The 54,579-nt window shown below is 74.0% G+C and carries 54 protein-coding genes and 3 tRNA genes; 41 read left to right on the top strand and 16 right to left on the bottom strand.

Translation table 11 applies throughout. The features are described from left to right. Positions 1-498 (bottom strand): hypothetical protein (locus C5507_RS16920; protein WP_211295531.1); only part of this gene is annotated, 498 nt, incomplete at its 3' end. A 297-nt stretch (positions 499-795) separates the two neighbouring features. Between C5507_RS16920 and C5507_RS16915 the strand changes: the two genes are divergently transcribed. Continuing rightward, the gene (locus tag C5507_RS16915; protein ID WP_207225797.1) at positions 796-1,743 is read left to right on the top strand and encodes an NAD(P)-dependent oxidoreductase; all 948 of its coding nucleotides are present in this window, start codon (positions 796-798) and stop codon (positions 1,741-1,743) included. Here C5507_RS16915 and C5507_RS16910 read toward each other — a convergent pair. Both C5507_RS16910 and C5507_RS16905 read right to left on the bottom strand, forming a co-directional pair. After that, complete coding sequence (locus C5507_RS16910; RefSeq protein WP_242611121.1) at positions 1,737-2,132, bottom strand: PH domain-containing protein; 396 nt, start codon at positions 2,130-2,132, stop codon at positions 1,737-1,739. The genes C5507_RS16915 and C5507_RS16910 overlap by 7 nt on opposite strands. A gap of 23 nt (positions 2,133-2,155) precedes the next feature. Beyond that, entirely contained in the window at positions 2,156-2,977 is an 822-nt protein-coding gene (locus tag C5507_RS16905) for a helix-turn-helix transcriptional regulator (RefSeq protein ID WP_242611120.1), read from the bottom strand. An 85-nt stretch (positions 2,978-3,062) separates the two neighbouring features. Between C5507_RS16905 and ilvD the strand changes: the two genes are divergently transcribed. From ilvD to ilvC, 5 genes are all read left to right on the top strand, one after another. Then, entirely contained in the window at positions 3,063-4,787 is a 1,725-nt protein-coding gene (ilvD, locus tag C5507_RS16900; RefSeq protein WP_104529679.1) for a dihydroxy-acid dehydratase, read from the top strand. Positions 4,788-4,927: 140 nt separating this feature from the next. Then, on the top strand, positions 4,928-7,639 hold the full coding sequence (locus C5507_RS16895) for a putative bifunctional diguanylate cyclase/phosphodiesterase (RefSeq protein WP_104529678.1): 2,712 nt from the start codon (positions 4,928-4,930) through the stop codon (positions 7,637-7,639). A gap of 233 nt (positions 7,640-7,872) precedes the next feature. Beyond that, positions 7,873-9,756, top strand: coding sequence for an acetolactate synthase large subunit (locus C5507_RS16890; RefSeq protein ID WP_104529677.1), 1,884 nt, complete (start codon positions 7,873-7,875; stop codon positions 9,754-9,756). After that, positions 9,756-10,283 (top strand): acetolactate synthase small subunit, encoded by a 528-nt coding sequence (gene ilvN, locus C5507_RS16885; protein ID WP_104529676.1) that lies wholly within the window; start codon positions 9,756-9,758, stop codon positions 10,281-10,283. The genes C5507_RS16890 and ilvN overlap by 1 nt, the downstream gene beginning before the upstream one ends. A gap of 52 nt (positions 10,284-10,335) precedes the next feature. Further along, a complete protein-coding gene (ilvC, locus tag C5507_RS16880; RefSeq protein WP_104529675.1) occupies positions 10,336-11,364 on the top strand; it encodes a ketol-acid reductoisomerase in 1,029 nt (342 codons plus the stop codon). A gap of 61 nt (positions 11,365-11,425) precedes the next feature. Here the strand turns inward: ilvC and C5507_RS22890 are convergent, their stop codons facing one another. Continuing rightward, the gene (locus tag C5507_RS22890; protein ID WP_207225795.1) at positions 11,426-12,067 is read right to left on the bottom strand and encodes a hypothetical protein; all 642 of its coding nucleotides are present in this window, start codon (positions 12,065-12,067) and stop codon (positions 11,426-11,428) included. A 104-nt stretch (positions 12,068-12,171) separates the two neighbouring features. Next, positions 12,172-12,912 carry a hypothetical protein gene (locus C5507_RS16870; RefSeq protein ID WP_104529674.1) on the bottom strand — a complete coding sequence of 247 codons (741 nt, stop codon included), beginning with the start codon at positions 12,910-12,912 and terminating at the stop codon, positions 12,172-12,174. 141 nt (positions 12,913-13,053) lie between these two features. Between C5507_RS16870 and serA the strand changes: the two genes are divergently transcribed. The 4 genes from serA (at position 13,054) to C5507_RS16850 (ending at position 18,047) form a co-directional block, all read left to right on the top strand. Continuing rightward, a complete protein-coding gene (gene serA, locus C5507_RS16865) occupies positions 13,054-14,655 on the top strand; it encodes a phosphoglycerate dehydrogenase (RefSeq protein WP_104529673.1) in 1,602 nt (533 codons plus the stop codon). Between the two features lie 16 nt (positions 14,656-14,671). Next, entirely contained in the window at positions 14,672-15,694 is a 1,023-nt protein-coding gene (locus C5507_RS16860; protein WP_104529672.1) for a 3-isopropylmalate dehydrogenase, read from the top strand. 194 nt (positions 15,695-15,888) lie between these two features. Next, positions 15,889-17,472: a citramalate synthase gene (cimA, locus tag C5507_RS16855; RefSeq protein WP_104529671.1), complete on the top strand. Its 1,584-nt coding sequence runs from the start codon at positions 15,889-15,891 to the stop codon at positions 17,470-17,472. A gap of 41 nt (positions 17,473-17,513) precedes the next feature. After that, entirely contained in the window at positions 17,514-18,047 is a 534-nt protein-coding gene (locus C5507_RS16850; protein WP_130504245.1) for a hypothetical protein, read from the top strand. Here the strand turns inward: C5507_RS16850 and C5507_RS16845 are convergent. The 3 genes from C5507_RS16845 to C5507_RS16835 form a co-directional block, all read right to left on the bottom strand. Further along, entirely contained in the window at positions 18,038-18,790 is a 753-nt protein-coding gene (locus tag C5507_RS16845) for a glutamine amidotransferase (protein WP_242611119.1), read from the bottom strand. The two genes, C5507_RS16850 and C5507_RS16845, sit on opposite strands and share 10 nt — an antisense overlap. Further along, on the bottom strand, positions 18,771-19,082 hold the full coding sequence (locus tag C5507_RS16840) for a putative quinol monooxygenase (protein WP_242611118.1): 312 nt from the start codon (positions 19,080-19,082) through the stop codon (positions 18,771-18,773). Before C5507_RS16840 ends, C5507_RS16845 begins: the two co-directional genes overlap by 20 nt. Positions 19,083-19,212: 130 nt before the next feature. After that, a complete protein-coding gene (locus C5507_RS16835) occupies positions 19,213-19,593 on the bottom strand; it encodes a VOC family protein (protein ID WP_104529667.1) in 381 nt (126 codons plus the stop codon). 42 nt (positions 19,594-19,635) lie between these two features. Between C5507_RS16835 and C5507_RS16830 the strand changes: the two genes are divergently transcribed. From C5507_RS16830 to C5507_RS16785, 10 genes are all read left to right on the top strand, one after another. After that, positions 19,636-20,448 carry a fumarylacetoacetate hydrolase family protein gene (locus C5507_RS16830; RefSeq protein WP_104529666.1) on the top strand — a complete coding sequence of 271 codons (813 nt, stop codon included), beginning with the start codon at positions 19,636-19,638 and terminating at the stop codon, positions 20,446-20,448. Next, positions 20,445-21,920, top strand: a complete 1,476-nt coding sequence (gltX, locus tag C5507_RS16825; protein ID WP_104529665.1) for a glutamate--tRNA ligase — start codon at positions 20,445-20,447, stop codon at positions 21,918-21,920. The genes C5507_RS16830 and gltX overlap by 4 nt, the downstream gene beginning before the upstream one ends. Next, positions 21,917-23,080 (top strand): CPBP family intramembrane glutamic endopeptidase, encoded by a 1,164-nt coding sequence (locus C5507_RS16820; protein ID WP_130504244.1) that lies wholly within the window; start codon positions 21,917-21,919, stop codon positions 23,078-23,080. The genes gltX and C5507_RS16820 overlap by 4 nt, the downstream gene beginning before the upstream one ends. Positions 23,081-23,166: 86 nt before the next feature. Beyond that, a tRNA-Gln gene (locus C5507_RS16815) sits at positions 23,167-23,238 on the top strand. Positions 23,239-23,280: 42 nt separating this feature from the next. After that, positions 23,281-23,353, top strand: a tRNA-Glu gene (locus tag C5507_RS16810). A 112-nt stretch (positions 23,354-23,465) separates the two neighbouring features. Beyond that, positions 23,466-23,538: transfer RNA gene (locus C5507_RS16805), tRNA-Glu, on the top strand. Positions 23,539-23,719: 181 nt separating this feature from the next. Further along, positions 23,720-24,814, top strand: coding sequence for a galactose-1-phosphate uridylyltransferase (gene galT / locus C5507_RS16800; RefSeq protein ID WP_104529663.1), 1,095 nt, complete (start codon positions 23,720-23,722; stop codon positions 24,812-24,814). Positions 24,815-24,902: 88 nt separating this feature from the next. Continuing rightward, complete coding sequence (galK, locus tag C5507_RS16795; RefSeq protein ID WP_242611116.1) at positions 24,903-26,069, top strand: galactokinase; 1,167 nt, start codon at positions 24,903-24,905, stop codon at positions 26,067-26,069. A 26-nt stretch (positions 26,070-26,095) separates the two neighbouring features. Beyond that, the gene (locus C5507_RS16790; RefSeq protein ID WP_104529662.1) at positions 26,096-27,760 is read left to right on the top strand and encodes a sodium:solute symporter family protein; all 1,665 of its coding nucleotides are present in this window, start codon (positions 26,096-26,098) and stop codon (positions 27,758-27,760) included. A 17-nt stretch (positions 27,761-27,777) separates the two neighbouring features. Continuing rightward, positions 27,778-28,056, top strand: coding sequence for a hypothetical protein (locus C5507_RS16785; RefSeq protein ID WP_104529661.1), 279 nt, complete (start codon positions 27,778-27,780; stop codon positions 28,054-28,056). A 4-nt stretch (positions 28,057-28,060) separates the two neighbouring features. On the opposite strand, the gene C5507_RS16780 is transcribed toward C5507_RS16785, so the two are convergent. Then, complete coding sequence (locus tag C5507_RS16780) at positions 28,061-28,783, bottom strand: IclR family transcriptional regulator (RefSeq protein ID WP_104529660.1); 723 nt, start codon at positions 28,781-28,783, stop codon at positions 28,061-28,063. A 55-nt stretch (positions 28,784-28,838) separates the two neighbouring features. Between C5507_RS16780 and leuC the strand changes: the two genes are divergently transcribed. Then, positions 28,839-30,245 (top strand): 3-isopropylmalate dehydratase large subunit, encoded by a 1,407-nt coding sequence (gene leuC, locus C5507_RS16775; protein WP_104529659.1) that lies wholly within the window; start codon positions 28,839-28,841, stop codon positions 30,243-30,245. Between the two features lie 5 nt (positions 30,246-30,250). After that, positions 30,251-30,850 (top strand): 3-isopropylmalate dehydratase small subunit, encoded by a 600-nt coding sequence (gene leuD / locus C5507_RS16770; RefSeq protein ID WP_104529658.1) that lies wholly within the window; start codon positions 30,251-30,253, stop codon positions 30,848-30,850. A 72-nt stretch (positions 30,851-30,922) separates the two neighbouring features. Here the strand turns inward: leuD and C5507_RS16765 are convergent, their stop codons facing one another. The 3 genes from C5507_RS16765 to cofC are packed head-to-tail and all read right to left on the bottom strand — an operon-like array spanning position 30,923 to position 34,572. Further along, positions 30,923-31,843: an NUDIX hydrolase gene (locus C5507_RS16765; protein ID WP_104529657.1), complete on the bottom strand. Its 921-nt coding sequence runs from the start codon at positions 31,841-31,843 to the stop codon at positions 30,923-30,925. Further along, on the bottom strand, positions 31,827-33,914 hold the full coding sequence (locus C5507_RS16760; protein ID WP_242611114.1) for an RNA degradosome polyphosphate kinase: 2,088 nt from the start codon (positions 33,912-33,914) through the stop codon (positions 31,827-31,829). Before C5507_RS16760 ends, C5507_RS16765 begins: the two co-directional genes overlap by 17 nt. 4 nt (positions 33,915-33,918) lie before the next feature. Further along, positions 33,919-34,572 (bottom strand): 2-phospho-L-lactate guanylyltransferase, encoded by a 654-nt coding sequence (cofC, locus tag C5507_RS16755; protein ID WP_242611113.1) that lies wholly within the window; start codon positions 34,570-34,572, stop codon positions 33,919-33,921. Between the two features lie 108 nt (positions 34,573-34,680). Here cofC and C5507_RS16750 point away from each other — a divergent pair, with 108 nt between their 5' ends. Genes C5507_RS16750 through C5507_RS16740 form a run of 3 tightly spaced genes read left to right on the top strand, consistent with a single transcriptional unit; the run spans position 34,681 to position 37,579 of the window. After that, positions 34,681-35,448 carry a lysophospholipid acyltransferase family protein gene (locus tag C5507_RS16750; protein ID WP_104529655.1) on the top strand — a complete coding sequence of 256 codons (768 nt, stop codon included), beginning with the start codon at positions 34,681-34,683 and terminating at the stop codon, positions 35,446-35,448. Next, positions 35,445-36,440 (top strand): NAD(P)H-dependent glycerol-3-phosphate dehydrogenase, encoded by a 996-nt coding sequence (locus C5507_RS16745; RefSeq protein ID WP_104529654.1) that lies wholly within the window; start codon positions 35,445-35,447, stop codon positions 36,438-36,440. The genes C5507_RS16750 and C5507_RS16745 overlap by 4 nt, the downstream gene beginning before the upstream one ends. Further along, the gene (locus C5507_RS16740; protein WP_207225789.1) at positions 36,437-37,579 is read left to right on the top strand and encodes a cystathionine gamma-lyase; all 1,143 of its coding nucleotides are present in this window, start codon (positions 36,437-36,439) and stop codon (positions 37,577-37,579) included. Before C5507_RS16745 ends, C5507_RS16740 begins: the two co-directional genes overlap by 4 nt. 14 nt (positions 37,580-37,593) lie before the next feature. Here the strand turns inward: C5507_RS16740 and C5507_RS16735 are convergent, their stop codons facing one another. Further along, positions 37,594-38,334: a CDP-alcohol phosphatidyltransferase family protein gene (locus C5507_RS16735; protein WP_104529653.1), complete on the bottom strand. Its 741-nt coding sequence runs from the start codon at positions 38,332-38,334 to the stop codon at positions 37,594-37,596. A 96-nt stretch (positions 38,335-38,430) separates the two neighbouring features. Between C5507_RS16735 and C5507_RS16730 the strand changes: the two genes are divergently transcribed. Then, positions 38,431-39,564 carry a D-alanine--D-alanine ligase family protein gene (locus C5507_RS16730; protein ID WP_104529652.1) on the top strand — a complete coding sequence of 378 codons (1,134 nt, stop codon included), beginning with the start codon at positions 38,431-38,433 and terminating at the stop codon, positions 39,562-39,564. Next, positions 39,561-40,235, top strand: coding sequence for a hypothetical protein (locus C5507_RS16725; protein WP_104529651.1), 675 nt, complete (start codon positions 39,561-39,563; stop codon positions 40,233-40,235). Before C5507_RS16730 ends, C5507_RS16725 begins: the two co-directional genes overlap by 4 nt. Positions 40,236-40,249: 14 nt before the next feature. On the opposite strand, the gene C5507_RS16720 is transcribed toward C5507_RS16725, so the two are convergent. Together C5507_RS16720 and C5507_RS16715 are read right to left on the bottom strand one after the other, a co-directional pair. Beyond that, the gene (locus tag C5507_RS16720) at positions 40,250-40,813 is read right to left on the bottom strand and encodes a DUF3515 domain-containing protein (protein ID WP_104529650.1); all 564 of its coding nucleotides are present in this window, start codon (positions 40,811-40,813) and stop codon (positions 40,250-40,252) included. Between the two features lie 12 nt (positions 40,814-40,825). Beyond that, on the bottom strand, positions 40,826-41,059 hold the full coding sequence (locus C5507_RS16715) for an Lrp/AsnC ligand binding domain-containing protein (RefSeq protein WP_104529649.1): 234 nt from the start codon (positions 41,057-41,059) through the stop codon (positions 40,826-40,828). 92 nt (positions 41,060-41,151) lie between these two features. Here C5507_RS16715 and C5507_RS16710 point away from each other — a divergent pair, with 92 nt between their 5' ends. The 3 genes from C5507_RS16710 to C5507_RS16700 are packed head-to-tail and all read left to right on the top strand — an operon-like array spanning position 41,152 to position 43,311. Beyond that, positions 41,152-42,192, top strand: coding sequence for a thiamine-phosphate kinase (locus C5507_RS16710; RefSeq protein WP_104529648.1), 1,041 nt, complete (start codon positions 41,152-41,154; stop codon positions 42,190-42,192). Then, a complete protein-coding gene (locus C5507_RS16705) occupies positions 42,176-42,697 on the top strand; it encodes a GNAT family N-acetyltransferase (RefSeq protein WP_104529647.1) in 522 nt (173 codons plus the stop codon). Before C5507_RS16710 ends, C5507_RS16705 begins: the two co-directional genes overlap by 17 nt. Further along, positions 42,685-43,311: a cytidylate kinase-like family protein gene (locus tag C5507_RS16700; protein ID WP_104529646.1), complete on the top strand. Its 627-nt coding sequence runs from the start codon at positions 42,685-42,687 to the stop codon at positions 43,309-43,311. The genes C5507_RS16705 and C5507_RS16700 overlap by 13 nt, the downstream gene beginning before the upstream one ends. Positions 43,312-43,430: 119 nt before the next feature. On the opposite strand, the gene rpmB is transcribed toward C5507_RS16700, so the two are convergent. Next, positions 43,431-43,622 carry a 50S ribosomal protein L28 gene (gene rpmB / locus C5507_RS16695; RefSeq protein WP_104523111.1) on the bottom strand — a complete coding sequence of 64 codons (192 nt, stop codon included), beginning with the start codon at positions 43,620-43,622 and terminating at the stop codon, positions 43,431-43,433. Positions 43,623-43,808: 186 nt separating this feature from the next. On the opposite strand from rpmB, the gene C5507_RS16690 reads away from it, so the two are divergent. The 11 genes from C5507_RS16690 to C5507_RS16640 form a co-directional block, all read left to right on the top strand. Further along, positions 43,809-45,404 (top strand): DAK2 domain-containing protein, encoded by a 1,596-nt coding sequence (locus tag C5507_RS16690; RefSeq protein ID WP_104529645.1) that lies wholly within the window; start codon positions 43,809-43,811, stop codon positions 45,402-45,404. 3 nt (positions 45,405-45,407) lie between these two features. After that, positions 45,408-47,600: an ATP-dependent DNA helicase RecG gene (gene recG, locus C5507_RS16685; RefSeq protein WP_104529644.1), complete on the top strand. Its 2,193-nt coding sequence runs from the start codon at positions 45,408-45,410 to the stop codon at positions 47,598-47,600. A 61-nt stretch (positions 47,601-47,661) separates the two neighbouring features. Beyond that, positions 47,662-48,216 carry a 16S rRNA (guanine(966)-N(2))-methyltransferase RsmD gene (rsmD, locus tag C5507_RS16680; RefSeq protein ID WP_104529643.1) on the top strand — a complete coding sequence of 185 codons (555 nt, stop codon included), beginning with the start codon at positions 47,662-47,664 and terminating at the stop codon, positions 48,214-48,216. After that, a complete protein-coding gene (gene coaD, locus C5507_RS16675) occupies positions 48,213-48,698 on the top strand; it encodes a pantetheine-phosphate adenylyltransferase (protein WP_104529642.1) in 486 nt (161 codons plus the stop codon). Before rsmD ends, coaD begins: the two co-directional genes overlap by 4 nt. Further along, positions 48,695-49,372 (top strand): hypothetical protein, encoded by a 678-nt coding sequence (locus tag C5507_RS16670; RefSeq protein WP_104529641.1) that lies wholly within the window; start codon positions 48,695-48,697, stop codon positions 49,370-49,372. Before coaD ends, C5507_RS16670 begins: the two co-directional genes overlap by 4 nt. A 148-nt stretch (positions 49,373-49,520) precedes the next feature. Further along, a complete protein-coding gene (locus C5507_RS16665) occupies positions 49,521-50,171 on the top strand; it encodes a YceD family protein (protein ID WP_104529640.1) in 651 nt (216 codons plus the stop codon). A gap of 2 nt (positions 50,172-50,173) precedes the next feature. Next, positions 50,174-50,353: a 50S ribosomal protein L32 gene (gene rpmF / locus C5507_RS16660; RefSeq protein ID WP_104529639.1), complete on the top strand. Its 180-nt coding sequence runs from the start codon at positions 50,174-50,176 to the stop codon at positions 50,351-50,353. 38 nt (positions 50,354-50,391) lie between these two features. Then, complete coding sequence (rnc, locus tag C5507_RS16655; protein ID WP_242611112.1) at positions 50,392-51,162, top strand: ribonuclease III; 771 nt, start codon at positions 50,392-50,394, stop codon at positions 51,160-51,162. A gap of 18 nt (positions 51,163-51,180) precedes the next feature. After that, positions 51,181-52,059 (top strand): bifunctional DNA-formamidopyrimidine glycosylase/DNA-(apurinic or apyrimidinic site) lyase, encoded by an 879-nt coding sequence (gene mutM, locus C5507_RS16650; protein ID WP_104529637.1) that lies wholly within the window; start codon positions 51,181-51,183, stop codon positions 52,057-52,059. A gap of 169 nt (positions 52,060-52,228) precedes the next feature. Further along, entirely contained in the window at positions 52,229-52,420 is a 192-nt protein-coding gene (locus C5507_RS16645; protein WP_104529636.1) for a hypothetical protein, read from the top strand. A 106-nt stretch (positions 52,421-52,526) separates the two neighbouring features. Continuing rightward, positions 52,527-54,579, top strand: a 2,053-nt coding sequence (locus C5507_RS16640; protein ID WP_158657627.1) for an AAA family ATPase, incomplete at its 3' end; no start/stop codon positions are given.

Raw genomic sequence — 54,579 nt, 5'->3', positions numbered from 1 at the left:
CAGTACGGGCTCGGTCACGGTGTCCACGACCGGTGTCAGTACGGGCTCGGTCACGGTGTCCACGACCGGTGTCAGTACGGGCTCGGTCACGGTGTCCACGACCGGTGTCAGTACGGGCTCGGTCACGGTGTCCACGACCGGTGTCGGTACGGGCTCGGTCACGGTGTCCACGACCGGTGTCGGTACGGGCTCGGTCACGGTGTCCACGACCGGTGTCGGTACGGGCTCGGTCACGGTGTCCACGACCGGTGTCGGCACGGGCTCGGCCACGGTGTCCACGACCGCCTCGAGGGTCGGCTCGTCCCGGTCGCGCGTGGCCGGTTCCGCCACCCGCTCGACCACTCCCGTGGCTCGCTCGGTGAGCGCGCGTGCGGCGGCGTCACCTGGCACGTGCTCCAGGACCGTGCCGATGGCGTTGCGGTTGTTCGGTGATGCCTGCTCCGAGGCGCTCGCCGAGCCGCCGACCACGGCCAGGGCCAGCCAGGCGCCAGTGGCCACGAAGAGCAACAGGAATGCGCGTCGATTCCAAGAGAGAGAGACGGATGTCCGTCGCTCCAGCCCGTCCCCGAATCCGCGGATGCATTCACGGTAGGCACAAATGAGACCGCTGGGCCATCTCGCCTGACAAAATCCCGAAAATTTTCCCGACCGCATTTACGGTGCGTGAACGACCGCTTGCATTGCGCACCATCCGGCGGTGCGCCAGATTTTCCTCGTGCGGGGTCACATCCGTTCGGCGCCCGACGGACGAAGGACGTCCCCCGGCGCGGAGAAGCGACGCATAGGGTCGGCCGCGTGGCCGGACTCCATCTGGGACCCGACGAGACCCTCCACGTGCTGGTGCCCTCGAGCGGCCTCGCCGCCGCCGTGGAGTCGGTCTCGCCGCGGGTGCACGCCCACCCCACGGATCCCGCCGACGGGCCGCCCGGGGGTGACGCCGCGCTCGCCCGGATCTGGGTGCCCCGGTCCGGTGCCGCCGATCTGCCGGACGCCGGGTTCTTCGCCGCGCTGCCCCGGCTGGCACTCGTGCAGCTGATGACCGCGGGCGCGGAGAAGTTCGCCGGCCGGCTGCCCGACGGGGTCCTGCTGTGCAACGCCCGGGGCGCCCACACGCCGTCGACCGCGGAGTGGGTGCTGGCGACCACGCTCGCCGCGCAGCGGGGGATCCCGTTCTTCGTGCGCGAGCAGGACGCCCGCCGCTGGTCGTTCGGCACGCACCGGTCGCTGGTCGGGGCCCGGGTCCTCGTGGTCGGCGCCGGTGACATCGCCCGGGCCGTCGGGCGGATGCTGGCCGGGTTCGACGTCGAGCTCACCTACGTGGCGCGCACCGCGCGCGACGGCGTCCGGGCGATCGAGGAGCTCCCCGCCCTCCTGCCGGACGCCGACGTCGTCGTCCTCCTCGTCCCCGTGACGCCGGAGACCACCGGCCTGGTGGACGCCGGGTTCCTCGCGGCGATGAAGGACGGCGCGCTGCTGGTCAACGCCGCCCGCGGCGTCGTCGTGGACACCGTGGCGCTGCTGACCGAGCTGTCCACCGGCCGGCTGCGGGCGGCGCTGGACGTGACCGATCCGGAGCCGCTGCCCGCGGGCCACCCGCTGTGGTCGGCGCCCGGGCTGCTGCTCACGCCGCACGTCGGCGGCGCGGTGCCGGACACGAACGCCCGGGCGGCCGCGGCGGTCACCGCCCAGGTCCGCCGGGTCCTCGAGGGGCGGCCGCTGGAGAACGTCGTCGGCGACTACTGAGCGGGCTTCGGCCGGACGGGCGGGGCGGGCACCTCGAGCCGGCCGCCGGAGAGCTGGGCGAGCCGGGGGAGGTCCCGGGCCCGCATCACGGGCAGGCGCAGCTCGGTGCCCGCCGTCGTCACCAGCCACAGCTCGCCCCGTGGGGCGACCCGGATGCCGGCGACCTCGGTCCACGGCACCGTCCGGCGGCCGACGAGCGCCTGGACGGTGAGCCCCTCCGCGGTGATGTCCACGCCGGTGCGCAGCACCCAGATCGCGACCACCACGGGGACCAGCAGCAGCACCGGCGTCCAGGGGGCGGCGAAGGCCAGCGGGACGACGCACAGCGCCAGGAGGGCCACGGGGAAGAGTGCGGTGCGGTTCATCCGCAGTCTGGCGGTGGGGTCCACGGCCGTCGATCCTCCCGGACCTCTCACCCGGCCAGCCGCGACAGCTTCGCGGCCGTGCCGGTGCCCTCGACGGCGGTGTAGACGACCAGCTGGACGCCGGGGGCGTCGGCGGGGGACAGCTGGTGGTGCTCGAGCACCAGGGTGCCGACGACGGGGTGCTCGAACCGCCGCTCGGTGGAGGTGAACCGGTCGACGTCGTGGCTGGCCCACCCCTCGGAGAAGGCGGGGCTGGCCTCCTGCAGCCGGGTGACGAGCCCGACGACCTCCGGATCGGCCAGCCGCGGGCCGACCTCGGCCCGGAACTGGGTGAGGAAGCGCCGGCTGTCGGTGGCCCAGTCGCCCAGGAGGTCGCGCACGGCGGGATCGGTGAACACGGCCCACAGCAGGTTCCGGTCGGCCGGCGCCATCGTGGCCACCCCGGGGTAGAGGCGCTCGTAGGCGCGGTTCCAGCCGACGATCGACCAGCTCGCGGTGATCGCGTAGACGGGGGAGGGGGCGAGGGCGTCCATGAGCCGCTGCAGGTGGGCGGGCACCCCGGCGAAGGGCCGGTCCGCCGGTGCCCCGCCGTGGCCGGAGAGGCGGAGCAGGTACTCGTGCTCGGCCGGGGAGAGGCGCAGCGTGCGGGCGAGCGCGTCCATCACCTGCCGGGAGGGCCGGATGTCGCGGCCCTGCTCGAGCCACGTGTACCAGGTGTGGCTCACCCCGGCCAGCATCGCGACCTCCTCGCGGCGCAGGCCGGGCGTCCGCCGGTTCCCGCCGGTGGGGAGGCCGACCGTGCCCGGAGCGAGCTGACGACGCCGGGAGCCGAGGAACTCGGCCAGCTCGCGGCGGGCGGTGGCGGTCACGGTGTCCCCTGTCTCGGTGGTGGTACCGGTACCAGTATCAGCCCGCCCCGGGTGGGCGTCGGGAACCGGCCTAGCATTCCCTCCCGTGACGATCGGTGAGGACCTCATCCCGGGCAACGACTCCGCCAGCGGGACCCGCAGCCCGCTCAAGCCGCGCAGCTTCGAGGTGACCGACGGGGACGCCAAGGCCCCGGCTCGCGCCATGCTGCGCGCCGTCGGCATGGGGGACGACGACTTCGCCAAGCCGCAGATCGGCGTGGCCTCGTCCTGGAACGAGATCACCCCCTGCAACCTCTCGCTGGACCGGCTGGCCAAGCGGGCGAAGGAGGGCGTGCACGCCGCCGGCGGCTTCCCGCTGGAGTTCGGCACCATCTCGGTGTCCGACGGCATCTCCATGGGGCACGAGGGCATGCGCGCCTCGCTGGTCTCCCGCGAGGTCATCGCCGACTCGGTCGAGACGGTCATGTTCGCCGAGCGGCTCGACGGCTCGGTGCTGCTCGCCGGGTGCGACAAGTCGCTGCCCGGGATGCTGATGGCCGCGGCCCGCCTCGACCTGGCCAGCGTCTTCCTCTACTCGGGCTCGACGATGCCCGGCAAGCTCGGCGACCGGGACCTGACGATCATCGACGTCTTCGAGGCCGTCGGCGCCTGCGCGCGCGGCTTGATCAGCCGCGACGAGCTGACCGCCATCGAGAAGGCCGCCTGCCCCGGGCAGGGCTCCTGCGGCGGCATGTACACCGCCAACACCATGGCCAGCGTGGCCGAGGCGATCGGCATGGCCCTGCCGGGCAGCGCCGCCCCGCCCGCGCCCGACAGCCGCCGCGACGCCTTCGCCGTCGCCTCGGGCGAGGCCGTGGTCAACCTGCTCCGCAAGGGCATCACCGCTCGGCAGATCATGACCCGCGAGGCGTTCGAGAACGCCATCACCGTCGTCATGGCCCTGGGTGGCTCGACGAACGCCGTCCTTCACCTGCTGGCCATCGCCCACGAGGCGCAGGTGGAGCTCACGCTCGAGGACTTCAACCGGATCGGTGACCGGACGCCGCACCTGGCCGACGTCAAGCCGTTCGGCCGCTACGTCATGACCGACGTCGACCGCATCGGCGGCGTCCCGGTCGTGCTGCGCGCGCTGCTGGACGCCGGCCTGCTGCACGGCGACGTGCTGACCGTGACGGGGAAGACGATGGCCGAGAACCTGGCCGAGATCGCCCCGCCGGATCCGGACGGCGCGATCATCCACGCGATGGCCACCCCGATCCACACGACCGGTGGCCTGACCATCCTGCGCGGCTCGCTCTCCCCGGAGGGCGCGGTCGTGAAGTCGGCCGGCTTCGACACCGAGGTCTTCGAGGGCACCGCCCGGGTGTTCGACGGCGAGCAGGGCGCGATGGACGCCGTCACCGAGGGCACGCTCCAGGCCGGCGACGTCGTGGTCATCCGCTACGAGGGCCCGCGCGGCGGTCCGGGCATGCGGGAGATGCTGGCCGTCACCGGCGCGATCAAGGGTGCCGGCCTGGGCAAGGACGTCCTGCTGCTCACCGACGGCCGGTTCTCCGGCGGAACGACCGGGCTCTGCATCGGGCACGTGGCCCCGGAGGCCGCCGACGGTGGCCCCATCGCGTTCGTGCGCGACGGCGACCCGATCCGGCTCGACCTCGCGAACCGGACCCTGGACCTGCTGGTGGACGAGGACGAGCTGGCCCGCCGCCGGGAGGGCTGGGAACCGCTGCCCCCGCGGTACACCACCGGTGTTCTCGGCAAGTACGCCAAGCTCGTCGGATCGGCGGCGCAGGGCGCCATCTGCGGCTGACCCGTTGGGGTGACCACGGCGGGCCCCGGCTCGTCGCCGGGTTCCGGGGTGCCGACCACACAGTCGTGACCACTGGGGGAGCCGCACCACCGGTCCGGGGCGCGCCCCGTTCTCCGGCACCGGGCGCGACCCTGCCTGCTGTGCGCGAGCCGCGGTCACGCCGGGAGTCGGCCCTCGCCCTCGGTCTGCTGGCCGGGCTCGCCGTGCTGGCGGTCGTGCTGCGCGCCGAGCTGGGCTCCGCGGCATCGCGGCTGTTCCCCCTGCTGCTCGCGGTGGTCTCGGCGGTCGCGGCCGTGCTCGTCGCCCGGCACGGGAACCGGCTGGACCGGCGCTCGCGCCGGCCGTGGCGGGCGCTGGCCACCGTCGCCGCCCTGCTGACCGCCGGGCAGCTGATCTCCCTGGTCGACACCCCCGACGGCCACGGGCAGAGCGCTTGGGCGCAGCTGCCCCAGATCGCCGCCGTGCCCCTGGCGCTCGCGACCTGCCTGCTGCTCCTGCCCCCGCGGACCGGGCGGAGCCGGGGTGTGCGCGAGCTCCTCGACGGCGCGATCGTCCTGGCGGCCGTGGTGCTGGTCGGCGTCGTCGTGCTGTCCGACGCCATGGCCCGCAGCACCGGTGTGCTGGGCGCCCTGCTGGTCGTGGGCTACCCCGTCTCCGGGGCCCTGCTCTGCGGCGTCGGCCTGATGACGGTCACCCGCGTGGACCGGACCCGCCGGCGGGCCGCCGTCTGGCTGCTCGTGGCGATGGCCGCCCTCGTCGTCGTCGCCGTGTCGGGTGCGCTCGCCAACGTGCTCGGCGTCGAGGCCTCCGGCATGCTCACCATCCTCGCCTGGACGGGCATGGCCGCCGCCGCCATCCGCGCCGTGGGCAACGACCCGGGCGCGCCGCTGACCCGCACCGAGGACTCCCCGGCCCCGGCGCTCTTCGGCGTCGTGGTGAGCCACGGGACCGCCTACGGCGTGGCCGCCATGGTGGTCCTGGTGCTGAGCGCCGGGCACACCTTCTCCAGCCTCGGGCAGGTGCTCACCGGCGTGGTGATCGTCCTGACCTCGGCGCGCGGGGTGCTGTGGGCCACCGACGCCGCCCGGCTCACCCGCAGGCTGGTGCAGACCGAGGCCTACCTCCGTGCGCTGGCGGCCAGCGCGGAGGACGTCACGCTCGTCCTGGACGAGGCCGGCTCCGTCCGCTGGCTCTCCGGCGCGGTCCAGGGCCAGCTGGGCTGGCACGCCGACGACCTCACCGGCCGCCGGCTGGCCGACCTGCTGGACCCGGCCGACCGGGAGGTGCTGGAGCGGGTGGTCGCCGACGTCGGCGTCGCGCCCGCGGCGTCCCCGACCGTCCGGCTGCGCACCGGCGACGGCGAGTGGCGGGACGTCGAGCTCTCCGGTGCCGCGCGTGCCGGGGTCCCGGGGACGGCGCTGCGCGAGGGGCTGGTGCTCCATGTGCGCGACGTGACCGCCCGCCGGTCCAACCAGCGCGAGCTGGAGCGGATGGCCTACACCGACTACCTGACCGGGCTGCCGAACCGGGCCCGCTTCATGGCCGCCCTGGACGAGGCGCTGGCCCGCGCTGCCGACGGCGCACCCAACTGCATGCTGCTGGTCGACCTGGACGGCTTCAAGGCGGTCAACGACGTGGCCGGTCACGACGCGGGGGACCACCTGCTGGTCCAGGTCGCCGACCAGCTCCGCGCGGGTGCGCGGGAGCAGGACCTGGTCGCCCGGCTCGGCGGCGACGAGTTCGCGCTCCTGGTGCCGGGCGGGCCGGACGAGGCGATGGGGCTGGCCGAGCGGCTGGTCGTCGCACTCGACCGCTCGTTCCGGGCGCCCACCCCCGGCGACGACGGCGCCGGTCCGCTCTTCGCGGTCTCCGGCAGCATCGGGCTGGCCGAGCTCGACGGCTCCGGCGACGTGCCGGCCGTCGTCCGTCAGGCCGACCTGGCCCTGCGGGCCGCCAAGGCGGCGGGGAAGCGCTGCGTGCGCTCCTCCGGCGAGGCGGTCGACGCAGCGCTCGGCCGCCGCACCCGGCTGGCCCGGGACCTGCCGGCCGCGCTGGAGGACGGGCAGCTGCGCGTCCTCTACCAGCCTGTCGTCGGCCTGCACGACCGGCGGGTGCTCGGCCTGGAGGCGCTCGTCCGGTGGGAGCACCCGCTGCTGGGCACCGTGCCGCCCGACGAGTTCATCCACCTCGCCGAGGAGGACGGCCTGATCGTCCCGCTGCAGCGGTGGGTGTTCGGCGAGGCCACCCGCCAGGCGGCGGTGCTGATGGCCGGCGGCTGGGACGTCCAGATGGGCGTCAACGTCTCCGTCCGGCACCTGCTCGCCGGCTGCCTGGTGCCCGACGTCGCCGCGGCGCTCTCGGCCGCCCAGCTGCCGCCGGGCAAGCTCATCCTCGAGCTGACCGAGTCCGTCCTGCTCGACGCCCACCAGGAGCGGCTGGTGGCCGACCTGGAGACGCTGCGGGGGATGGGCGTCGTCCTCTCCCTCGACGACTTCGGCCGCGGGTGGTCGTCGCTGGCCTACCTGGCCCGGCTGCCGGTCCAGATCCTCAAGATGGACCGCGAGTTCATCGCCGACGTCGACACCGACCCGCGCGGCCGGGCGCTCGTGGCCAGCATCGTGGAGCTCGGGCGCACCCTCGGCATGGACGTCGTCGCCGAAGGGGTGGAGACGGAGTCCCAACTGGCGGAGCTGCGGGCCATGGACTGCCGCTACCTGCAGGGGTACCTGTTCGGGCGTCCGATGCCCTTCGCGGAGCTCCGGGCGCTGCTGGACGCCTTCGATCCCGTCCTCCTGGACACCGGGGCGCCGGATCTGGACAGCGGTGTCCACCTGGTGGGACCTGGCGGTTGACGGCACGGCGTCGTGAGGCGCACTCTGTCGGAGTGCCTCGCACCAGCATGTTCGCAGACGCCCGCACCAGCGGCGTCCTCGTACTCCCGTAGCGCGTCCGGTCACCGACCGACGCGCTGACCCTTCGTGCCCGTGGCACGGGGGGTTTTTTGTTGGCCGTGACCTGCCGCACAGCGAGCACGCTGATGTCGCACCAGCCCGTACCACGCCGCAAGGCACAGGAGACCCGCGCGATGACCAGCACCACGAACGAGGCCCCGGACCCCGAGGCCGCCACCCGCGAGGCAGCCGCGTCCCTGACCGGTGTCGAGACGACCGTCCGCTCGGTGGCGCAGGCCGCCGCCGAGCCGGCCACCGGGATCACCGGGGCGCAGAGCCTCGTCCGGTCCCTCGAGGCCGTCGGGGTCGACGTCGTCTTCGGCATCCCGGGCGGGGCGATCCTCCCGCTCTACGACCCGCTGTTCGACTCGAAGGTGCACCACGTGCTGGTCCGCCACGAGCAGGGCGCCGGGCACGCGGCGACCGGGTACGCCCAGGCCACCGGTCGGGTCGGCGTCTGCATGGCCACCTCCGGTCCCGGCGCGACCAACCTGGTGACGCCGCTGGCCGACGCCTACATGGACTCCGTGCCGATCGTGGCCATCACCGGCCAGGTGCCCAGCGGCGCCATCGGCACCGACGCCTTCCAGGAGGCGGACATCCGCGGCATCACGATGCCGGTCACCAAGCACAACTTCCTGGTCACCGACGCCGCCGAGATCCCGCAGCGGATCGCCGAGGCCTTCCACCTGGCCTCGACGGGGCGGCCCGGGCCCGTCCTGGTCGACGTCCCCAAGGACGTGCTCCAGGCGACGACGGACTTCGCCTGGCCGCCGCGGATGGACCTGCCCGGCTACAAGCCCACCACCCGGCCGCACGGCAAGCAGGTGCGCGAGGCGGCGGCGCTGATCGCCGGCGCATCCCGCCCGGTCCTCTACGTCGGTGGGGGCGTGCTCAAGGCCCGGGCGAGCGAGGAGCTGGCCGAGCTGGCCGAGCTGACCGGCGCCCCGGTGGTCACCACCCTGATGGCCCGCGGCGCCTTCCCCGACAGCAGCCCGCAGCACCTGGGCATGCCCGGCATGCACGGCACGGTGGCCGCGGTGACGGCGCTGCAGAAGGCCGACGTGCTGGTCGCGCTCGGGGCCCGGTTCGACGACCGCGTCACCGGTGAGCTGTCGAGCTTCGCGCCGGACGCGCTCGTGGTGCACGCCGACATCGACCCGGCCGAGATCGGCAAGAACCGCAAGGCCGACGTCCCGATCGTGGGCGACGCCAAGGAGACCATCGCCCAGCTGGTCGAGGCGCTGCGCGTGGAGCACGCCGCCGGGCGCACCCCCGACCTCGCCGCCTGGTGGGAGCAGCTGGACGACTGGCGGGAGCGCTACCCGCTGGGCTACGACTGGCCCGAGGACGGCGCGCTGTCCCCGCAGTACGTGATCGAGCGGCTCGGCGCCATCGCCGGCCCCGACGCCATCTACACCTCCGGCGTCGGCCAGCACCAGATGTGGGCCGCGCAGTTCATCAGGTACGAGAAGCCCGGCACCTGGCTCAACAGCGGCGGGCTCGGGACGATGGGCTACGCCGTCCCGGCCGCGATGGGGGCCAAGTACGGCTGCCCGGAGACCACCGTGTGGGCCATCGACGGCGACGGCTGCTTCCAGATGACCAACCAGGAGCTGGCCACCTGCGCCATCGAGGGGATCCCGGTCAAGGTGGCCGTCATCAACAACGGCAACCTCGGCATGGTCCGGCAGTGGCAGACCCTCTTCTACGAGGGCCGCTACTCCAACACCAAGCTGCACGCCCGCAACCCGGACGGGACCCCGAAGCCGGTGCGCATCCCCGACTTCGTGGCGCTGGCCGAGGCGCTGGGCTGCGTGGGCCTGCGCTGCGAGTCCAAGGACGACGTGGACGCCGTCATCGAGAAGGCGATGTCGATCACCGACGCCCCGGTCGTCATCGACTTCGTGGTGGGGGCCGACGCCCAGGTGTGGCCCATGGTGGCCGCCGGGTCGAGCAACGACGCGATCCTCGCCGCACGCGACGTGCGCCCGGTGTTCGGAGAGGGGCAGGTCTGATGTCGCGCCACACCTTGTCGGTGCTCGTCGAGAACAAGTCCGGTGTGCTGGCCCGCGTGTCGGCGCTGTTCAGTCGCCGCGGGTTCAACATCGAATCCCTCGCCGTCGGGCCGACGGAGAACCCGGACCTGTCCCGCATGACGATCGTCGTCGACGCGGAGAGCCAGCCGCTGGAGCAGATCACCAAGCAGCTGAACAAGCTCATCGAGATCATCAAGATCGTCGAGCTGGACGGCGGGGCCGCGGTCCAGCGCGAGCTGCTGCTGGTGAAGGTCCGCGCCCCCATGGCCGAGCGCACGCAGGTGCTGCAGACCGCCGAGCTGTTCCGGGCGCGGGTCATCGACGTCAACCCCGACACCGTGACGCTGGAGGCCACCGGCACCCCGGACAAGCTCCAGGCCCTCCTGGCGGTGCTCGCGCCGCTGGGTATCAAGGAGATGGCCCAGTCCGGCACGGTCGCCCTGGGCCGCGGGCCGCGGGCCATGTCGGGCGCCGGTACCTTGCGCCCGGTCGAGCGCACCGCTTGATCCCGCAGCCCTGAGACTCTCGCACAACCAACCGAAGGGAACCGCACACAGCATGGCCGCCGAGATCTTCTACGACCGCGACGCCGACCTCTCGATCATCCAGGGGCGCACCGTCGCCGTCCTGGGCTACGGCAGCCAGGGGCACGCCCACGCCCTGTCGCTGCGCGATTCGGGGGTCGACGTGCGCGTCGGGCTCCCCGAGGGCTCGACGAGCCGGGCCAAGGCCGAGGCCGAGGGCCTCCGGGTGGTCACGCCCGCCGAGGCCTCCGCCGAGGCGGACCTGATCATGATCCTGGCTCCCGACCACGTGCAGCGGACCCTGTACGCGGAGTCGGTCGAGCCGAACCTGCAGGACGGCGACGCGCTGTTCTTCGGCCACGGCTTCAACATCCGGTTCGGCTACATCAAGCCCCCGGCCGGCGTGGACGTCGCGATGGTCGCTCCCAAGGGCCCCGGCCACCTGGTGCGCCGCGAGTTCGAGAACGGCAAGGGCGTGCCCTGCCTCGTCGCCGTCGAGCAGGACGCCAGCGGCAGCGCCCTGTCACTGGCGCTCTCCTACGCGGCCGCCATCGGCGGCACCCGCGCCGGCGTCATCAGGACGACGTTCGCCGAGGAGACCGAGACCGACCTCTTCGGTGAGCAGGCCGTCCTCTGCGGTGGCGCGAGCGCCCTGATCACCGCCGGGTTCGAGACCCTGACCGAGGCCGGCTACCAGCCCGAGGTCGCCTACTTCGAGTGCCTGCACGAGCTCAAGCTGATCGTCGACCTCATGTACGAGGGCGGCATCGCCAAGCAGCGCTGGTCGGTGTCGGACACCGCCGAGTACGGCGACTACACCTCCGGCCCGAAGGTCATCGACGCCCGGGTGAAGGAGTCGATGAAGGAGGTCCTCGGCGCGATCAAGGACGGCTCCTGGGCCGCCGCCTTCATCGCCGACCAGGACGCCGGCGCCCCGGACTTCAAGGCCAAGCGCGCCGCGGCCGAGGCGCACCCGATCGAGGAGACCGGGCGCAAGCTGCGCGGTCTCATGAGCTGGGTCTCGGCGTCGGACGACTACGCCGGTACCGCCGCCCGGAGCTGACCCGGACGGACGACGGCCCCCGCTCCCTCGAGGGAGCGGGGGCCGTCGCCGTCTTCGAGGATCAGTAGCTGATGCCTCGGGCCGCGAAGTGCTGCTTCGAGCGCGGCTGCATCAGCAGGTACACGATCAGGGCCGGGAGGACGAGGGACAGCAGCCCCGAGGCCCACGGCTCGCCGTAGGCGATGGCGAAGATCATGTACAGCAGCTGCACGCCGATGGACGCATAGCTGGCCAGCAGCAGCAGCCGGGGTGACTTGCTCTGCAGCGCTTGGATGCCGCCGACGAGCATCGCGACCGCCGTCGCGAACGAGAGCAGGTACAGCAGTCCGAGGATCGGGCTGACGCCGAAGAGTTCACCGATCACGAACAGTCCGATCACCCCGACGAGGCTGCCGATCCCCCCGATGATGATGCCGATGACCGCTGCGGCGGTGACCTGCCCGGGGCGCGTCCCCTGCGGAGCCTGCCCGTAGCCAGGAGCCGGCGCGTAGCCGCCCGGGGGCTGCGGCTGCCCGTACTGGGGCTGCCCGTACTGGGGCTGCCCGTACTGGGGCTGCCCGTACTGCGGTTGTCCGTAGCCGGACGAGCCCGGGGGCTGGCCGTAGCCGGGCTGCTGCCCCTGCGGCGGGGGAGGACCCCACCCGGGCTGCTGCGGGCCGCCCTGCGGCTGGTCGGGGTCGGAACCGGGGGTGGGGCTGGACATGGTGGTGCGTCCTCCAGGTCGTCGGTCGCCCGTGGTGGCTACCCGAGGCGGATCGCACGGATCGTCACACCGATCCGTGGCGGTGGCAGTGCGAGGTGCGGTGATCACCCGGTCCAGCGACCGGTGCGGCGGGCACGGTGCGCGGCGTAGAAGTCGGCTGCCGTGCGGCGGCAGAGCAGGACCACGACCGCGATCGAGGCGGCGAGCGCCACGAGGATCAGCAGCATGCCGCCGGCGTCGTTCTGGCCGAGGCTGCCGAGGAAGCTGAGCGCGGTGAACGCGATGGTCAGCGACCCGCCGACCAGCAGCAGCACGCGGGAGCGCCCGGTGAGCGCCAGGACCGAGCCCCAGACCATCAGCACGGTGTAGACCCCGAAGACGAGGCCGACCAGAACGATGCCGGCGGTCACGGTCGCCCGTTCCTCGCTGCTGAGCGGGCCGCCGAACTGCTCCTCGAACTCCAGGAACTCCGCGCCCCCGACCACGAGGACGAGGGCGGTGAGCAGGCCGAGCGCACTGAAAACCAGCCCGAGGACGGCGGCGACGACGACCGCGGCCGGCCGGCCGGGCGTGCCGATCGAGGCGTACCCGCCGCCGGCCCCGAAGGGGTCTTGACCGTACGGGGGCTGCCCGTACTGCGGCTGCCCGTACGGGGGCTGCCCGTACGGGGGCTGCCCGTACTGCGGCTGCCCGTACGGGGGCTGGCCGTACGGGGGCTGCCCGTACTGCGGCTGCCCCTGCGGTTGGCCGTACTGGGGCTGGCCGTAAGGGGGCTGGCCGTAGGGCGGCTGCCCGGGGGCGTTCTGAGGGCTGTCCGGGCGGCCCGGATCGTCGGACTGGCTCATGCTTCCCTCCGTCGGCACCGGTCGTACGGTGCGGTCTCGCCAGAGCATGTAGGTCCCGATCAGGGCCGGGCAAGCCGACCGGCCGCGGGCGCGCCCGGGCGGCCACGGCAGGTCGCCGGCCCCGCCCTAGGCTGTGGACCCGTGACCACGACCGCGCCCGTCGTCCTGATCGCCGAAGAGCTCGCCCCCAGCGTGCTGGAGGTGCTCGGCGACGACGTCGAGATCCGTCACGTCGACGGTGCCGACCGGGCCGCGCTCCTCCCGGCGCTCGCCGATGCCGCGGCGGTGATGATCCGCAGCGCGACCCGGATCGACGCCGAAGCCCTCGCCGCGGCGCCGGACCTCAAGGTGGTCGCGCGCGCCGGCATCGGGCTGGACAACGTCGACGTCCCTGCCGCCACCGAGCGGGGCGTCATGGTGGTGAACGCGCCGACGTCGAACATCGTCAGCGCCGCGGAGCACGCCGTCGCCCTGCTGCTGGCCGCGGCCCGCCAGATCCCGGCGGCCGACGCGACGCTGCGCGAGGGCCAGTGGAAGCGCTCGAAGTTCATGGGCGTCGAGGTCACCGACAAGACCGTCGGCGTCGTGGGGCTGGGCCGCATCGGGGTGCTGTTCGCGCAGCGCATGGCCGCCTTCGGTGTCGAGCTCATCGCCTACGACCCCTACATCCAGCCCGGTCGGGCGGCGCAGCTCGGCGTCCGGTTGGTCTCCCTGGAGGAGCTGCTCCGCGAGTCGGACTTCATCTCCATCCACCTCCCCAAGACCCCCGAGACGCTGGGCCTGATCGGGGCGGAGCAGCTGGCGATGACCAGGAAGGGCGTCATCATCGTCAACGCCGCCCGCGGCGGGCTGGTGGACGAGGCGGCCCTGGCCGAGGCGCTGACCTCGGGCCAGGTGGGCGCGGCGGGTCTCGACGTCTACGCGCAGGAGCCCACCACCGACAGCCCGCTGTTCGGGCTGCCGAACACCGTGGTCACCCCGCACCTGGGTGCCTCGACCACCGAGGCGCAGGACAAGGCCGGCACCGCCGTGGCGCGGTCGGTCCGGCTGGCCCTGCGGGGCGAGTTCGTGCCCGACGCGGTGAACGTGCAGGCCGGCGGCGTCGTCGCCGAGGACGTGCGGCCGGGTCTGCCCCTGGCGGAGAAGCTCGGCCGGGTCTTCACCGCGGTGGCCGGCGGCCTGGCCCAGTCGGTGACCGTCGACGTGCGCGGCAAGCTCGCCGAGTTCGACGCCTCGGTCCTCCAGCTGGCCGCCCTCAAGGGCATCTTCTCCGACGTCGTCGAGGAGCAGGTCACCTACGTCAACGCGCCGCTGCTCGCCGAGCAGCGGGGGCTGGACGTCGCGCTCGCCAGCGACACGGAGAGCCCCACCTACCGGAACCTCGTCACGCTGCGCGGCGCCATGGCCGACGGCCGGGCGGTGGCGGTGTCCGGGACCCTCTTCGGCAAGAACCAGGTCCCGCGGCTCACCGAGGTGGCCGGCTTCGAGATCGACCTCGCGGCCTCCGGCCACCTGCTGTTCTTCACCTACGCCGACCGGCCGGGCGTCGTGGGCGCCGTCGGCGCGGCGCTGGGGGAGGCCGGGATCAACATCGCCGGTGCCCAGGTCAGCCCTGCGTCGGAGGACGGCGAGGCGCTGATGGCGGTCACCGTGGACAGCCCCGTGGCACCGGAGCTGCTCGACGCGATCGCGCAGCGCATCGGGGCGCGGGCAGCCCGGGCGGCAGACCTCACGACGCTCTGACCTAGGGTCGTTCCCCATGCGCCTGGCTGTGATCCCTGGAGACGGCATCGGTCCCGAGGTGGTGGCGGAGGGACTGAAAGTCCTGAGCGCGGTCGCCCCCGACCTGGAGACCACCCCGTACGACCTGGGTGCGACCCGGTGGCAGCGCACCGGCGAGCTGCTCCCCGACACCGTCCTCGACGAGCTGCGCCAGCACGACGCGATCCTGCTCGGCGCGATCGGTGACCCCGGTGTGCCCCCGGGCATCCTGGAGCGCGGACTGCTCCTGCGGCTGCGCTTCGAGCTCGACCACCACGTGAACCTGCGCCCCGCGCGGCTGTTCGACGGGGTGCGCAGCCCGCTGGCCGCGCCCGGCGCCATCGACATGCTCTGCGTCCGCGAGGGCACCGAGGGGCCCTACGTCGGCAACGGGGGTGTCCTGCGCAAGGACACCCCGCACGAAATCGCGACCGAGGTCAGCCTGAACACCGCGTTCGGGGTCGAGCGGGTGGTGCGGTACGCCTTCGAGCGGGCCACCGCCCGTCCCCGCAAGCACCTCACGCTGATCCACAAGACCAACGTGCTCACCCATGCCGGTGGTTTGTGGTCGCGCACCGTGGAGGAGGTGTCGGTGGAGTTCCCCGAGGTCACCGTCGCCTACCAGCACGTGGACGCCGCCGCGATGTTCTTCATCAGCGACCCGGCCCGCTACGACGTCATCGTCACCGACAACCTCTTCGGCGACATCGTCACCGACATCGCCGCCGCCGTGACCGGCGGGATCGGCCTGGCGGCCAGCGGCAACCTCGACGCCTCCGGCACCAACCCCAGCATGTTCGAGCCGGTGCACGGCTCGGCGCCGGACATCGCCGGCCAGGGCATCGCCGACCCCACGGCCACGGTGCTGTCGGTGGGGCTGCTCCTGCAGCACCTGGGGCGGACCGAGCAGGCACGCAAGGTCGATGCCGCGGTGGCGTTCGACCTCTCCACGCGCGACCCCCAGGCGACGATCCGCACCAGCGACGTCGGCGACCGGCTGGCCGCCCTCGCCGGCGGCTGAGCCGTGGGCCAGGAGCCCGTCCCGCCGATGGTGGCTGCCACGGCGGGACGGGCCCGTGCTGTACTAGGACCGATGCACATCGTCGGCAAGATCCTCATCACCTAGCGCGCAGTCTCACCCCGACTGCGCGCAGACCTCCCGTACCCGGGGGGTCTTTTTCGTGTTCGGGCCCGCCGCCACTCCCGGGAGACACCGTGACCACCTCCTCCGACTTCCACGTCTTCGACACCACGCTGCGCGACGGCGCCCAGCGGGAGGGCGTCAGCTACTCGGTCGCCGACAAGCTGGCGGTGGCCCGGCTCCTCGACGAGGTCGGGGTCGGCTTCATCGAGGGCGGCTGGCCGGGCGCGCTGCCCAAGGACACCGAGTTCTTCGCCCGCGCGCGCACCGAGCTGAAGCTGCGGCACGCCCAGCTCGTGGCCTTCGGGTCGACCCGCAAGGCCGGCGTCCGGGTGGAGGAGGACCTCCAGGTGCGAGCCCTGCTGGATGCCGGGACGCCGGTCGTGTGCCTGGTCGCCAAGTCCGACGTGCGGCACGTGCGCGAGGCGCTGCGCACCACGCCGGAGGAGAACCTGGCGATGGTCGCCGACACCGTGGCCTTCCTCGTGGCCCAGGGCCGCCGGGTGTTCCTCGACTGCGAGCACTTCTTCGACGGCTACGCCGCCGACCCCGGCTACGGGGTGCGGGTGCTGGAGGCGGCGTTCGCCGCGGGCGCCGAGGTCGGCATCATGTGCGACACCAACGGCGGCATGCTCCCCATGGGCGTGGGCCGCGTCGTGGCCGACGTGCGGTCGCGGGTGAGCGGGAGGCTCGGCATCCACTGCCAGGACGACACCGGCTGCGCGGTCGCGAACAGCCTGGCCGCGGTCGAGGCCGGCGTCACGCACGTCCAGGGGACGGCCAACGGCTACGGCGAGCGGGCCGGCAACGCCGACACCTTCGCGCTGATCGCCAACCTGGTGACCAAGATGGGCGTGCCCGCGGTGCCGGCGGAGTGCCTGCCCGAGCTGCAGCGGGTCAGCCACGCCATCGCCGAGCTGGCCAACATCGCCCCGGACGAGCACCAGCCCTACGTCGGCGCCTCGGCGTTCGCCCACAAGGCCGGCCTGCACGCCAGCGCCATCAAGGTCAGCCCCGAGATGTACAACCACCTGGACCCCGCCGTCGTGGGCAACGACATGCGCATCCTGGTCACCGAGATGGCCGGCCGGGCGTCGGTGGAGCTGAAGGGCCGCGAGCTGGGGGTCGACCTCGCCGGGCAGGCCGACGCGATCGGCCGCGTCGTCGACCAGGTCAAGGTGCTGGAGGCCGACGGCTGGTCGTTCGAGGCCGCCGACGCCTCGTTCGAGCTGCTGCTGCGCGCCCAGCTGCCCGACGCCCCGCCGCCGCTGTTCGAGCTGGAGAGCTATCGGACCTCCGTCGAGCACTGGGGCAACGGCGTGGTCGTCAGCGAGGCGACGGTGAAGGTGCACGTCGACGGCGAGCGGATCATCAGCACCGGCGAGGGCAACGGCCCGGTCAACGCCCTGGACAACGCGCTGCGCCAGGCGCTGGTCAGCCGCTACCCGCAGCTGGCCGACGTCTCCCTGGCCGACTACAAGGTGCGCATCCTCGGCTGGAAGGGCGGGACCAGCGCCACCACGCGGGTGCTCATCGACACCACCGACGGCGTGGGGGAGTGGACCACCGTCGGGGTGCACGCCAACATCGTCGAGGCGTCCTGGCACGCGCTCGTCGACGCCCTCACCTACGCCGTCCTGCGCCACCCTCAGCCGTAGCGCCGATGTCGCCGGTGCACCGCCTGGGAACCACCGCCTCCGTGACCCGCACGGTCGACCTGTCCGAGCGGCGGCCGTCGCAGCGCGACACCGCCTTCGAGGACTGGACCGTCGATGGTGTCCCGCTGCGACGGCTGGTCGCCGACCGCTGGGGAGTGCCGGACCTGCCGTCCGAGCTGACCAGGCTGTGGCCGGAGGCCCCCCGGGCGGCTGTGGCCGGTCTGCGTGCGCTGCTCGGCGAAGGAGGTCCCGACTTCGACGACGGACGCGTCGCCCTCCTGGTCTGCTCGGTCGACCAGGACATCAACTGCCGAGCGCTCGCTGCGAGCCTGGTGATCGAGGAAGACACCGTGCAGTGGGGGGACGTCGGCTGGCAGGTCGACTTCGAGGCCTTCGTCCCCGCGCCGGACGAGTACGGACCGTTGCCCACGTACGCGTTCGACCGGCGGCAGTACGAGGGTCTGCTCGGCGGGCTGCTGCACCGCTACCAGGCGCTCGTCGAGGCGACCCCGGCCATGCCACCCCTACGACGTCGGCGTGGCTGGGTGCCGTGGGCGCGCCGTCCTCAGCCGTAGCGGGCGACGAAGTTCGCCAGCACCCGCGGGGGGTGGGTGACCACGGCGGGCGTCAGCCGCGCGATGACCGCCTCGACCTCGGACGGCGGGAAGTAGCCGGCGTGCTGGTAGATGCGCACCCGCCGCACGATCCCGGGGACGTCGAGCTCGGGGTGGAACTGGGTGGCGTAGACGTTCGTGCCCACCCTGAACATCTGCACCGGGCACGTCGACGAGGACGCGAGGAGCACCGCCCCCGGGGGCAGCACCCGGCACGCCTCCTTGTGGCCGACGAACGCCTCGAACCGGTCGGGTACCCCGGCGAGCAGCGGGTCGACGCGGCCCTCCGGCGTGAGCGTCACCTCGACCGCGGACACCGGCTCGCCGTATGTCCGGTCGACGACGCCGCCCTGGTGGGTCCCGAGCGTGCCGATCCCGTAGCAGGCGCCGAAGAAGGGCAGGTCCCGCGCCACGACCTCGTCGAGCAGCCCGCCGATCTCGCGCTCGACCCTCAGCTGCACCGGTGACTTCTCGTCCTCGGCGTCGCTGGAGTTGAGCGGCCCGCCGCCCAGGATGACCCCGGCGTGGTCGTCCAGGTCGATCGGCGGCAGGGGACCGGCCTCCAGGCGGATGCGGCGCAGCCGCTCGGCGGGCAGCCCGGTGAAGCGCAGGAACGAGGCGTACTCCTCGTCGGCCGCCTCGTCCTCGGGCCGTGAGGACAGCAGCAGGAACGGCCGCACCAGATCAGCGGGGCTGGATCTCACCCATCGGTCCCCAGCCGGACACCTCGGGCGCGTCCACGTAGATGATCTGCGGCTGGGCCGCCACGAGGTCCGGGGCCTGCTCGACGAAGCGCTTGAACGCGTCGGTGCCCACGTGGGCGGCACCGGCCGCGGCGTCGGTGAACCCCTCGACGCAGACGTAGGTGTTGGGGTCCTCCAGGCTCCGTGACCACTCGAAGAAGAGCGACCCCTCCTCGGCGTTCACCGAACGCGCGTAGTCGGCGGCCAGACCGGTCCACTCGTCGGCGCGCTCGGGGCGGACGGGGAACTTCACGACGATGAGGATCACCATCACATTGTCGGCCTCCGGCCGACACCGCGGCCAGTTGCCGTCCCCGGTCGGGCGGAGCCGCTGCCCGTGTCCCGGTCGGGAGGCCTTCGGCCCCCGCGACCGACCCACCCGGCTACGCCGGATCGAGCCGCCTGCGCAGCAGGCAGAACTCGTTGCCCTCGGGGTCGGTGAGCACGTGCCAGGTCGCCCCCGGCCCCTGGCCCACGTCGGCGGGTGCCGCGCCCAGCTCCAGCAGCCGCTGCAGCTCGGCGTCCTGGTCCCGGTCGGTGGGGCTGACGTCGATGTGCAGCCGCACCTTCCCCGGCGTCGGCTCGGCGACCGGCACGAAGACCAGCGTGGGCGCGACCCCGCCGAACCCGGCCTCGGGGCCGATCTCGACGGCGCCGTCGTCCTCCCGCCCGACCACCCGGTAGTCGAGCACCGCCGCCCAGAAGGCGGCCAAGGACTCGGGGTCGCGGCTGTCGACGACGAGTTCGGAGAAGCGGCAGGCCATGGGCGAACGATAGGCCGGACGGGACGCGGCTAACCTCGGCTCGTGCGCATCGTCCGTTTCGCCTCACCTCAGGGCATGTCCTTCGGCGTTCTCGACGGGGACGGCCAGATCGCCCAGATCGAGGGCCACCCCTTCGGCCAGATCAACTTCACCGGCACGCGGTTCGCGCAGGCGGACATCCGGCTGCTCTCGCCGATCCTCCCGAGCAAGGTGGTCGCGATCGGCAAGAACTACGCCGACCACGTCGCCGAGATGAGAACCGGGGACGCGCCGGGGGAGCCGCTGATGTTCCTCAAGCCGTCGACCTCGGTGATCGGCCCGGGGGACGCCATCCGTATCCCGCCCGGGAGCACGAACGTGCACCACGAGGTCGAGCTCGCCGTCGTCATCGGTGCCCGCGGGGCCCGCAACGTGACGCCGGAGCAGGCGCTGAGCAGCGTGTTCGGCTACACGATCGGCAACGACATCAGCGAGCGGGACTTCCAGAAGAACGACGGTCAGTGGACCCGCGCCAAGGGCTTCGACTCCTTCTGCCCGCTGGGCCCGTGGATCGAGACCGACCTGCCGGGCCTGGGCCTGGACCCGTCGGATCTCGAGCTCTCCTGCACGGTGGACGGCGAGCTGCGGCAGAGGGGGCGGACGAGCCAGCTGCTCTTCGGCCTCCCGCGGCTGATCAGCCACGTCTCCCAGGTGATGACCCTGCTTCCCGGTGACGTCCTGCTCACCGGCACGCCCGCGGGCGTCGGCCCGATCCGCCCCGGCCAGCAGGTCGAGTGCACGATCCAGGGGCTGGGCACCCTGACCAACTCGGTCACCGACGCCGACCCGGTCTCCACCGCGGGCGCGGCCCGGTGAGCGTCCGGACCAGGTTCTGCCCGTCGCCCACGGGCATGGTGCACGTCGGCCTGATGCGGACGGCCCTGTTCAACTGGGCGCACGCCCGGCACACCGGCGGGCAGCTGGTGCTGCGCATCGAGGACACCGACGCCAGCCGCGACTCCGAGGAGTCCTTCGAGCACCTGCTGCGCAGCCTGCGGTGGCTGGGCATCGACTGGGACGAGGGCCCGGACGTCGGCGGTCCGCACGGGCCCTACCGGCAGTCCGAGCGGCACGACGTCTACCGCGACGTCGCGGCGCGGCTGCTGGAGAGCGGCCACGCCTACGAGTCCTTCTCCACCAACGAGGAGGTCGACGCGCGCCGGCTGGCCGCCGGGCAGGACCCCAAGCTCGGCTACGACAACGCCGACCGGTTCCTCACCGATGCGCAGAAGCGGGCGTTCCGGGACGAGGGCCGCCAGCCGGTCCTGCGGCTGCGGATGCCCGACGAGGACCTGACCTGGACCGACCTGGTGCGCGGCGAGGTCCGCTTCGCCGCCGGGTCCGTGCCGGACTTCGTCCTCGTCCGCGGCAACGGCGCTCCCCTCTACCCCTTCGTGAACCCGGTGGACGACGCCCTCATGGGCATCACCGACGTCCTGCGCGGGGAGGACCTGCTGCCGTCGACCCCGCGCCAGCTCGCGCTGTACGCGGCGCTGACCGACATCGGTGTCGTCTCCGGGACGCCGCGGTTCGGTCACCTGCCCTACGTCATGGGGGAGGGGACCAAGAAGCTGTCCAAGCGGGACCCCCAGGCCAACTTCGACGTCTACCCCGAGCGGGGCTTCCTGCCCGAGGGGCTGACCAACTACCTGGCGCTGCTCGGCTGGTCGATCGCCGAGGACCGGGACGTGTTCTCCGTGCGGGAGATGGTCGAGGCGTTCGACGTCACCCGGGTCAGCGCCAACCCGGCGCGCTTCGACCTGAAGAAGGCCGAGGCGATCAACGCCACCCACCTGCGGGCGCTGCCGGTGGAGGAGTTCACCGCCCGGGTCGTGCCGTACCTGGCGCAGGCCGGCCTGGTCACCGACCCGCCGACGGCGGAGCAGCAGGCGGTGCTGGAGGCCATCGCGCCGCTGGCCCAGGAGCGCATGGTCGTGCTGTCCGAGGCCGTCGGGCTGCTGGGTTTCCTCTTCGTCGACGAGGTCGCCATCGACCCCGCCGCGGCGGAGAAGCAGCTGGCCGGCGAGGCCGCCGTCGAGGTGCTGGACGCGGCGACGACCGCCCTGCGCGAGCTGCCCGAGTGGACCACCCCGGCGATCGAGCAGGCGTTGAAGGACGCCCTGGTCGAGGGCCTGGGCCGCAAGCCGCGCCAGGCGTTCGGCCCGGTGCGGGTCGCGGTCAGCGGGCGGACGGTCTCGCCACCGCTCTACGAGTCGATGGAGCTGCTGGGCCGCGAGCGGACGCTGGTCCGGCTGGTCGCCGCCCGCGAGGTGGCGACCGCCGGATGAGTGCGCCGGGGGCCGGGTGGCGACCGGACGACGAGCGGTACGCCGGTCCGCCGCCCACCCTGCGGCCCGGGCCCGGCCAGCCGCCGCCCGCCCCCTGGCCGCACCCGGCCCCCTGGCCCCAGTACGCCCCGTGGCCGCCGCAGGGCGGGCCGCAGCCCGCTCCCTGGGGCCCGCAGCCAGGCCCCTGGCCGCCCCAGCCGGTCTGGGCGCCCCCGCCGGGCGCGCCTCCGCACGACGAGCCGCAGACGTTCCTGCACGCCATGCGCGCCCGTGACTGGGCGTGGTGGCGTCCGTTGGTGGGGCTGCTGCTCCTCGCGGTCGTCTTCGGGGTGGCCAGCGCGGTCGTCGGGGTCGTGGGCATCCTCTCCGGCGTCAGCCCGGACCTGACGATGGACGACCTGCTCGACCCCGCCGTCCTCCTCCTCACCAACGGTGCGCTCGTCGTCGCCATCCCGGTGGTGTGGCTGGCCTGGGCGGTGGCGCACGGCATGCGGCCCGGCTGGTCGTCCTCGGTGCTGGCGAGGCTGCGATGGCGGCTGCTGCCCCGGCTCACCGTCCTCGCCCTGGCCACCCTCGGGCTGGCCATCGGCGTGGGGGTCGTCCTCGGGTTCACCGTGGGGGAGGGGGAGGCCGACGGTCCCGTCCCGGGCTGGGGCTGGCTGCTCGTGGTCGTCCTGTTCACGACCCCGCTCCAGTCGGCCGCCGAGGAGTACCTGTTCCGCGGCTACCTCAGCCAGGCGATCGCCGGCTGGGTCCGCGGGCCGGCGGTGGGGGCGGTGCTGGCCGCCGTCGTCACCGGCGCCCTGTTCTCCCTGGCGCACCTGCCACCGGACCTGCCCACGTTCCTGGACCGGTTCGCCTTCGCGCTGGCCGCCTCCGCCGTGGTGTGGCTGACCGGCGGCCTCGAGGCGGCGATCGTGCTGCACGCGGTCAACAACGTGCTGCTGTTCGTCCTCGCCGGCTTCCTCGGCGACGACGTCGTCTCCATGGAGACCCTGCCGGCCGGGGCCGGTCTCGTGTCGCTGGGCGTCGGGGTGCTCGGCCTGGCGGGCTACGTGGCGCTGGTGGCGTGGTGGGCCCGCCGGGCGCGGCCCGAGCTGCGGACGCAGGCCCAGGACCTGCGTCCGCCCTGGCTGCGGCCCCCGGTCCCGGTCGCCTGACCCGCCGACCGGGGGGGGGGGGGGTGGTGCCACCGGCTCCGACGGTGTCGGGTATCGTCTTTCCCGGCGCCGCGAGGTGCCGCCCATGGGGTATGGGGTAATTGGCAGCCCGACGGTTTCTGGTTCCGTTAGTCTAGGTTCGAGTCCTGGTACCCCAGCGAGGAAGCCTGGTTCCTCCTGCACCACCGCACCACCAGCACGGCCCCGTCGTCTAGCGGCCCAGGACGCCGCCCTCTCACGGCGGTAGCGAGGGTTCGAATCCCTTCGGGGCTACGCGATCGAGAGCCCCCGACCACCAGGTCGGGGGCTCTCGCCGTTCCCGGGCTGCGGCACCCGGACCCCCGTCGCCACGGCCGTCCGGGGCATGGCAAAATGGGTGCTGCACGGCCCCGTCGTCTAGCGGCCCAGGACGCCGCCCTCTCACGGCGGTAGCGAGGGTTCGAATCCCTTCGGGGCTACGCGACCGAGCGCCCCCGACCACCAGGTCGGGGGCTCTCGCCGTTCCCGGGAAGCATCGCCTCCGCCACCCGATCGGGCGTCGCGCAGATCGCAGCCGCCTCCGGTGGCAGCGTGATCAAGACGAGGGCTACGGTCGTTCCCGCCGTGCACGCTCCGTGACGGCGGGAAGGCGGGCGCGCGGTGATCCGGACGAGCCGGCGGCTGGCCGACGGCCGCGAAATCCTCTACTTCGACGAGGACGCGGACGCCCCTCCGCGCGACGCGACGGACGGCCGCGACCTGCCGGCCGTCGCCACGCAGTCCCAGCTCCGGTTCGACCCCCTGCTGGGTGAGTGGGTCGTGGTGGCCGCGCACCGGCAGACCCGCACCTTCCTGCCCCCGGCCGACCAGTGCCCGCTGTGCCCCTCGCGGCCCGGCCGGCCGACGGAGATCCCGGAGAGCGACTACCAGGTGGTCGTCTTCGAGAACCGCTTCCCGTCGCTGGCCACCGACGTGGCGCGGGACGTCCCGACGTCGGCTGCCGGCAACCCGCTCGCCGAGCTGCGTCCCGGCTTCGGCCGCTGCGAGGTCGTCTGCTTCACCAGCGACCACGACCGGGACTTCTTCGAGCTCGGCCACCAGCGGGCACGGCTGGTCGTCGACGCCTGGGCCGAGCGCACCGCCGAGCTGTCCGCGCTGGACGGCGTCGAGCAGGTGTTCTGCTTCGAGAACCACGGCGAGGAGATCGGGGTGACGCTCTCCCACCCGCACGGGCAGATCTACGCCTACCCGTTCGTCGCACCGCGGGTGGAGAAGCTGCTGGGCTCGGTGCGCCGGCACCGCGAGGCCACGGGGGGTGACCTGTTCGCCGAGGTCGTGACCGCGGAGCGCTCCGGTCCTCGCGTCGTCGCGGCGAACGAGCACTGGACGGCGTTCGTGCCCGCGGCCGCCCGCTGGCCCTACGAGGTGCAGCTGTTCCCGACCCGCAAGGTGGCCGACCTCCCCGAGCTGACGGACGCCGAGCGGGACGCCTTCGTCGACGTCTACCTCGACGTCCTCGGCCGGTTCGCCCACCGGTTCGACACCCCGATGCCCTACATCGCCTCCTGGAACCAGGCCCCGGCGCGTGCCCGGGACGAGTGGTGGCTGCACCTGCAGCTGTTCTCGCTGCGACGTGCGCCCGGCAAGCTCAAGTACCTGGCCGGGTCGGAGTCCGGGATGGGCGCCTTCATCACCGACACGAACCCCGAGGACGTCGCCGAGCAGCTGAGGAACGCGCAGGTGACAGCCGAGTGAGCCTCGTAGGGAGCGCCGGCGACCGAGGAGCGCCGGCGACCGAGGAGCGCCGGCGAGGCCGGAGCCGAGCCATGGGCAGGGTCTCGTGGTGACCGACGCCGCCGCGGCCGAGCGGGTGGCCGCCGCCTTCGCCGACAGCTTCGGGCAGCAGTCCGAGGGCGTCTGGGCGGCGCCGGGGCGGGTCAACGTCATCGGGGAGCACACCGACTACAACGGCGGCTTCGTGCTGCCCGTGGCGCTGCCGCACACGATCCGCGCCGCCGTCGCGCGCCGGGACGACGGGCTGCTGGTCCTGGCCTCCGCGCAGCACCTCGGCGCGCGCGCCGAGGTCGCCGTGGCCGATCTCGAGCCGGGCCGGCCGGAGGGCTGGGCCGGCTATCCCGCCGGGGTCGTGCACGCGCTCGCCGGCCGGGTCCCCGGCGGGCTGAGCATCCTGGTCGACGGCGACGTCCCCTCCGGGGCCGGGCTCTCGTCCTCGGCGGCGCTCTCCTGCTCCGTGGCGCTCGCGGTGCGCGACCTGCTGGACCTCGACCTGGACGCCGACGCGTTGATCGACGTCGCCCGCCGGGCAGAGAACGACTTCGTGGGTGCGCCCACCGGTGCGCTCGACCAGTCGGCCTCGGTGCTGTGCACCGCCGGGCACGCGCTGTTCCTGGACACCCGCGACGGCACCCGCGAGCAGGTGCCGCTGGACCTCGCGGCGGCCGGCCTGGCGCTGCTGGTCATCGACACCGGCACCACGCACGACCACGCCGAGGGTGGCTACCGCGACCGCCGCCGGGAGTGCGAGCGGGCCGCCGAGCGGCTCGGGGTCGACCTGCTCCGCGAGATCGAGGACGTCGCCGCCCTCGACCCCCTGGCCGACGGCTCGGACGAGGGGGACGTGCTGCTGCGGCGCGCCCGCCACGTCGTCACCGAGGACGCCCGGGTGCTGCAGGTGGTGGCGACGCTGCGGGGCGACGCCGACCCGCGCGTGATCGGCCCGGTGCTCACCGCCGGGCACGAGTCGCTGCGGGACGACTTCGAGATCTCCGTGCCGCTGGTCGACGCCTGCGTCGAGGCCGCGCTCGCCGCCGGCGCCCACGGCGCCCGGATGGTCGGGGGCGGGTTCGGCGGCAGCGTCGTCGCCCTCATCGAGGCCGGGGCCGCCGACGACATCACCGGCGCGGTCACCGAACGCTTCGCGCGGGAGCAGCACCGGGCTCCGCGCACCTTCGTCGTCATCCCGTCCGCCGGCGCCCGACGGCTGGCCTGACCGCACTCCCGAGAGAAGGAACCCCGTTGGGCGACTCATTGAGACTGGACGCCGGCTTCGTCGACTACCTGCTGGTCGCCGCCTACTTCGCCGTCGTGCTGCTGATCGGCTTCGCCGCACGCCGAGGGGTCTCCGACAGCCTCGACTTCTTCCTGTCCGGCCGCTCGCTGCCCGCCTGGGTGACCGGGCTCGCGTTCATCTCGGCCAACCTGGGCGCGGTCGAGATCGTCGGCATGTCGGCCAACGGCGCGCAGTACGGCATGTCGACGATGCACTACTTCTGGATCGGCGCCGTGCCCGCGATGCTGTTCCTCGGCGTCGTGATGATGCCCTTCTACTACGGGTCGAAGGTGCGCAGCGTCCCGGAGTTCATGCGCCGCCGGTTCGGCACCGGCGCGCACCTGGTCAACGCGATCAGCTTCGCCGTCGCACAGGTCCTGATCGCCGGCATCAACCTCTACCTGCTCGCCACGATCGTGGAGGCGCTGCTGGGGTGGCCGCTGTGGGTCTCGCTCATCGTCGCGGCGGCCGTGGTGCTCAGCTACATCACCCTCGGCGGGTTGTCCGCCGCCATCTACAACGAGGTCCTGCAGTTCTTCGTCATCGTGGCCGCGCTGCTGCCGCTGACCCTCATCGGCCTGCACCGCGTCGGCGGGGTGGGCGGGCTGATCGACCGGGTCACCGACTCGGGCCGGGGTGAGGAGCTGACCTCGTGGCCGGCCACCGACCTGTCCGGCTTCGAGAACCCGGTGTGGTCGGTGATCGGCATCATCTTCGGTCTGGGCTTCGTGCTGTCCTTCGGCTACTGGACCACCAACTTCGTCGAGGTCCAGCGCGCCATGGCGACCAAGTCGATGTCGGCGGCGCGCGCGACGCCGATCATCGGGTCGTTCCCGAAGATGTTCGTGCCGTTCATCGTGGTCATCCCGGGCCTGATCGCCACGGTGCTCGTCCCGGAGGTCGTCGAGGCCCGGGCGGCCGCCGACCCGGACTTCGACTACAACAACTCGATCCTGCTGCTCATCCGCGACGTGCTGCCCAACGGGCTGCTCGGCGTGGCGCTCGCCGGCCTGCTGGCGGCCTTCATGGCGGGCATGGCGGCCAACATCTCGGCCTTCAACACCGTGTTCAGCTACGACCTGTGGCAGCAGTACGTGAAGAAGGACCGGCCCGACGGCTACTACCTCGCCGTGGGGCGGTGGGCGACCGTCGGGGCGACGGTGGCCGCCATCGGGACGGCGCTGATCGCGGCCGGTTACACGAACCTGATGGACTACCTGCAGACGCTGTTCGGCTTCTTCAACGCCCCGCTGTTCGCAACGTTCATCCTGGGCATGTTCTGGAAGCGGATGACGCCGACCGCCGGGTGGACCGGGCTGGTCTCGGGCACGCTCGCCGCGATGGTCGTGTTCGTGATGAGCGAGACCGGGGTGATCGAGCTGCCGGGTCAGGGCACGGCGTTCGTGGCGGCCGGCGCCGCCTTCGTCGTCGACATCGTGGTCAGCGTCGCGGTGACCTCGGTGACCGCGCCCAAGCCCGCGTCGGAGCTGGCCGGGCTGGTCTACTCCGAGACACCCCGGGAGGTGCGCACCGACCCGGAGGCGCACCTCCTGCCCTGGTACCGGTCGCCGGTGCCCCTGGCCGGCATCGCCCTGGTGCTGGTCATCGCCCTGAACGTCATCTTCCGCTGAGCGAGGGGACCGCAGCCGTGAGCAGCGCATCCAGCAGCAACGACCGTCCGCAGTCGGCGGGCGCGTTCGACATCCGCAACGTGATCGGCGCTCTCATCGGGTTCTACGGCGTCGTCCTGGTGATCATGGGGCTGGTCAACAACACCGCCGAGGAGCAGGCGAAGACCGGCGGCTGGAACGCCAACCTCTGGGTCGGGATCGCGATGCTGCTCTTCGGCCTGGCCTTCGTGCTGTGGTCCAGGCTCCGCCCGGTGGTCGTCGACCCGCCGAAGGCCGACGCCGACCGGCGGGACTGACGGCTCAGCGGGCGGCGCGGGAGATCGCTGCCGAGGCGTCGAGCACCGCGCCGATGACCTCGGCGGCGGGCCGGCGACCCAGCCGCTCGACCGGTCCCGAGATCGACACCGCGCCGAGGACGGCCCCCGTCCCGTCGCGCACCGGGGCGGACAGGGAGGCCACCCCGGCCTCGCGCTCGGCGACGCTGTGCGCCCAGCCGCGCCGGCGGACGTCAAGCAGCGTCCGGGCGGTGAAGCTGGCGTTGGGCAGCAGCCGGTTCACCTCGTCGGCCGGCATGAACGCCAGCAGCGCGTGGGCGGCCGAGCCGGCGGTCATGGGCAGGCGCGCGCCCACCGGAACGGTGTCCCGCAGCCCGCTCGTGCGCTCGGCGGCGGCGACGCAGACGCGCGTGGCGCCGTCCCGGACGTAGAACTGCGCGCTCTCGCCGGTCAGGTCCCGCAGGGTGGCCAGGTGCCGCCCGGCGATCTCGCCGATGTCGGCGGTGCCGCGCCCCAGCTCCGCCAGCGCAGGCCCGGGCGCCCAGCTGCCGCCGTCGGTCCGGCGCACCAGGCGGTGGCCCTCGAGCGCGACGGCCAGCCGGTGGGCCGTCGCGCGGGGCAGGCCGGTGCGCACCACGAGCTCGGCGAGGGTCGCCGGCTCCTGCGCCACGGCATGGAGGATCGACACCGCTTTGTCCAGAACCGCTACCGGGTTAGGCTGTCCCACACAGCAATACTTGCATCCCATGCAATGAGATCGCTACCGCGATCCCCCCAGCGGATGCCCGGTGAGAGGACGAACCGTGCCGAAGACCCTGGCAGAGAAGGTGTACGAGGCCCACGTGGTGCGCAGCACCGCGGGCGAGCCCGACCTGCTCTACATCGACCTCCACCTCGTGCACGAGGTGACCAGCCCGCAGGCCTTCGACGGCCTCCGGGCCGCCGGGCGCACGGTCCGCCGTCCTGACCTGACGATGGCGACGGAGGACCACAACGTCCCGACGCTGGACATCCTCAGCCCCATCGCCGACCCGATCAGCCGGGCGCAGGTCGACGCGCTGCGCCGGAACGCCGCCGAGTTCGGCATCCGGCTGGCCCCCATGGGCGACCGCGACCAGGGCATCGTGCACGTGATCGGCCCGCAGCTGGGGCTCACCCAGCCCGGCATGACGATCGTCTGCGGGGACAGCCACACCTCCACGCACGGGGCGTTCGGGGCGCTGGCGTTCGGCATCGGCACCAGCGAGGTCGAGCACGTGCTCGCCACCCAGACGCTGCCCCAGTACAAGCCCAAGCAGATGGCGGTCACCGTCGACGGCGAGCTGCCCCCGGGCGTCTCGGCGAAGGACGTGATCCTGGCCGTCATCGCGCAGATCGGCACCAACGGCGCCGCCGGTCACGTCATCGAGTACCGCGGCAGCGCCATCGAGGCGCTGTCCATGGAGGCCCGGATGACGATCTGCAACATGTCGATCGAGGCCGGCGCCAAGGCCGGGCTGATCGCGCCGGACCAGACCACCTTCGACTTCCTGGAGGGCCGCCCGCACGCCCCGCAGGGCGCCGACTGGGACGCCGCGGTCGAGTACTGGTCGACGCTGCGCACCGACGAGGGCGCCGTCTTCGACGCCGAGGTGGTCCTGGACGCCGCCACCCTGACGCCCTTCGTCACCTGGGGCACCAACCCCGGCCAGGGGCTGCCGATCAGCGAGCGGGTGCCCGACCCGGCGCAGATCGCCGACGAGGGTGAGCGCCAGGCCGCGGAGCAGGCGCTGGCCTACATGGGCCTGACCCCGGGCACGCCGCTCACCGAGATCGAGGTCGACACCGTCTTCCTCGGCTCCTGCACCAACGGCCGCATCGAGGACCTGCGGGTCGCCGCGGAGCTGCTGCGGGGGAAGACCATCGACCCGAGCACCCGCATGCTCGTCGTCCCGGGCTCGGTCGGGGTGAAGAGCCAGGCCGAGGCCGAGGGCCTGGACAAGGTCTTCATCGACGCCGGGGCCGAGTGGCGGGGGGCGGGCTGCTCGATGTGCCTGGGCATGAACCCCGACCAGCTCAAGCCGGGGGAACGCTCCGCCTCCACCAGCAACCGCAACTTCCAGGGCCGGCAGGGCAAGGGTGGGCGCACCCACCTGGTGTCGCCGTCGGTGGCCGCGGCCACCGCGCTCACCGGCCGCCTGACCGCCCCCGCCGACCTGATCGGAGCCTGACCGACGTGGACGCCTTCATCACGCACACCGGCACGGTCGCCCCGCTGCGCCGCAGCGCCGTCGACACCGACCAGATCATCCCGGCCGAGTACCTCAAGCGGATCACCCGCACCGGGTTCGAGGACGGACTGTTCGTCGCCTGGCGCACCAACGAGCCGGACTTCGTGCTCAACAAGCCCGAGTACGCCGACGCCTCGATCCTCGTCGCCGGGCCCGACTTCGGTACCGGTTCCTCCCGCGAGCACGCCGTCTGGGCGCTGCTGGACGGCGGGTTCCGCGTCGTCATCTCCTCGCGGTTCGCCGACATCTTCAAGAACAACTCGACCAAGGCCGGGCTGCTCACCGTCGTCCTGCCGCAGGCCGAGGTGGAGGCGCTGTGGGCGGCCGCCGAGGCCGACCCGACCACGCAGGTGACCGTCGACCTGCAGGCCAAGCTGGTCACCTACGGCGGCACGACGGTCCCGTTCGAGGCCGACGACTACACCCGCTGGCGGCTCCTGGAAGGCCTGGACGACGTCGGGCTGACCGAGCGGCACCTCGGCGACGTCGAGGCCTTCGAGGCCCGCCGGCCGGCCTGGCTGCCGAAGGCCCTCCCGGCGCTCTGACCCGCGCCACCCCGGGCATGGGAAGCGATACATGCGTCGTCGCCCCGCAAACGCATGTATCGCTTCCCATGCCTAGGTCCCGGGGGCGTCCGGATCCGGCTCGACGTCGCGGAAGTAGTCGGCCACCAGGGCGCCCGGCCGGCCGCCGAGCGCCCACACGCTGCCCTTGGCGGCCGGCGCCGGCAGCCCGCGGACCCCGTGGCCGTGCACGCCCAGGGCGCCGAGCACGGTGGGGATGGTGCCGCCCTGGCTGCAGACGACGGTGACGCCGGGCCCCTCCAGCAGCCGCAGCGCCGTGTCCAGCGCACGGTGCGGGTCGCCGCCGAACTCCGGCTCCCCGAACTCGGGCAGGTCGTCGACCGCCAGTCCCAGCCGCTCGGCCAGCGGCGCCACGGTCTGCCGGCACCGCAGCGGCGCGGCCGTCACGACCCGGGTGGGGCAGAACAGCGGCAGCACGCCGGCCAGCTGCCGGGCCTGCTGCTCGCCGGCCGGCGTCAGCGGGCGCACGGCGTCGGGCCCCTCCCACGCGCTCTCGCTCCCGGCCTTGCCGTGCCGCACCAGCAGCAGCCGCGGCTCGCGCGGGACGTCGGTGCGGGCGGCGTCGGCGATCACCAGCCGGTCGTGGTCGTGGGTGACCAGCGCCGTGGCGTCGTCGGGGGACAGCCACCGCAGTTCGTCCACCTCGTCGCTGACGACGAAGGTGTCCCCGACGCACCGCATGAGCCAGTAGTCCACGCGCTTGGGTGCGCCGTCGACCGCGTACTGGGTCGTGGGCCCGCGACGCCCGGCGACCACCGCCAGGCCGGTCTCCTCGAGCACCTCCCGGCAGGCGGCGACCAGCGCGTGCTCACCGGCCTCGAGCTTCCCCTTGGGCAGGGACCAGTCGTCGTAGCGGGGCCGGTGCACGACGGCGATCTCGATGCCGTTGCCGGCCGGCCGCCACACGACACCGCCGGCGGCCGCGACGGTCGACCGGTCAGCCGGCGAGGTCATGGATCCGGTGCAGCAGCTCGGCCTGGTAATCACGCCCCTCCAGGTGCTCCCAGCGCCCGTCGCTGCGCAGCTCCCAGCAGCGCACGCCCGGCTCCATCGCCGGGGCGAGCGTCTCGTGCAGCTGTGTGCGGGCCGCCTCGTCGCAGACCCGCAGGAGCACCTCCACCCGGCGGTCGAGGTTGCGGTGCATGAGGTCGGCGCTGCCGATCCACCACTCGTCCGCCCCGCCGTTGACGAACGAGATGACCCGCGAGTGCTCCAGGAAGCGGCCGACGATCGAGCGGACCCGGATCGTCTCCGACAGCCCTTCGACCCCCGGGCGCAGCGCGCAGATGCCGCGCACGAACAGCTCCACCGGGACGCCGGCCCGCGAGGCCTCGTAGAGCGCGTCGATGATCCGCTCGTCGACCAGCGAGTTCACCTTGATGCGGATGCCGGCGGAGCGGCCCTCGGCGGCGTGCCGCGCCTCCCGGCGGATCTTCTCCACCAGGCCGTTGCGGATCCCGTGCGGGGCCACCATGAGCGTCCGGTAGTTGGTCTGCCGCGAGTAGCCGGTGAGGGTGTTGAACAGGTCGGTGAGGTCCGCGCCCACGCGCGGGTCGGCGGTCAGGATGCCGACGTCCTCGTAGATGCGCGCCGTCTTCGGGTTGTAGTTGCCGGTGCCGATGTGGCAGTACCGCCGGATCACGCCCTGCTCCCGGCGCACCACCAGCGCCGTCTTGCAATGCGTCTTGAGGCCCACCAGCCCGTAGACGACGTGGCAGCCGGCCCGCTCCAGCGAGCGGGCCCAGCTGATGTTGGCCTCCTCGTCGAACCGGGCCTTGATCTCCACCAGGACCACGACCTGCTTGCCGGCCTCGGCGGCCTCGATGAGCGCGTTGACGATGGGGGAGTCGCCGGAGGTGCGGTACAGGGTCTGCTTGATCGCCAGCACGTTCGGGTCGGCCGCCGCCTGCTCGATGAAGCGCTGCACGCTGGTGGCGAACGAGTGGTAGGGGTGGTGCAGCAGGACGTCGCCCTCGCGCAGGGTGGCGAAGACGCTCTTGGGGGTCTCCCCGTCGCTGAGCCGCGGGTGCGTGGCCGGCACGAAGGGCTCGTCCTTGAGCTCCGGTCGGTCCAGGTCGTAGAGCGCCCACAGCGAGGCCAGGTCGAGCAGCCCGGGCACGTGGACGACGTCGGCGGGGGACACCTCCAGCTCGGAGATCAGCACCTCGAGGATCCGGGGGTCCATCGGCTCGGCGACCTCCAGCCGCACCGCGGGCCCGAACCGGCGGCGCGCGAGCTCGCGCTCGAGGGCCTGCAGGAGGTCCTCGTCGCGGTCCTCCTCGACCTCCAGGTCGGCGTTGCGGGTGACGCGGAAGAAGTGGTGGTCGTTCACCTCCAGGCCCGGGAAGAGCTGCGAGAGGTGCGCGGCGATGAGGTCCTCCAGCGGGAGGAAGGTCGCGGTGCCGACGGCGTCCGGCCCGGCACCGGTGGACACGGGCACGAACCGCGGCACGTTGTTGGGCACCTTGAGCCGGGCGAAGCGCGGGGCACCGGTCTCGGGGTCGCGCACCGACACGGCCAGGTTCAGGGACAGCCCGCTGATGTATGGGAAGGGGTGCGCGGGGTCCACCGCCAGCGGGGTGAGCACGGGGAAGACCTGGTCGCGGAAGTACTCGCGCAGCCGGACCGCCGCGCTCTCCTCCAGCTCGTCCCAGCGCACGATCCGGATGCCGGCCTCCTCCAGCCGCGGCAGCACGTCCTTGTTGAAGACGTCGGAGTGCCGCTGCACCAGCTCCTGGGTGCGCGCGGTGACCCGTTCCAGCTGCTCGCGGATGGTCAGCCCGTCGGGGGAGCGGACGGTGAGCCCGGTGTTCTGCCGTCGCTTCAGCCCGGCGATCCGGACCATGTAGAACTCGTCGAGGTTGCTGGCGAAGATCGCCAGGTACTTGACCCGCTCCAGCAGGGGCAGGCCGTCGTCCTCGGCCAGTTCCAGCACCCGGGAGTTGAAGTCCAGCCAGGACAGTTCCCGGTTCAGGTACCGATCGGGCGGGAGTGCGGTCGTGCGGTTCGCAGCGTCGGAAGGCACGTCGTCATCGTGCCGCACCCAGGTGAACGGCGAGAGTCGGCGAGCTGCGCAGCAGCTCGGACGTCCGCGTCCCGACGCCCAGGTGGACGGCCGCGCGCAGGTCCGCCGGGGTGTCGACGTCGCGCAGCAGCCCGGGCCAGTCGCCGGTCAGCGGGAGGGCGCCGTCGTCGCGGTGGGCGCGCGCGGAGTCCCGCCCGAACCGCGGGCGCAGCGGCGTGCCGACGGCGGTGAGCAGGGTGGTGCCGGTGCCCTGCGCGTCGGTGACGAAGCAGCGCGGTGCGGCCGAGGCCGCGTCGAGCGCCGCCGCCAGCTCCGCCGGCCGCAGGGCGGGCAGGTCGGAGGAGAGCGCGGCCACTGCCGCGCCCCCCGCCGCCCGCGCACCGTGCTCCAGCGCCGGGTTCAGCCCGCGGTCGGGCTCGTCGGCCACCGTCCGGGCCCCGAGCCCTCCGGCCAGCTGGGCGGCCAGCGGCTCGTCGGTGACGACCACGACCGAGCCGACCAGCGGGCAGGCCACGGCGGCGGCCACCGTGTCGGCCAGCAGTGCGAGGACCACGGCCCGGTGGTCTGCCCCGGATGCGCCGGTGAGCGGCTGCAGCCGGGTCTTGGCGACGGCGAGCCGCTTCGCCGGGACCACGACCGACCAGGGGTGCACGGCCACAATGTGAGCACACCGTCGTCCCGGGGGGCGTCCCGCGGGACCCGGTGCGGGGGGCACGGCGGCGCGGGTCGATCATGGGGCAGCGCGCAGGAGAGGGAGGTCGACGCGATGCCGGGCAGCACGTGGCGCACCCGTGGCCGCATCCCGTTCGCCCTGTGGCTCTGCATCGTCGTCGTGCACCCCGCCGCCTCGCTGCTGTTCCGGCTGCGCTACCGGCACGCCGAGCGCATCCCCACGACCGGCCCCGTCCTCCTGGTGGCCAACCACGTCTCCGTGCTGGACCCGCTCGCCTGCGCCCGCCTGGTCTTCGACGCGGGACGCATCCCGCACTTCCTGGCCAAGCAGTCGGTGTTCAAGGGTCTCGCCGGCACGATCCTGCGGGCCGCCGGGCAGATCCCGGTCGCGCGCTACTCCACCGCGGCGCGGGGTGCGCTCACCGCCGCCGAGGTCGACCTGCGGGCCGGTAACCTGATCGTGGTCTACCCCGAGGGTTCGGTGACCCGGGACCCCGACTGGTGGCCGATGCAGGCCCGCACCGGCGCGGCGCACCTGGCGCTGACCACCGACGCGGTGGTCGTGCCGGTCGCCCAGTGGGGGCCGCAGCGGGTGCATGACTACCACACCAGGAAGCTGCACCTGCGGCTCCGCACGCCCGCCGACTACCTCGTCGGCGAGCCCCTCGACCTCTCCGCGGTCCGCGCGCAGGTCGCGGCGGGCCGCCCCATCGACGCCGAGCTGCTACGGGAGACGACCGAACACATGATGGCCCGGGTGCGGAACCAGTTGTCCGAGCTGCGCGGGGAGCCGGCGCCGCGGGCGGTGCACCCCGCGCCCCGGCGCGAACAGCCCGGGGACCTCCCGGGGAGCGCGGCGTGACGCGGGCCGCGGTCCTCGGTGCGGGCTCCTGGGGGACGACGTTCGCCAAGGTGCTGGCCGACGCCGGCTGCGAGGTGGTGCTGCACGCGCGCCGGCCGGAGCTGGCCGCCGCCATCACCGACTCGCGGGAGAACGCCGACTACCTGCCGGGTGTGCGGCTGCCCGACCGGCTGCGCGCGACCGCAGACCCCGGCGAGGCGCTGCGCGACGCCGACGTCGTCGTGCTCGCCGTGCCGTCCCAGTCGCTGCGCGACAACCTGGCCGAGTGGCGGGACCTGCTGCCGCCGGACGCCACGCTGCTGTCGCTCATGAAGGGCATCGAGCTCGGCACCACCAAGCGGATGAGCGAGGTCATCCAGGAGGTGACCGGGGCCGGGCCGGAGCGCGTGGCGGCGCTGTCGGGGCCGAACCTGGCCCGGGAGATCGCCGAGGAGCAGCCGGCGGCCACGGTGATCGCCTGCTCCGACGCCGACCGGGTCGCCCAGCTGCAGGCCGCCTGCCACACCCGCTACTTCCGGCCCTACACCAACCCCGACCTCGTCGGCTGCGAGCTCGGCGGCGCGGTGAAGAACGTGATCGCGCTGTCCTGCGGCATCGCCGAGGGGCTCGGCTTCGGTGACAACACCCGGGCCTCGCTGATCACCCGCGGGCTGGCCGAGACCGCCCGGCTCGGCATGGCCCTGGGCGCCGAGCTCACCACCTTCGCCGGGCTCGCCGGGCTGGGCGACCTGGTCGCCACGTGCAGCTCGCCGCTGTCCCGGAACCGGACCTTCGGCGAGAAGCTGGGCCGGGGGATGTCGGTCGAGGAGGTGCAGCGGAGCACCCGGCAGACCGCCGAGGGAGTGAAGAGCTGCCGCTCGGTGCTGGACCTGGCGCGGGCGCACGGGATCGACGTACCGATCACCGAGGCGGTCGTGCGGGTGTGCCACGAGGGGGAGGCGCCCGCCCAGATGGTGCGGGAGATCATGTCGCGGGAGGCGAAGTCCGAGTGAGCGGAGACCTGGCCGGCTACGGCGACGGGACGCGGGCGGTCCGTGCCGGGGAGGACCCCGCGGTGCCGGGCGCGCCGCTGCGGCCGTCGCCGGTGTTCGCCGCCCCCTTCCACCTCGGCGACCAGCCGCCACGGGCGGACGGCGCAGACGCCTACGGGCGCACCGAGCACCCCACCCTGCGGGTCTTCGAGGACGCGGTGGGCGAGCTGGACGGTGGGCGCTGCCTGTCCTTCGCCACCGGGATGGCGGCGCTGACCGCAGCCGTGCTGGCCTGCGTGCGCAGCGGTGACCGCGTGGTCCTGCCCTCGGACGGCTACTACACGACCCGCCTGCTGGCGGCCGAGGAGCTGGCCCGCTTCGGCGTCGAGGTGCAGTACGTGGCCACCCCCGACATCGAGCGGGTGGCCGCCGAAGGCGGGCTGGCCGGGGTGCGCATGGTGCTCCTGGAGACGCCGAGCAACCCGCAGCTCGACGTCTGCGACATCGCGGCGGTGGCCACGGCCGCCCACGCCGCCGGCGCGCTGGTCGCCGTCGACAACACGACCGCGACGCCGCTCGGCCAGCGCCCGCTGGCCCTCGGCGCCGACCTCACCGTGGGCAGCGACACCAAGGCGCTCACCGGGCACAGCGACGTCCTCCTCGGGCACGTGACCGTGACCGACGACGACCTGCACGCGCAGGTCAAGGGGTTCCGGGACCGAACCGGCAGCACGCCGGGCCCGTTCGAGGCCTGGCTGGGCCACCGCTCGATGAGCACCGTGGACCTGCGGCTGGCCCGCCAGGCGGCCAACGCGGCGGCCGTGGTGGAGCTGCTGGACGGGCACCCGGCAGTGACGAACCTGCGCTGGCCGTGGCGGCCGGGGGACCCGTCGTTCGCACTGGCCTCGCGGCAGATGCTGCGGCCCAACGGGGTCGTGTCGCTCGAGCTGGCCGACGAGGCCGCGGTGTCGCGGCTGCTGGCGGCCAGCCGGCTCTGGGCGGCGGCCACCAGTTTCGGTGGCGTGCACAGCACCGTCGACCGCCGCGCGCAGTGGGGCGGGGACGCCGTCCCGGCCGGGTTCGTCCGGCTGTCGTGCGGCATCGAGGACACCGCCGACCTGGTCGCCGACCTGTCCCGCGCGCTCGACGCCCTGGGCTGACGCCGGCCGGGTGGTCAGGCCCGGCGGCGGCTGCCCGCGACGGTCAGCCAGATGCTCACGCCGAAGTAGTAGACGAGGTAGGCCAGGCTCAGCACGACGACCGCGGGGTGCGGGTCGGGGTACTGCACGACCAGCACCCCGGAGCTGATCAGCCAGACGGCGGCCAGCCCCAGGTTCAGGCTGCCCAGCAGCTTCGTGCGCGAGGGGTAGACGTACTTGACCGGCACGAACACCAGCACGGTCAGCACGGCGAGCGCGATGCCCACGCCGGTGGTGCCGACGTCCAGCACGATCGCGTAGAAGGCGACGACGTTCCAGTAGCTCGGGAACCCGAGGAAGTAGTGGTCGTCGGTCTTCGCGTCGACCCGGCAGAACTGGTAGCAGGAGGCCAGCAGCGGAAGGGCGGCCAGCACCCACCCCCAGGCGCCCGGCGGCAGCCGGTCGGTGGTCCACAGCAGGACGACGGCGGCGAAGACGTAGGTGAGGTAGTCGACGATGTCGTCCATCCGCGCGCCGTCGAACCACGGGATCGTCTCCTTGACCCGGAAACGGCGCGCCAGCATCCCGTCGGTGCCGTCGACGAACAGCGTGGCCAGCACCAGCCACAGGGCGGCCACCACGTTGCCGTCGATCGCGGCGAGCACGATCAGCAGCCCCAGCACCGACCCGCTGGCGGTGTAGAGGTGCACCGCCGCACCGGCGAGCCGGAAGCCGCGGGAGAACGCCTCCGCCGGGGGAGCTGCCTGATCCTGCACGCAACGAGGCTGCCACACCGCGGACGACCCGGCGTGGGCGACGGCGACCGGCGTCGCACGAAGGGTGGGGCGGAGCACTCGGTTAGGGTCGCGGGGATGAGCGGACAGGCTGGCAAGGTGCGGGTGGCGGTCGTGTTCGGTGGGCGCAGCGAGGAGCACGCGATCTCCTGCGTCTCGGCCGGCAGCGTCATGGCCGCGCTCGACCCCGACCGCTACGAGGTGGTGCCGGTCGGCATCGCCCGCGACGGGCGCTGGGTGCTACCCGAGCCGGGGCAGCAGCTGGCCATCACCGACGGCGCCCTGCCCGAGGTCACCGGCGGCACGGCGGTCTCGCTGGTCGGGGACCCGGAGTCCCGGGGCCTCGCCGTGCTGGAGCCCGGAGCCGCCGTCGGGGCGCTCACCGAGGTGGACGTCGTCTTCCCGGTGCTGCACGGGACCTACGGCGAGGACGGCACGGTCCAGGGGCTGCTGGAGATGACCGGCCTGCCCTACGTGGGGTCCGGCGTGTTCGCCAGCGCCGCGTCGATGGACAAGGAGTTCACCAAGAAGCTCCTCGCCGCCGCGGGGCTGCCCCAGGGTGACCACGTCGTCCTGCGCGACGCCGCCGGGGCCGTGTGCGCCGATCCGGCGCTCCTCGACGAGGCGGCGCGCGCGCGGCTCGGCCTGCCGGTGTTCGTCAAGCCCGCACGGGCGGGCTCCAGCATCGGCATCACGAAGGTCACCGACTGGGCGCAGTTCCCCGCGGCGGTCGCCGAGGCCGCCGCGGTCGACCCCAAGGTGATCGTGGAGGCGGCCATCCCGGGTCGCGAGATCGAGTGCGGCGTCCTGGCGGCACGTGGCTCCGGCCTGCCGGAGGCCAGCCTGCCGGCGGAGATCCGGCTGCACGCCGGTGTGGACTGGTACGACTTCGCCGCCAAGTACCTCGACGACGCCGCCGACTTCGACATCCCGGCCGACCTCACGCCCGAGCAGACCGCCGCCGTCCAGCACGCCGCGCGCCGGGCGTACCTGGCGCTGGACTGCCGCGGCCTGGCGCGGGTGGACTTCTTCCTCGGCGCCGGCCCCGACGGCGAGGACCACCTGGTCATCAACGAGGTCAACACGATGCCCGGGTTCACGCCGATCTCGATGTTCGCCCGCATGTGGGCGGCCACCGGCGTGGACTTCGCCGAGCTGGTCGACCGGCTGGTCAGCGGCGCGCTCAGCAACGGCTCCCGGCCGGCCCGGTGACCCCCGGGCGGCCCGCCGCGCGCGGTCGGGTCGCCGCCGGCGCCCGGCTGGTCCCCGCCGGGCTCGTCCTGCTCGCCCTCCTCGGTTGCGGGCGGGCGGTCGAGGGCACCGCGACCGCCGCCGCCCCGACGGACCGGCCCTCCTCGCCGGAGGAGCTCGAGCGCCTGCTGGTCACCGAGGTGCCGTCCGGGCTGCCGCGGCTGCCCGACGACGAGGTGCACCCCGCGGCGGGGGCCAAACGGCTGGAGGACGTGGCGCGGTACTCCACCGATCCGGCCCGCGAGCGCGGGATCCTGGAGGAGTACGGCTACCGCTACGGCTGGGAGCGGTTCTGGGGGCGGGAGGCGGGGCCGATGACCGGCGTCTTCGTCGACCAGTTCGAGCAGCGCGCCGGCGCCGGCCGCTACGCCGAGGACCTCGCGAGCAACGACGCGGAGCTCTACCGCGGCGTGCTCAGCGAGGACCCTCCCGGGCTGCCCGCCAGCTGCCGGCAGCTCGTCGTGGAGCAGCCGGTGCCCGAGGTCGGGCTGGACGAGCCCGCGGCGTTCGCGTGGTGCTGGCACGGCGTGTTCAGCGTGTCGGCCACCGCGGTGGGGCCGACGAGCCGCGACGCCGTCCGGGAGGTGCAGGCGGTCCTCGCCGACCAGCTCGAGCTGCTGCCGCCGGCGTGACCGTGCGGGCGCGCTCAGGGCGCGGGCTGCGGCTCCTGGTAGGGCAACGCCTCGGCCAGGGGGACCGTGAGCGCGGTGACGGGGGCGCTGTCGACGCCTGCGGGCAGCCGGACCTCCACGTGGACCGGCCGGTCGACCGCCGTCCAGACGGTGGTCGCCGGGTCGCTCGTGTCGACGTGCCACTGGACGCCGTTGATCTGGATGGCCGAGGCGGTCACCACCCAGCCCTCGGGACGGTCGACCCCGCAGGTGAGGACCACGGCCGGGTCGCCCCACGCGTAGACGTAGGGCGTGTCGGACTGCACCCGGCGGGACGGCTCGCCGGCGAGCTCCAGCGGCAGCGTGCCCATGACGGCGGGGCAGGCGGCCTCCGCCTCGGGCGTCACCTCGGGCACGTCGAGCCGGAGCACCGGCAGGTCCTCGGGGCGGACGGGCGCCGCCCCGTCGATCTCGGCCGGGCCGGCGGCGGGGTCGCCGCCGGACGGGTCGCCGAGCACGTTGACGAGCACGACCAGTGCGATCACCACCGGGAGGGTGATCGCGGTGGTGAGCAGGGCGGCCCGGCGCAGCGGGTCCACGGGGCTACCCGGTCAGATGTTGACGACCGGGCAGGTCAGCGTGCGGGTGATGCCGTCGACCGACTGCACGCGCGCGACGACCAGACGGCCGAGGTCGTCGACGGTGTCGGCCTCGGCGCGCACGATGACGTCGTACGGGCCGGTCACGTCCTCGGCCCTGGTGACGCCGCTGATCTCGGCGATGGTCGAGGCGACCTGGGCGGCCTTGCCGACTTCGGTCTGGATGAGGATGTAGGCGTGGACCACGGGAGATCCTTCCTCCGGCAACAGTGCCGAGACGTCGTCCCCGCCGGGTGGCGGACTCGTCGGCAACCTACCCCAGCAGCTGGAGGACCTCGGTGAGTCGGCCCCGTCCGCTCGTTCCGCGCAGTGATCCCGCCGACAGCGTGCGCGTCGTCGGGGAGTTCGGCGTGATCGCCCGCGTGCTCGCCCGGTCGGGCACCGCGGCCGCCGCCGAGGTCGGCCCCGGCGACGACGCCGCGGTGGTGCGGGCCGCCGACGGGCGGGTCGTCGTCACCACCGACGTGCTGGTCGAGGGCCGGCACTTCCGGCGCGACTGGTCCTCGGCCGAGGACATCGGGCACAAGGCGGCCGCCGCCAACCTCGCCGACGTCGCCGCGATGGGGGCGACGACGACGGCCCTGGTGGTCGGGCTGGCCTGCCCGCCGGACACCCCGACGAGCTGGCTGGAGGGCGTGGCGAGCGGCCTGGCCGACGAGTGCGCACCGATGGGGGCGGCCGTCGTCGGTGGCGACACGGTGGCCTCGGCACCGGACAGCGCCGGTGTGGTGCTCTCGGTGACCGCGCTGGGCGACCTCGGGGGTCGGGCCCCGGTGCGGCGCTCAGGGGCGCGGGCCGGGCAGATCGTGGCGCTGGCCGGGCGGCTGGGCTGGTCGGCGGCGGGCCTGGCGGTCCTGCGGCGCGGGTTCTCCAGCCCGGTGGCCGTCGTCGCGGCGCACCGGCGACCCTCGCCGCCCTACGCGGCCGGTCCGGCCGCCGCGGACGCCGGGGCGTCGGCCATGTGCGACGTGAGCGACGGCCTGGTCGCCGACGCCGGTCACCTGGCCCGGGACAGCGGGGTGGTGATCGACCTGGACCCGGCGGCGCTGGCCGCGGCGTGCCTGGAGCCGGTGGGGCCGCTGCAGCAGGTCGCCTCGGCGCTGGGGGTGGACCCGATGGCGTGGGTGCTCAGCGGCGGGGAGGACCACGCCCTGCTGGCGACCTTCCCGCCGAAGGCGGTGCTGCCCCACGGGTGGACGGTGATCGGTGCGGTGCGCGCCCCGGGCAGGGAGCCGGGGGTGCGGGTGGGCGGCCGCCCGGCGGCGGAGGCGCTGCACGACGTGGGCGCGGAGAGGGCGGGGCATGTGCACTTCGGTTGAGCGGGTGCTGCGGAACGGGTCGGTGGCCCGGTTGCGCCCGGTTCCCTACGACGACCCGCTGGCGCAGGCGCTGGTCGAGGCGGTGCAGCAGGAGTACGTGGCCCGCTACGGCGGGCGCGACGCCGCCCCCGTCGACCCCGCGGAGTTCCTGCCACCGGCCGGCCTCTTCCTCGTCGCCGAGGTGGGTGGCGTGCCGGCCGGGTGCGGGGCGTGGCGGGTCTACCCACCGGGCGGGGTGGAGATCAAGCGGGTCTACGTGGCACCGGGTTTCCGCCGGCTCGGGCTGGGCCAGGAGCTCATGGCGGAGCTGGAGTCCTCCGCCGTCCGCGCGGGGCACCGGTCGGTGGTGCTCAACACCGGCGGCAAGCAGCCGGAGGCAGTCGCGCTGTACGGGGAGCTCGGCTACACGCCGGTCGCCGGTTACGGGGTGTACGCCTGCTCGCCCGACGCGGTCTTCCTGGGCAAGCAGCTGCCGGCCGGGGAGGACGAGTCGTGGGCATCGTGACCGTGTCGGCGTCCTACGGTGCCGCGGGCGCGGAGATCGCGCCGACGGTGGCGGAACGGCTCGGGCTGCCCTTCCACGACCGGGCGATCCCCGTGCGGGTGGCCGGGCGGCTGGGGGTGCCGGTGGAGGAGGCGGAGGCCAACGACGAGACGGTCGTGCGCGGTCTGTGGCGGCTGGTGGCCTCGCTGGGCACGATGCCCGACCCCGTGGGCGCCGTCGTCCCCGGGACGCCGCTGCCGGACGCGCGCGCCTACCGGGAGCAGACCGAGCGCGTGCTGGCCGAGATCGCCGAGGGCGACGGCGGTGTGGTGCTCGGCCGCGCCGCGGCGATGGTGCTCCGCGACCGGCCCGATGCCCTGCACGTGCGGCTGGACGGGCCGCGGGAGCAGCGGTTGTCGGCGGCCGTGGCCCGCTCGGGACGTCCGCGCGAGGAGGTGGCCCGCGAGATGGCCGCCGCCGACCGTGGGCGGGAGGCCTACGTCCGGCACTTCTACCGCTGCGATCCTGCGGCGGCGGGGCACTACCACCTCGTCGTGGACACCACGGCGCTGCCGCTGGACACCTGCGTCGAGCTCGTGGTCGCCGCCGCACGCGGGCGCGGGCTCGGCGGGTAGCCCGCGCACACGAAGAACCCCGGAGGTCGGTGACCTCCGGGGTTCAGCGACGTGCTGGAACGGCCTCGTCCCGGGGCCCGCCCTGAGCTTGCGAAGGGTGGGGAGGACGAGGTCCTTCGTCAGGCGCGGACGACCTTGCCGGCGCGGATGCACGAGGTGCACGCGTTGATCCGGCGACGGTTGCCGGGGGCGATCAGCGCCCGCACGGACTGGATGTTCGGGTTCCAACGGCGCGGCGTGCGGCGGTGCGAGTGCGACACCGACATACCGAAACCGGGGCCCTTGCCACACACATCGCAGTTGGCAGCCACGGTTGATCACTCCCAGAAAGAATCGTTCACAGACGGCGGGGCAAGGCAGCACCCGCGACAAGACCGTCCAACACTCTAACCGCTTCCGCGGCGGGACGTCGCAGCACCCTCCGGACGGGCGCCGATCCGGCGGCCCCGCACCCGAGGACGACCGGTTCCGTCGGTCCGGGTGGGTAGCCTTCCCCCGTGCTGACGGCGCTGGACGACGCCGCGGTCGGGCAGTGGTGCCGCGCCGCGGTCGAGGCGCTGTCCGGGTCCAGGGGGCGGCTGGACGAGCTGAACGTCTTCCCGGTCCCCGACGGGGACACCGGGACCAACCTCCTGCACACCGCGGAGGGGGCGCTGGCAGCCCTCGACGCGGCCGGTGGGGGGGAGTCGGCCTGGCCGGTCCTCGCCCGGGGCGCGGTCCTCGCCGCCCGCGGCAACTCCGGCACGATCCTCGCCCAGCTGCTGCGCGGGCTGGCCGACCAGCTGACCGCGCAGCCGCCCGCGGAGGGGCCCGCGTTCGCCGCTGCCCTGCAGAAGGCGGCCGAGGGCGCGTACGCCGCCGTCGCCGACCCCGAGGAGGGCACCTTCCTCACCGTGGCGCGGGCCGCCGGCGAGACGGCCGTGGCGGCCGTGGCGGACGGCCGGCCCGAGCTGGCCGACGTCGTCCGCGCCGCCGCGGACGGTGCCCGCGTGGCCCTCGACCGCACTCCCGGGCAGCTGGCCGCGCTGCGCGAGGCCGGCGTCGTGGACGCGGGCGGGGCGGGGCTGTGCCTCGTGCTCGACGTCCTCGTCCGCACCGTCACCGGCTTCGAGCCGGTGCGCCCCGCGCTGTCCCTGCCCGAGCACCACCACCGGCACGAGCACGCGCCGCACCAGCCGCCGCCCGGCCCGGGCAGCGAGGTGCAGTACCTGCTGGCCGACGCCGACGAGGCCGCCGTCGAGCGGTTGCAGCAGCGGCTGGCCGCGCTCGGCGACAGCCTCGTGGTCGTGGGGGTCGACACCCCGACCGGCCGCGAGTGGAACGTGCACGTCCACGTCGCCGACGTCGGTGCCGCCATCGAGGCGGGCATCGAGGCCGGTCGCCCCCACCGCATCTCGGTCACCCCGCTGGCACCCGTGCGCCACCCGGACCCGGTCCCGGGGCGGCGCGCCGTGGTCGCCGTCGTGCACAGCGACGGGCTCGCGGCGCTGTTCGCCGCCGAGGGCGTGCGGGTCGTCGTCTGCGGCGCGGGCGGCGTCACCGAGGACGACATCCACGCCGAGATCCTGGCCTCGGGCGGGGAGGAGGTCGTCGTGCTGCCGAACGACGCCGGGCTCCTGCCGGTGGCCTCCCGGGCGGCCACCCGGGCACGGGAGACCGGCCGGGAGATCGGCGTCGTCCCCACCCGGTCGCCGGTGCAGGGCCTGGCCGCCGTCGCCGTCGCCGACCCCGAGCGGCGCTTCGGCGACGACGTCATCGCCATGGCCGAGGCTGCCGCCGCCACCCGGTGGGCCGAGGTGACCGTCGCCGACCAGGAGGCGCTCACCTCCGCGGGCCGGTGCCACCCCGGCGACGTCCTGGGCTCCGCCGAGGGCGACGTGGTCGTGATCGGCCCCGACCTCGCCTCCGTCGCCTGCGACCTGCTGGACCGGCTGCTGTCGGCCGGTGGCGAGATGGCCACCCTGGTCGTGGGGGAGGACGACGAGCTCGGCGCCACGGTCTGCGGCCACCTCTCGTCGGTGCACCCCACGGTCGAGGTCGTCCGCTACGGCGGTGGTCCCAGCTCGCTGCCCCTGCAGATCGGGGTGGAGTGAGGCGTGGCGGTCACCCTCGGGACCCCGCTGGGAAAGGTCCTCGGTCCGAAGACGGCCACCGGCATGGCCGAGCAGCTGGGGCTGCATACCGTCCTGGACCTGCTCCGGCACTACCCGCGCCGCTACGCCCGGCGCGGGGAGCAGGCCGACCTCGCCGACGTCCAGGTCGGGGACCGGGTCACCGTGCTGGCGCAGATCCGCAGCGTGACCACCCGCCCGATGCGCAACCGCCGGGGGTCGCTCACCGAGGTCGTCGTGGGCGACGGCAGCGGGCGCATGAAGCTGGTGTTCTTCAACCACCGGCACGCGCACCTGAAGGTCAACGCCTGGGGGATGTTCGCCGGAACCGTGGGGGAGTACCGCGGGGAGAAGCAGTTCGCCCACCCGGACATGCACCTGCTCGACAACAGCGACGACGAGACCGACTGGGCGCGGGCGCTGGTGCCGATCTACCCGGCCAGCAAGGACGTCTCCAGCTGGGTCATCCAGAAGTCGGTCAAGCTGCTGCTGGGCGCCGGCGGTGGGTTCGGCGAGCTGATCGAGGACCCGCTGCCGGAGGAGATCCGCGCCCGCCACGGGCTGCTGCCGCTGGCCTCCGCGCTCCTGGACATCCATCGCCCCACCACGACCGACGACGTCGAGCGCGCCGAGCAGCGGCTGAAGTGGGACGAGGCGCTCACCCTCCAGCTCACCCTCGCCGCCCGGCGTCGCGCCGCCGCCCTCGAGCCCGGCACCGCCCGGCCGCGGAAGGCCGGGGGACTGCTGGAGGCCGTCGACGCCGCCCTGCCGTTCGCGCTCACCGAGGGGCAGCGCGAGGTGGGCGAGGAGCTGGCCGCCGAGCTCGACCGCGACCAGCCCATGCACCGGCTGCTGCAGGGCGAGGTCGGCTCCGGCAAGACGGTGGTCGCGCTGCGGGCCATGGCCCAGGTGGTCGACGCCGGCGGGCAGGCGGCGCTGCTGGCGCCCACCGAGGTGCTCGCCGCCCAGCACGCGCGGGGCATCCGCGCCCTGCTGGGGCCGCTCGGCCGCGCGGGGGAGATCGACGGTGACCCCGGGGGCACCCGGGTCACCCTGCTCACCGGCTCGCTCAAGGCCGCCGCCCGCCGCGAGGCGCGGGCCGAGGTGGCCGAGGGGCGGGCCGGCATCGTGGTCGGCACCCACGCGCTCCTGCAGGAGGGCGTCGACTTCGCCGACCTGGGCCTGGTGGTCGTCGATGAGCAGCACCGGTTCGGCGTCGAGCAGCGCGACGCCCTGCGGGCCAAGGGCAGCCGTCCGCCGCACGTGCTGGTCATGACCGCCACCCCCATCCCGCGCACGGTGGCGATGACCGTCTACGGCGACCTGGAGATCTCCACGCTGCGCCAGCTGCCCAGCGGCCGCGGCGGGGTGTCCAGCTCCGTCGTCCCGGTGGTGGAGAAGCCGGGCTGGCTGGGCCGCGCCTGGGAGCGGCTGCGCGAGGAGGTGGCCGCCGGCCGGCAGGCCTACGTGGTGTGCCCCCGCATCGGCGACGTCCCCGGCGCCGACGACGAGCCCGAGGACGCCGACGGCGCCCCTCCGGACGAGGACGGGCGCAGCGACCGGCGACCCCCGCTGGCCGTCCTGGAGGTCGCCGAGGACCTGCGCTCCGGCCCGCTGGCGGGGCTCCGGCTCGACGTCCTGCACGGCCGGATGACCCCGGAGGAGAAGGACGGCGCCATGCGCGCCTTCGCCGCGGGGGAGACCGACGTGCTCGTGGCCACCACCGTCGTCGAGGTGGGTGTCGACGTGCCCAACGCCACGGTCATGGTGGTCATGGACGCCGACCGGTTCGGTGTCAGCCAGCTGCACCAGCTGCGCGGGCGGGTGGCGCGGGGCAAGCACGCGGGTCTCTGCCTGCTGGTCACCGAGGCGCCGTCGGCCTCGCCCACCGGGCAGCGGCTGGCCGCTGTCGCCGCCACCTCCGACGGCTTCGAGCTCGCCCGGCTGGACCTGGAGACCCGGCGGGAGGGCGACGTCCTCGGCGCCGCGCAGTCCGGCCGCCGCTCCGGGATCAAGCTGCTCTCGCTGCTCGAGGACGAGGAGCTGATCGCCGAGGCCCGCGTCGAGGCCACCGCGCTGCTGTCCACCGACCGCGGCCTGGCCGACCACCCGGGCCTCGCCGCGGAGGTCGCCGCACTGGCCACCGACGAGCGCGCCGAGTGGTTGGAGAAGGCATGAAGGACCCCCTGCCCCCCGCGACTCGCAAGCTCGCCGCGGGCCCCTGCAGGGGGCCGTTGGCATGACCCGCCTGATTGCGGGCCTCGCCGGCGGCCGGCGGCTCAAGGTGCCCCCGGCCGGGGTCCGCCCGACCGGCGACAAAGCCCGCGGTGGCCTGTTCAACTCGCTCGGCTCGCTGGTGGACCTCGACGGCGCCGCCGTCCTGGACCTGTACGCCGGCTCCGGCGCGCTCGGGCTCGAGGCGCTGTCCCGCGGCGCCACCGACGTCGTCTTCGTCGAGTCCGGACCGCGGGTGCTCCCCGTGCTGCGGGAGAACCTCGCCACCGTCGGGCTCCCCGGGGGCCGGGTGATCGCCGGATCGGTGCCCACCGTCGTCGCCGCGCCGGCACCCCAACCGTTCGACGTCGTCCTCGCCGACCCGCCCTATGCCGTGCCGGTCGCCGAGGTCGAGACGGTGCTCCGGGCGCTGGTCGACGGCGGCTGGCTGGCGCCCGGCGGTCTGGTCGTGGTCGAGCGGTCCAGCCGCGAGGAGCCCTTCGAGTGGCCGACACCCCTGGAGGGACTGCGCGAACGGCGCTACGGCGAGGCAGTGCTCCGGTACGGTCGGCGTCCGTGAGGCGTGCCGTCTGCCCAGGATCCTTCGACCCTGTCACCAACGGGCACGTCGACGTCATCAACCGGGCCGCCGGCCTCTACGACGAACTGGTCGTGGCGGTCCTGGTGAACCCCGGCAAGGCGGGCCTCTTCCCGGTCGAGGAGCGCATGGAGCTGCTGCGCGACGCGGTGGCCGACCTGCCCAACGTCACCGTCGACAGCTTCCAGGGGCTGCTGGTCGACTACTGCCGCACCCACGACATCCCGGTGATCGTCAAGGGGCTGCGGGCGGTCAGCGACTTCGAGTACGAGCTGCAGATGGCGCAGATGAACCGCGAGCTCGCGGCCATCGAGACGCTGTTCGTGCCGACCGCCCCCCAGGTCGGGCACCTCTCGTCCAGCCTGGTGAAGCAGATCGCCACCTTCGGCGGCGACGTCTCCCGGCTGGTGCCCGAGGCCGTGCACGACCGGCTGGCCGAGCGCACCCGGCGGGCGGAGCAGTGACCCGCCCCAAGCGCATGGCGACCACCGAGGTCGTCTACCGCCTGTACGAGACCGTCGACGAGCTGACGACGGTCATCGAGAACGCCCGCAGCGTGCCGATGTCGAGTTCCTGCATGGTGCCCCGCGACCACGTGCTGGACCTGCTCGACGACCTCCGCGAGTCGCTGCCGGAGGACGTGCAGGCCGCCGGCGCGATCGTCGAGCAGCGGACCGAGATCCTCCAGCAGGCGCAGGCCGAGGCCGAGCGCCTCACCGGCCGCACCCGCACGGAGAGCGAGCAGCTGGTCGTGCAGGCCCGCCGCCAGCGCGACGAGATCCTGGGCACCGCCCGGCGCCAGCGCGACGAGCTGCTCGCCGCCGCGCAGGCCGATGCCGAGCAGATCCTGATCGACGCCGAGGCCGAGGCCGAGGAGCTGCTGGCCGAGGGCCGGCGGCTGCAGGCGCAGCTGGTCGCCGAGGCCCAGGAGGAGCACGAGCGGCTGATCACCGAGACCGAGGTCTACCGCAGCGCCGTCGACCGCGCCGACGAGCTCGGTGCGCAGTCGCACACCGACGCCGCCCGGATGCGCGCCGAGGTCGACGAGTACGTCGACACCCGGCTCGCCGAGTTCGGGACGACGCTGGAGCGCATGCTCCGCTCGGTGGAGAAGGCCCGCACCACCCTCCGGGAGTAGAAGGACCCCCTTCCCCCCACCGTTCGCAAGCTCACAGCGGGGCCCTGAAGGGGGCCGGGGGGATCGGGTAGGCTCGATCCCTGGTCCGACCCCCGTGGCTCCCGCCCCGGCCGGGCACCCTTCCCGCTCACCGACCGCGAGTACTGACATGCCTGCTCCCACGCCGCACCGCTCCGGCGCCCCGTCCTCCAGGCCCACGGCCTCCCAGGACCGGCGTCCCGCAGCCAACCCCTGGAAGATCGACCTCCGGGAGCTCGGCCGGCGCGCGGGATCGATGCAGGAGGTCGACCGGACGGCGCCCGCGCCGGCCGACTGGCGCGTCGAGCTGCTCGGCGTCCCCGAGGGCGCCCAGGCCCACCTTCGGCTCCGGCTGGAGTCGGTCATGGAGGGCGTGCTCGTCACCGGGGAGCTCGAGGTGCCCGTGGTCGGTTCCTGCGCCCGCTGCCTCGAGCCGATCGAGGACAGCCTCCGGCTCGACGTGCAGGAGCTGTACGCCTACTCCGGCAGCACCACCGAGGCCACGAGCGAGGAGGACGAGGTGCGCCGGGTCGAGGGCGACTTCCTCGACCTCGAGCCGCTGGCGCGGGACACCGTCGTCCTGAGCCTCCCGCTGGCCCCCGTCTGCACCGAGGACTGCGCCGGCCTGTGCGTCGGCTGCGGTCAGCGGCTCGACGACCTCCCCGCCGACCACTCGCACGAGATCGTCGACGCCCGCTGGGCCGATCTCGCCGCGAAGTTCGGCACCCCTGCTTCCTCGTCGGGCACCCCCGGCGGACCCACCACCCCAGAGGAGAACTGATCGTGGCCGTTCCGAAGCGGAAGATGTCGCGCGCCAACACGCGCATGCGCCGGTCGCAGTGGAAGGCCAGCGCGCCGACCCTGTCGCCGTGCCCCAACCGCGCCTGCGGCGAGCTCAAGCCCCCGCACCAGGCGTGCCCGAACTGCGGCCAGTACGACGGCCGTCAGGTCCTCTCGGTCTGATCTCCCGTACCCGCACCGCCATGGGGACGCCGGCCGCCGTGACGCATCCGCCCGAGGATGCCGCGGACGGCCGCGCCCCTGGCGTGGTGATGCACCCCGGGGGTGAGGCGCACACCCGCCGGGCCGACGCCTGGCTCGCCGACGCCCTCGGCGTCGACCTGCCCGGCGGCCTGCTCGGGCTGGCCCTGACCCACCGGTCGTTCGCGTACGAGAACGGCGGGCTGCCCACCAACGAGCGCCTGGAGTTCCTGGGCGACTCGGTGCTGGGCCTCGTCGTCACCGACGAGCTCTACCGCAGCCAGCCGGACCTCCCCGAGGGCCAGCTGGCCAAGCTGCGTGCCTCCGTGGTCAACATGACCTCGCTGGCCAGGGTCGCCCGGCGCCTCGGCGAGGGGGGCCTCGGCCCCCACCTGCTGCTGGGCCGTGGCGAGGAGACCACCGGCGGCCGGGAGAAGGACTCGATCCTGGCCGACGCGCTCGAGGCGCTCATCGGCGCGATCCACCTCGGCCGGGGGCTGGAGGCCGCCTCGGCGATCGTCCACCGGCTGTTCGACCCCCTGCTGGTCGAGGCCGCCACCCGCGGCGCCGGCCTGGACTGGAAGACCAGCCTCCAGGAGCTCGGGTCCGCCCAGGGGCTGGGCGCGCCGGTCTACCAGGTGGCCGACGAGGGTCCCGACCACGCCAAGACCTTCACCGCCGACGTGCTGCTCGCCGGGGTCGTCCGCGGCAGCGGCAGCGGGCGCACCAAGAAGGCCGCCGAGCAGGAGGCCGCCGAGGCCGCCTGGCGCACCCTGTCCATCGACGCCTGACCGACGGGGGCCAGACCCATGCCTGAACTGCCCGAGGTCGAGGTGGTCCGTCGCGGCCTGGAGCAGTGGGTCGCCGGCCGCACCGTCGCCGCGGTGGAGGTGCACCATCCGCGCGCCGTCCGCCGGCACCTGGAGGGCACCGAGCACTTCGTCGCGACGCTCACCGGCCGCACGTTCACCGCTGCCCACCGCCGCGGCAAGTACCTCTGGCTGCCGCTGGCCGAGCCCGACGGCACGCCGTCGGACCGGGCCCTCGTCGGTCACCTGGGCATGAGCGGCCAGCTGCTGGTGGAGAAGCCCTCCGCCCCGGACGAGACGCACCTGCGCGCCCGGTTCACCTTCACCGACGGCGGCCGTGAGCTCCGCTTCGTCGACCAGCGCACCTTCGGCGGCCTGGCGGTGGAGGAGAGCGACGGCGACGGCGTCCCGCCGCGGCTGGCGCACATCGCCATCGATCCGCTCGACCCGGGCTTCGACGTCGACGCGTTCGCCGCCGCGCTGCGCCGGCGCCGCACCGAGGTGAAGCGGGCGCTGCTCGACCAGACGCTCATCGGCGGCGTCGGCAACATCTACGCCGACGAGTCGCTGTGGCGGGCCCGCCTGCACGGCACCCGCCCCACCGACAAGCTCACCCGCGGGCAGGTCGCCGACCTGCTCGACGGCGTCCGGGACGTGCTGGGGGAGGCGCTGGCGCAGGGCGGCACGTCCTTCGACTCCCTCTACGTCGACGTCAACGGGCAGAGCGGCTACTTCTCCCGCTTCCTCGCCGTCTACGGCCAGGGGGACCGGCCCTGCCCGCGCTGCGGGACGGCCATCGTGCGCGAGCCGTTCATGAACCGGTCCAGCTACAGCTGCCCCACGTGCCAGCCGCGCCCGCGGGCCCGGCGGAAGGCCTGAGCCCGTTCACGTCGACGTGACGAACGCGACACCACCCGGTGTCGTGGCGTCCACGGTGCCGCCGTTGACCTGCGTGTCCGTCGGTGTCACCCTGGGGACACCAGACCGCGCCGACCGATCATCGGGGCGCCGGTCACACCCTCTCGCTGTCTGAAAGGCCGTCACAGCCATGGCCAAGGCCCTGTTCGGTTCCGTCGTCGCCCCTGCGGAGCTCCGGGTACTCGAGGAGAACGCCGTGCTGCGCGCCAAGGTGCGTCGGCTGGAGGCGGAGCTCGAGGAGCTGCGCGCCCAGCGCGACGCCGCGATCGCCCACGAGCTGCTGTCGATGGCCGGGGACACCGCCCAGCCGGCGCTCGCCTGACGAAGGACCTCGCCGCCCCCCACCCCTCGCTCCGCTCGGTGCGGGCCCCTGCGGCGAGGCCGTCACGACACGGCTTCTCGTCGTCACCCGCGGTTAAGGTTCATCCGTGCACCTGTCGAGCCTCACGCTGAAGGGTTTCAAATCCTTCGCGTCCGCCACCACGCTGCGGCTCGAGCCCGGGATCACCGCCGTCGTCGGCCCGAACGGGTCCGGCAAGTCCAACGTCGTCGACGCCATCTCGTGGGTGCTCGGCGAGCAGGGCGCGAAGAGCCTGCGCGGCGGCAAGATGGAGGACGTCATCTTCGCCGGCACCGCCGGCCGCCCCGCGCTCGGCCGGGCCGAGGTGACGCTCACGATCGACAACACCGACGGCGCGCTGCCGATCGCCTACACCGAGGTGTCGATCACCCGCCGCATGTACCGCTCCGGCGAGAGCGAGTACGAGATCAACGGCGACAAGGTGCGGCTGCTCGACGTGCAGGAGCTGCTCAGCGACTCCGGCATCGGCCGCGAGATGCACGTCATCGTCGGCCAGGGGCAGCTCGACGCCGTCCTCTCCGGCCGCCCCGAGGACCGCCGCGCCTTCATCGAGGAGGCCGCCGGGGTCCTCAAGCACCGCAAGCGCAAGGAGAAGGCGCTCCGCAAGCTCGACGGGATGCAGGCCAACCTCGACCGGCTGGCCGATCTGACCGCCGAGCTGCGCCGCCAGCTCAAGCCGCTGGGCCGCCAGGCCGAGGTGGCCCGCCGCGCCGCGGGCGTGCAGGCAGACCTCCGCGACGCCCGCCTCCGGCTGCTCGCCGACGATCTGGTGCAGCTGCGCGACGCCCTCGACCGCGACGTCGCCGACGAGACCGCCGCCCGTGAGCGCCGCGCCGTCGTCGAGCGGGAGCTCTCCGGGGTCTCCCGACGGGAGGCGGAGCTGGAGAGCGACCTCGCCGCGAGCGCGCCGCGGCTGCAGGCGGCGTCGGACACCTGGTACCGGCTCTCGGCGCTGGGCGAGCGCTTCCGCAGCGTCGCCCAGCTGGCCGCCGAGCGGCACCGGCACCTGTCCGCCGCCGCCCCCGCGACAGCCCCCGGCCGCGACCCCGACCAGCTCGACGCCGAGGCCGACCGCGTCGCCGCCACCGAGGCCGAGCTCGCCGCCGGGCTGGCCGCCGAGCGCGAGCGGCTGTCCGCCGTGGTGGCCGCGCGGACCGACCTGGAACGCGCGCTTGCCGAGGCGGAGAAGGCCTGGGTCGCCGCCGCCCGTGCGCTCGCCGACCGGCGGGAGAGCCTGGCTCGGCTGTCCGGGCAGGTCGCCGCGGCGCACTCCCGGGTCAGCGCCGGGCAGGCCGAGATCGACCGGCTGACCCTCGCCGCCGCCGAGGCCGCGGACCGCGCCGAGGTCGCCGCCGAGCGGCTGGCCGACCGGCGCGGGCAGGTCGCCGAGCAGGAGGACACCGACCTCGCAATGGTCGCCGCGCACGAGGACGCCGTGGCCGCGCACGCCGCGGTGGCCCGGCGGGTGACCGAGCTGACCGAGGCCGAGCGCGCCGCCGAGCGCGACCGCGCCTCCTGGCAGGCCCGGCGCGACGCCCTCGCGCTCGGTCTCACCCCCGCCGACGGCGCGGCCGCCGTGCTCGGCGCGGGGCTGGCCGGGGTGATCGGGCCGGTGACCGAGCAGCTGACGGTGGGTGCCGGTGACGAGGTGGCCATCGCGGCGGCGCTGGGCGGCATGGCCGAGGCCGTCGTCGTCTCCGGGGTCGCCGAGGCCGCAGCGGCACTGGACCACCTGACCAGGACCGACGGCGGCCGCGCCGGCCTGCTGGTCACCGGCGGTCTGCCGCCGGTCCCGCGCGACGGCTGGCCGGAGCTGCCCGCCGGCGCCCGCTGGGCGCTGGACGCGGTCGAGGCCCCCGATCCGCTGCGTCCCGCGCTGGCCCGGGCGCTGGAGCGGGTGGCGCTGGTCCCCGACCTCGACGCCGCCGTCGCGCTGGTGCGCACGCACCCGCGGGTCCGCGCCGTCACCGCGGCCGGCGACCTCCTCGGCGCGGACTGGGCGGTGGGGGGTCAGGTCGACGCCCCGTCGAACCTGGAACTGCGCGCCCGCGTGGACGAGGCGGCCGCGGAACTGACCGCGGCCGTCGCCCGGGCCGCGGAGCTCGCCGAGCAGGAGGAGC

This window comes from Blastococcus saxobsidens, assembly GCF_002938435.1.
GTDB lineage: Bacteria > Actinomycetota > Actinomycetes > Mycobacteriales > Geodermatophilaceae > Blastococcus > Blastococcus saxobsidens.
This window is presented reverse-complemented; position numbering and strand designations above follow the sequence as displayed.

Coding starts and splice junctions, on each gene's coding strand:
- C5507_RS16890 (WP_104529677.1), top strand. CDS start 7,873: ATGACCAGCACCACGAACGAGGCCCCGGACCCCGAGGCCGCCACCCGC.
- ilvN (WP_104529676.1), top strand. CDS start 9,756: ATGTCGCGCCACACCTTGTCGGTGCTCGTCGAGAACAAGTCCGGTGTG.
- ilvC (WP_104529675.1), top strand. CDS start 10,336: ATGGCCGCCGAGATCTTCTACGACCGCGACGCCGACCTCTCGATCATC.
- C5507_RS22890 (WP_207225795.1), bottom strand. CDS start 12,067: ATGTCCAGCCCCACCCCCGGTTCCGACCCCGACCAGCCGCAGGGCGGC.
- C5507_RS16870 (WP_104529674.1), bottom strand. CDS start 12,912: ATGAGCCAGTCCGACGATCCGGGCCGCCCGGACAGCCCTCAGAACGCC.
- C5507_RS16860 (WP_104529672.1), top strand. CDS start 14,672: ATGCGCCTGGCTGTGATCCCTGGAGACGGCATCGGTCCCGAGGTGGTG.
- C5507_RS16835 (WP_104529667.1), bottom strand. CDS start 19,593: ATGGCCTGCCGCTTCTCCGAACTCGTCGTCGACAGCCGCGACCCCGAG.
- C5507_RS16820 (WP_130504244.1), top strand. CDS start 21,917: ATGAGTGCGCCGGGGGCCGGGTGGCGACCGGACGACGAGCGGTACGCC.
- C5507_RS16780 (WP_104529660.1), bottom strand. CDS start 28,783: ATGGGATGCAAGTATTGCTGTGTGGGACAGCCTAACCCGGTAGCGGTT.
- C5507_RS16765 (WP_104529657.1), bottom strand. CDS start 31,843: ATGACCTCGCCGGCTGACCGGTCGACCGTCGCGGCCGCCGGCGGTGTC.
- C5507_RS16750 (WP_104529655.1), top strand. CDS start 34,681: ATGCCGGGCAGCACGTGGCGCACCCGTGGCCGCATCCCGTTCGCCCTG.
- C5507_RS16730 (WP_104529652.1), top strand. CDS start 38,431: ATGAGCGGACAGGCTGGCAAGGTGCGGGTGGCGGTCGTGTTCGGTGGG.
- C5507_RS16705 (WP_104529647.1), top strand. CDS start 42,176: ATGTGCACTTCGGTTGAGCGGGTGCTGCGGAACGGGTCGGTGGCCCGG.
- rsmD (WP_104529643.1), top strand. CDS start 47,662: ATGACCCGCCTGATTGCGGGCCTCGCCGGCGGCCGGCGGCTCAAGGTG.
- C5507_RS16665 (WP_104529640.1), top strand. CDS start 49,521: ATGCCTGCTCCCACGCCGCACCGCTCCGGCGCCCCGTCCTCCAGGCCC.
- mutM (WP_104529637.1), top strand. CDS start 51,181: ATGCCTGAACTGCCCGAGGTCGAGGTGGTCCGTCGCGGCCTGGAGCAG.
- C5507_RS16645 (WP_104529636.1), top strand. CDS start 52,229: ATGGCCAAGGCCCTGTTCGGTTCCGTCGTCGCCCCTGCGGAGCTCCGG.